Here is a 57,671-nt window from a genome sequence, read left to right as displayed (position 1 = left end):
CAACAAATTTTTAGTGAAGCTGAAAAAACACCAGAATTTAAAGAAATCTTATTAAAAAATTAATATGAGTACGTCTAGAAAAATAAAAGTAGTTATTACCATTCTTGCGTTACTTTTAGGTTATTGGTTGCAAAAAAAAATGAAAACACCAATGAATTACCTGAGTCTTCAAAAGAGACAATAGATAAAAAAACAACTAATTTTGAGTACCTTCCTTCTTCTACAACCGGTGTTATTGTAAAACACAATGGTTATCAGCTATCGTACAGCGAACAACACGAGCAAGCCGAATGGGTCGCTTATACTTTAGATAAAAGTGATATTGTGTACACAAATTACGAGCGTCCTTTTTTTATTGCAGATCCAAAAGTTAGCACAAAATCTGCCGATTGGAGAAATTACAAAAGATCTGGTTACGACAAAGGGCATTTATGCCCTGCTGGTGATAGGCGCGCTTCGAAAAAAGCTCATGATGAAACTTTTTACACTTCTAATATTACCCCACAAAACCATGAGTTTAACGCTGGCATTTGGAATAAACTAGAGCAAAAAACACGTTATTGGGCTAAAAAATATCATCACTTATATGTTGTTACAGGAGGTGTTTTAGAACCGAACCTAAAAACCATTGGTAACGAAAAAGTAAGTGTTCCTAATTATTTTTACAAGGTTTTACTAGATTATACCCAACCCGAAGTTAAAGCCATTGCTTTTTTAATGCCGCATAAAGACAGCAACCAACCTTTGTATAATTTTGTGGTTTCTATTGATGAATTAGAAGAAAAAACAGGCATCGACTTTTTTCCTGCACTACCTGATGAGTTGGAAGATACATTAGAGGCTTCTACTAATTATAAAAATTGGAGTTTTAGATAAACTCTCGAAGCTCTGTTATATGGGGATTTTCAGCAAAAATACGTGTGATTTTTGGATGAAAATTATTTGAGATGACCGATAAAAATGCCTTTTTACCTTTCTATCTCAAAAGAAAAGAGATCCATTAAAAGTCTTTTTTTACGACTTCTAATTGACCTCTTTTAACTTCGTTTGTTGCCTAACTAATAAAATCTATTTGTTTATTAGAGTTCTTATTGGGAACGGTATTTCAATATTGTTTTCTTCAAAAGCCTTTTTAATTGCCATAATGGCTTCACTTTTTACTTGAATTGCTGTTAAATTTCGAGTAGCATCTACCCAAAATCGTAGCATGAAATCAATAGAACTTGCTCCGAACTCTTGATAATATAGTTCTATTTCTTCACCTGATTCTGGCGGAAATACTTCATTGATAGCTTGTATAGCTACCTTTTTTACCTTTTCTAAATCAGAGTCATACGCAACGCCACAATTTATGGTTGTTCGAATACGCTTGGTAAGACCATAATTTTTAAAAGGTTTTTCAACAATAAGCTTGTTAGGAATTACAACAATATTGTTATCGGATTCTTTTAACTTCGTATTTCTTAACGAAATCTCAATAATTTCACCGCTATAGCCATTGGTTACCACCCAGTTTCCAACTTCTATAACATCGTTAACCGCCAAGTAAAACCCAGAGAGCGTATTTGACAACGTTCCTTGAATTGCTAAACTTACTGCTACTCCTGCAATACCAGCTCCTGCTAAAACAGTATTTAATGCATCGTCTAAATTTAGTACCGACAAGGCTAAAATGAGCCCCATAAACACGACTAATAACGATACCATACGGGAAATAAGATTTCTTACTGAAGATTGTTTGATACGTTTCTTCAATAATTTGTTTAGTAAATTATTAGTAGTGTTTGCCAACCAATAAAACACTATGAAAACAATTATTGCCACGAAAATATTAGGCAAATTTATTACCAAAGTATCTAGCCATCCTGATAATTTATCAGAGACTTTTCCCCAAGAGCTTTTTAGAGTTTCTTCTTGCATAAAATGAGTGTTAATATTTTACGACTAAAAACAAAGTGTCTTTAGAAATACTACGTTTCATAGTTTTTACTAAATATAAATTATTTTGTATTAGTCTACTTTTAAAAATTTTAAAACTTCATTATTGTTAGTATCGTAAAACATTAATTTTCCTTCTTCTACTTTATAGCTTGAAATGTTATTTAATGCTTTATGAAAGCTAGAAGGAACTTCCATCTTTATGCACATTTTTTCAGTTTTAGCAATTTGTGCTATAGTAATTGATTGAGCATCTATCGATTTGATGGCTCCCGAAAAATCATTACATCCATCGTTCCCCATTACTCTCATGTCAGTTAAATTCACCTCTAATCTTGGAGCTTTTACCATTCGGTTTAACGGACCTCCATTAATGGCAACAGCTACCCAAATGTCATGAATAGTCATGTTTGCAGCAGTCGTGTTATTTTTTACAAAAGCCAGCACTTCCTCTCCTGATTCGTTATAGAACGTTAGGTTAGACTCATCTGCCTTATAAGAGTTTATCTCGCTTAATGCCTCTCCAAATTGTGGCTCTACATTTTTATTCATACAGGCTTTTTTTGTCATCGCAGGCGCTCCTAAAGACAAGGTTGTATTGTTACTGTTTTTAATAGCCATGGTATAATTATTACATCCTCCATTACCACTAATAAGTTTTTTATCGAGCTGAATATTCATAGTTGGCACAACTACCATTCTGTTTAAAGGTCCTCCTTTTAGTCGCGACAATGTCCAACCACCACTAAGATATACTCTGTTATCAGGTTGCGTTTCTAATACTTCTTTTAACGTATACTTTAAGCTTGAAGCATCGGCAGGAACTTCTGATGCGTTCAATTTTTCAACCGATACTTTTATCTTTTGTAGTTGTCCTTCTTTAAAGTTAAATCCTTCGATAGGAGCATAAAAATTTTCCCAGTTTGCTTCCTCTAAATTATCTGCTTTTGCAACGTTTAAACACATGGCTTTTCCTGCACCTGCACTGCAAGGTGTTTTTAAACCACTCACCCAGAAAGTTTCTTCGTTAACTTTTTGGGTACTTCCACAAGACTGTAATAAAATGATTATAAACATCGCCGAAATTAAATTTGAGATTCTCATAGTTAATACTATTTTAGTTTATGTTAATTGTTCTTTTATTTAGTATACTTTCCAAGATTATTATATAATTTATTTATAATAAGATTCACTTTACGTATTTCTCAATGAAATTTCGAGTGAACTTATAATTAAAATTACTTATGTAACCTTGCAAATATCTCTCCTAATTGTTAAAATTGAATATTGTATGTTAATTTATTTTGGTTCAAATATTTGCAAACTCATCCATATTATTCACTCTGGTATTTCAATAAACATTTATAAAAATACTATAAATCAAACCTTTATAAAATAAAAAAATGTATTAATGAATATTAGAAAACAGCACAATTTACAAAAGCAAGAGGTTTCAAAAGTGCTCATTTGCAGTTTTATTTAGCTTAAAAAAAAGTAATGCTAAATTGATATTTATACAGGTTTGTGTGTTTTGCATAGCGTTAATAAAAAATATTAACTACTATAATTTCAACTATTTTTTAATGGCAGTTTTTAACTCGGTTATAAACAATTCTTAAGTCACTAATATCACTATCTAGATGAAAATTCTTTTCTCCTGTTTCCAAAATTAGCGTTGCGTATGCTTTTAAAATTTCTTTGTTCTTTTCAGAATCGCTAGTCTGTATCAGCTTTTTAATAGATTCCATTAACCTAATGATTACCGATGGTGTTTGAGCACCAAACTGCCTGATTTCATCGAAAGAAGCCCTCAAAAAACCCTTAAAATTAGTAGAAGGTATGATAAGTCTAATTTTATTGGGATCATTGGTAAGGTATTGCTTAGGCGTTTTCGATTTTGCTAACATGTTTAGAGAAGAAGTTAATTGATCGATACATATAATGGCCGTATGAGGATCATTTATTCCTGGCGAAAGTGCTCGTGAGGCAATTTCAACAATTTGTTGAATAGCAAACTCGGTATCTTGAAAAATGGATTTACTCCTAAAAACTTGGTAGTATGCATGAAGTTTATCTATTTCACTAGATTCAGTCGCTATTTTTTCTTCCTTTAAGATTTCAAAAATCGCTTGATTTTTAATGATGAAAGCTCCAGGTTTTTCTAAAACTTTTATAATACAATTATTTTCTTCTGAATACTTCATCAAAGCTTCTAAATCAAAAAATTGGATATACCCACTTTTTGATGCATTCACAACATGCGAATTGTATTGTTGTTTTTTAATATTTTCTAAATAGGTTTTTTCAATATCAAGATTCAAGTCTGGATATAACTCATCTGACTTCTGTTTCAAATTCTTCCCTAGTTGATGAATTACCTTACTGGGTTGAATACTAACACTTACACTATGAATGTAAAAAATAAGAATGAATACATTAAAAATTGCAAACACAATGGCTGCAATTATTGAAAGGTTTGGTATAAAGGAATACGAATCGCTATCTCTAACTGAATTGATTACTATTAAACAGTATAAAAACAATCCTATGTACTGACCTAATACTACTTGATTTATACGTTCGTACATAAAGTTTTTGAGTAGTCTTGGTCCTAGTTGAGAGGTTGCTAATTGTAATATTACCAAGGTTATAGAAAACACGGTACCAGCTATTCCTGCCATACTCCCCGCAATTATAGACAATACATTTCGCCCTGATTCTGGGTTTTTTGAAAAAATAAGATTTAAAAAACCTTCAGGTTCTATGGGAGCCCGTTTATCTAAGTATATGAACAACAAGGCTAAAAGAATATTAATTACCAGTATAGCAGATGGCAAAAACCAAAAGCTTGATGCTAATTTCTCATACAAATACTTTATTCTAAGGAGCATCTTGTGTGTTTTTTGTTACGGTTCTCACACATCTAAAACCAACGTGTTGCATACCAGAATCTGGACTCAAACGCATTCTACGGGCGTTTCTATATCCAGAGCACCAATCGTCATTGCATAAAAAAGAGCCTCCTCGTACAACTTTATTCGTGGCTTTTGCGTTGTACACTTCGCTGGTTTGTTCTGGTCCTTTAGGATTCATAGCAACTTCATGTTCCTTTTTTAATCTATCATAGTAGTCTGCCCCATACCAGTCTAAGGTCCACTCCCATACATTTCCAGAAATATCATACAATCCGTATGCGTTGGGAGCAAATGACTTTACAGGCGCTACGTTTTCAAAACCGTCTTCTACAGTGTTGTAATACGGAAAATCGCCTTGTAAAAAATTTCCTTTATTCATTGTCGAAGCTACCATTTCATTTCCCCAAGGGTACATGGTATTATTTTTTCCTGCTCGCATCGCATACTCGTACTCAGCCTCGGTTGGTAATCGTTTGTTTGCCCATTTGGCATACGCCATGGCATCGTACCAAGAAACTTGAGTAACAGGAAGGTTTAGAATAGCATCTAACTTAGGTTTGCTACCATCGGGATTTTTCCAATTCACCCCTTTGGTAAAAGTCCACCAGTTACCAAGGTTATCCTTCGGAGTTCCTTTGGGTGCATATGAAAACACCAAAGAACCCGCCTCAAGCAAGCTATTATCGGGCTTTGGAGTTCCTTCAGGCAACTGTTTTTTTAATTCATTCCAGTCTATATCGTACTCAGCAACCGTTTTGTAACCTGTCGCTTTTACGAATTCTAAATATTGTCTTACGGTTACCTCATGTTCATCCATATAAAAATCAGAAACGCCTACTTTGTGTTTGGGAAATTCATCTGGTTGTGCTAATGCCGTTGCAGGCATTTCTTTAGCATTTTCTGGTGTATCCCCCCCCATATCGAAAACGCCTCCTTTGATTAATACCATGCCTGAGGTGTCGTTTAACAATTTATCATTGGGTTGAACAGCTTCTAAATTAGTAAGCATTTTTTTATCTAAAAACTCAAAGCCTATGAGTGAATCTGAAGGTATATAACAATAAGTGTTGGAGGTTATTTTTTGAGTTGGCTTGTTTTGAGATTCTTTTTTACAGGAAATAAAAAAAAGGAACATACAAAGTAGATAATGTATTTGTGCATGATTAGTAGTTATAGTTAGCATGAGCTCGGTTATGAGTTGTTTGTTTGAATATGTAATGTGTATTTATAAAGAGATAACTTTTTAGTTAAAAAACTAAAATACTTGAAACTATGATTGTTTATTATCTAGGTAAAGTTACCGAAATTTTCTATTCGTTTTAGTACTTTTTATGAGAAATTTTATCTTTAAAAGGTACAGAAAAACCGTATGTTTGGATGTTACTCACTTTGTTTACGCTTAAAATTCGTTATATTAGTTTCGATTAATCAAAACTTTATGAAATGAAAACTTGTAAAAAAATTTTACTTGCACTACTCATTCTTACATCCTTTAATGTATCTTCTCAGATTGATTTCGGAATAAAATCTGGCGCCAACTTTGCCACTTTATCCGATGCTACTAACAATGGTACTAAAATAGGATTTGTTGCTGGAGTATTTGGAAGTGGAAAAATTGGAAAAAAATGGGCGCTTCAGGGAGAACTTTTGTACTCTCAGCAAGGCTCTGAATTTGATGCTTTTAATTTTAATACGGAATATTTGAATGTTCCTATACTTGTTAAAAAATATGTTGGTTTGGGTTTTAACCTTCAGTTTGGTCCTCAATTTGGTTTTCTAGTTAACGATAATGCCGACGAGTTTGATAGTATTGAAGCTGGATTTGAATCTAAAAACTTTGACCTTTCAGGAGTCGTAGGTTTGGGATATGATTTTATTTTTGGATTGCGTTTTGATGCTCGTTATCAATTTGGCTTTACCAATACTACTGGTAATTCTGAATTTTCTAATCAAAATAGAGTGTTCACTATAGCGGTTGGTTATTCTTTCTTATAAATTATAGGCTATCATTGCCATTTATATTTTGCTATGCTATCTAAATTACTTCTGTGTATTCGATAGCATAGCTAAAAATTGATGTTACATACACCTACTTAATGTGCATTTTTTGTGTTGAGGTTTATTTCACTTGTTGGTACTCCAAACTCAATTCCTTTTTCTTCTGCAAAAACCATAATTTCTGTTAAAATTTCTTGCCTAGACCTGAGTTCTAAATCGTAAGAACTTACATCAAAAAAACAATAAAACATAATGGTAGGCTGTCCATTGTTCATGTCTTCCATACCTACTTCATATCTGTTGTCGACTACCGCTGGATGCTCTTCAATAATCGTTTTTATCTTATCAATAAACTCACTTATCTTATCTATAGATATTTTATTTTTTAAATTTATTTTTGTTTTAAAGCGTCGGTACTTTCTTAACCCTATGTTGTTTACCTTATTATCTGCCAAAATACTATTGGGTACGGAAACTACAGAATCTTCGAAGGTGCGAATTCTTGTTGAGCGGACTCCAATTTCTTCCACCACTCCTTCAACGCCATCAAATTCAATCCAGTCATCTACTCTAAAAGGATTGTCTAAAATTATCATAACCGAACCGATGAGGTTTTTTACTGTGTCTTGCGCTGCGAGTGCTAATGCTAGTCCGCCAATAGACAAGCCTGTTAAAATGGTAAATACGTCAATATTTAAATATTGTAATACATATACCAAACCGAGTATCCAAACGACAAACTTTAGTAATTTTCGTATTACAGGTATTACTTGATTATCTCTACTTCCATGAGTTCTTTCTTCTAAGTACGCTACAATTACATCAATAATTTTATTGATTAGGGCTACCATTAAAAAAATAGAACCAATACCTACAGAGCGAAGTAATAAAGCATTCCACGTTACTGGAAGCTGAATTTGTGGTAGCAGCGAATTAAAAAAAGTTGCCCCCATCAACGCTCCGAAAATTAACGACGACCTCTTTAGTTGCTCTTTTACATTGGGCATAAGGTCATATTTTTTCCTCAGATATTTAGAAAGAATCGAAAAATAAATGCTTCTGGCTAAATAATATACAAGGAAGGAAACTAAGAGAAGTACTAAAAGCCCAAACCACTGTATTACTCTTATGCTAAAAAATTTCTTGTACCAAAAATCTTGATGGAAATATTCTTTAAAATTAATATCTAAAATATAAATGCTGTCGTAGAGTTCTGGTAATTTTTCTATAGTTTCTTTGGAATAATACCATTTTCCTTTAATTTTTTCAACATATATACTTTTTTCCATTCCGTATAGATAATATACGTGTGCGCTAGATATCGTATCTAAATAATTGTTTTGTTTAGGAGCGTTTAAACGACTAGAATTCACACCTAAGCCGTCTAACACTTTTTTTAGTTTAATCGCTAATTCTTCAGGGTTTTTAAATGATTTTGGTATTGCTTTTGCCGCTATGCTGGGTTTATAATTATCTAGTTCTAGGTAATAAGCATGCCCTTTAATAACATGGTAAGGAGATTCGTTAATTTCAGTAGCTTCAACTTGCGCATTGATGTATATTGACATTAAAAAAAGACCTATGGCTAGTACTCTTTTTATCACTGTTGTGGTAGTGTTTTTTAATTGAATTCCCATCCTATTGTAGTATTTAATATATAATCATCTTTTTCAAAACCTAGAGCAGGTTGATTGTCGTAGTTGTATTTAAGTCCTAATTTTATGAACAAATCTAAGGGTAAATCGTACTTTACATCAAGTTCTAAATCGGTTCTAAACCGACCTTTCTCCGTTAAACTTGGATATGCTAAAACACGGGTAAAGATATCTAAATCGCCCACATCAAACATATTAAATTCTAAACCTCCGTAGGCTTCAAGTGAATTTTTATTTTCTTCAATGTTGGTTATATATTTTTCATTATTCCAAGCAAGCCCAGCGCCTACACCAAAATACATTTGGTTGCTTCTAACCACGTAGTTTCCAGCTCCTGCCCTAATGTTCGTTCTTAAATCTAAATCTATTTGATTGTTTGACAAAAACGTGGCGTTTGCATTGATAAACCAATCGTTTTGTAAAAACATTCGTACACCAACGTTGCCATCTGTTCTTTCGGTACGATCTGCATTGTCTTGTGTACTAATTACGGTGTTTAATCCTGCTGTTGTTTCCCACTTATTATCAGAATAATTTATTTTTGCACTGGTAATAAACTGTGTTAAGTTATTACTTTTTGTATAATTAAAACCTAGAGAAAAATCTGCCGAAAGTCTGCTTAAAAAGGAAGCCTCTACCGATTTGAATTCTACCACCTCCTCAATAGGGAATTTAAACGTTTCATTATTTTCTGTAAGAAATAAAAAACCTTTGTCATTTGGGTGCGATTTAATTTTGGTATAAAAACGCTTTCCACTTGATAGGGTTATCAAATAATCTTGCTTGCAATCTATTTCCAGCACATCCAACCAATCGATTTTAAAATCAGAGTCGCTGTAGGATGTTTCCATGGTTAACACTCCTCTGTTCATACTCTTGATTTCTCCAATAAGTTCGTCATTATTTTTCAATAAGAGTCTATCCTCTTGCCCCACACTATGCAGAGAACTGATTAGTGTTAGTAACAATAAAAAAATACGTAATTTCATTTATATAAAACTTAAATTAAGTCACCTTAAAAAACTGTTTTCCAATCGGTTTTCATGTTTATGATGGTCCAATTTCTTTCTTTGGCTACTTTTTTGCCTTCCATTAATTTTCCTGCTGGGGTGTTTTTAGTGTATAAAAATTCGCGTTCTCCGTCGGTATGATCTAAATACAGCATGAACGTGGGTAATGGGTTATTGGTATCACTATACTTCATCATCTCTAAATCACCATCTGAATTTCCTACGATCATAATTGGTTTTTGCCCAATAAATTTATCTATCGCCACCACTTTCCCTTGGTGATCGTCAAAAAATTCCAAGTTTTTTGTTTGTGCTATGCTAATGGTATCGCCTTTTTCTACTACTTCTCGCTCAAACGTAGAACCGATAATGTTTTTCTTCGGAATACCATATATTTCTGGTGCCCAAGCACGCATAAATTCTTGACTTCCTCCTGATACAATATATATCGTAAAATCTTTTGCTCTTAGGTAGTTTAACAATTCTAACATGGGTTTGTATACCAATTGCGTATAGTTTCTATTTAAAATAGGGTGTTTTGCTGTTTTTAACCAGTTGTTTACAATAGCATCGAAATTTGTTACATTATCTACAGCGTGTGCTGTTCCTACAATCTCAACAAGATCTTTTTTGTGGAGCTTTGAAATGGCTTCCGTATCTTCTTCTAGTACTGCTTTAAAAGGCATTTTATGCTCCCAATCAGGATTGTTTTTTGCCAGTTCTTGAATTCTATCAAAAGCAAAGAATAGTTGTGAGGGTATGGGTTGTTCTACCCAAAGTGTACCGTCGTTGTCGAACACCACAATACGGTTTTCTTTTTTTACGAATTTTGTACTGGTGCTATCGGTAACACTCGTAACAAAATCTATAATGTTTTTTTTAGCTTCAGAAGTATTGAAAGAGGGTAACGGGTCGCTTAGCATCACTTCGTTGTTTTTATCTTTTTTTGTATCAGTATTGCAGGATAGTATGAAACATACCGCTAATAATACTAAGTTCATTTGTACAATTTTACTCATTTGATACGTTTTTAGGAGTTGTTCTCGGGAATTCTTTTAAAAATGGGTAGGTATTGTTCGCATAAATTACATATTCTGAAGCCAATTCTTGAGCATAGTACGTTTCTAACAAGAGCTGATAAGCATCTAAACCGTGATTCCTAAATACGTTGGGATGATTGCGCCGTACATGAATATAATAGTCTTCATCGGCCAACAACGTAATTTGGTTACCACAGCGCTGATAGTTCGTACTGGTATAATCGCTTTTAATTTTATATTCTGGCAAGAACTCTTGTACCAATACCCCAAATTCTTTTCCCATAATTCTGTTGTACTTTCTTTTAGACCTATCCATCCTTCGCATAATTCCTTTGAATTTTCCACGTACTACCCATCTACTTAACAATGGCAAGTCTTCGGTTCCTTTTTTATAATATTTAAACGGATTGGATGCTGCAAAATCTCCCATAGTTTGCATGCTCAAAGGTACTTGTGGAACCCAATCTTCTGAATTAACTACATTGTAAGACCACCCCTTTTGTGTGTAACTTTCGTAATCTTGTGCAAAATAAAGGTTACCTGGTTTAGGAGCAGCACTTGCATACATTTTAAAAGTAATGTCTGAAGGTATACGACCTGCTAATTGCTCATATTGATAATATGCTCTTAACAAATAACTTAAGGCACCCCCTTGGCTATGCCCTGTGATTATAAAATCTTTTATTCCTTTTTGATAACATGAGTCTATTTTAGGAGTAATATCTCTTTGTAAATACGCTGTTCCTATTAACCAGCCAATATGTACAGAGGCTCTCTGATTTTTTGCCAATCGGTAATTAAAGGTAAAATTCTTTTCTAGGCTCAATTTACCTGTAGCGTTTACCATAACACTATGTAAGTTTTCTGCCCAACTGCTACTTTCTTCTGTAGTAGCTCGTAAACTTATTACAGCTACTTTTAAAGGGTTGTTGGGTTTTGCTGTCCATAATTGCCAAGCATTACCCATACCCATTGTAGGAGATTCATAGCTTACATCAAATTTTAAGGCTTTAGGAAAAACGGTATCAGGCACTGGATTGTTTTGTTGCATTCCAATACGTAACATCTCAGCATATTCGTTCGGATTAAATCCCGGTTTTAGTACTTGACCAAATAACATGTAAGCACTTGAAAAACAACACAACCAAAGTAACGCTATTCTTTTCATAAAATTAATATTTGCTTTTTTAAAGGGCAATCTAAATTCGTTCTAAATATTATGTTTAGCAAGACATCTGCCGTGTAGATTTGGTAAAAACAGGAACTCTTAGGCAATGCTAATGGTTACTTGTATATTATGAAGTGCCTAAAAGAGTTACTAACAAACCTAATGTTTTTTATAGTTTTATAATTCTTTAAGAATTTTTGAGAAATCCTCATACTCCCAAGAACCTTCGTACTTTTTCCCGTTCACAAAAAATGAGGGGGTTCCGTTAACGCCACTCTCTACACCACTCATAAAATCGCTTTTCACCTTTTCTACTTTTTCGTTTTGTTCTAAACGAGCTGAAAATTCATCTGAGTCTATACCCAATTGCTTTGCATAATCTATGAGGTGGTCAATGTCTAATTGGTCTTGATTTCTGAAAATCAGCTCATGCATTTCCCAAAATTTATCGTATTCTCCAGCCAGCTCTGCCGCCCGTGCTGCATCATTGGCAAATTTGTGTATTTGGGTCAAAGGAAAATTTCGGAATACCAAACGTAAATCATCTCCATAATCCTCTTTGATTCGCTTTACTATGGGCATAGCCATTTTACAGTGCGGACACTCGTAATCGCCATATTCTACTATAGTTATTTTAGCATTTTCGGGACCCGCTATTTGATCTTGGTCATTTACGGGTAGCTCTAGTTCGTAGGTAAAAAGATTTTTCATTTTTCAATATTTTTTAACGTTTCTAATATTTCTTTTGCACCAGGATTTACATCCATAGGCGAAACATGGCTCCATTGTATGATGCCGTTTTTGTCGATAACAAAAAGGGCTCTTTCACAAAATCCTTTCTCGTGATTGTATACGCCCAGTAGTTTGGAAATTTCTCCTTTAGGCTCAAAATCGCAGAGCAATGGAATGGTCATATTATTATGCTCTTTAAAGGCGGCATGGCAATGCGTACCATCTACAGAAATTCCATATATAACCGCATTATAGTTTTCGAACATCGGTATTAACTCATTGTACAGCATCATTTGATTACCACAAACGGCACTCCAATCGGCAGGGTAGAAAGCGAGAATAACATTCTGACCTCTATGATCGGATAGTGTCATAAAATTATCCTTATGGTCGTCTCCATTACCATTTCCAATACGGAGTGTAAAGTCTGGTATTTCTGTACCTGCTTCTAAAAGTTTATTTTTTTTCATTACAAGTGTTTTTCTCTTGGTATCGTGGCATCTTGCCCCATAGTTCCTGTTTCGAGGTCGAACGTAACGAGGTCTAATCCGCTTTTTTTACTTTGTTCAATAATATTATAGCCATCTACTAATTTTTTAATCAAGGCTTCTTCTTCGATTTGCTCTTTAACAAACCATTGTAAAAAATTATAGCTAGCCCAGTCTCCTTCACTTTGTGCAAGAGAAACCAGCTTATTTATGGCAGCTGTGTTGTCCATTTCGTGTTTCATCACCGCTTCGATACAAGCTTTTATATCCTTCGGGTCTTCGGCAGGCGCAGCAATGGTTTCTATTTTTGCCCTACCACCCCTATCGTTGATATAACGTAGTATTTTATACATGTGGTTGCGTTCTTCAACGGAATGCTTGTAAAGGAATTTTGAAAATCCCTGATAGCCATTGACTTCTGCCCATGAGGCATATGACAAGTAGTTTTGAGCCTGAACGGCTTCTGTTGTGAGCTGTTCATTTAATGCCGTTTCCATCTTTTTTGAAATGTTCTTGTATGTTATCATCTTATATGGTTTTAATTATTTCTTTCTAAATAAAATTTGATGGCCTCATGACGGAATACTTAACTATTTGATTTTTTTTCGTAAGCACGAATAATGGCATACACTGTAAATCCTGTAGCTGCTTCCATAAACAAATACACCATTAAAATGGTAGTTGGACTCCCATCGACTAATAAGCTTATGATACGACTTATTGATAAACCGAACATAGCGAACATCAACGAATACAAAGCGCCTAAGACAAAACGCCGTGTAAACGCTGCGTAGAGCCAAAATGTACAACAGCCTAAAATAAGCCCCATAACTGACCTATAAATCGCTATACTATTTATATCGTTAACAGCTTCTGTGTGATATAAGTTCGGAATAAAATAAATAGGATTTCCTCCAAAGGAAATGGCAATTATTATGAGTATAATCGCACTAAAAACAAGCATTTTAGGAGCAAGTGATTCAACGTTTAAATTCATAATTTTTAATTTAGTTTTTCAGTTTTTGAAACTTTTCATCTGGATTCATAATAACGTTGGGCTTAACCGTTGAGGGGTCCATGGTGTTAATTTCCATGCCTATATGAGAATAATATGTGGTAACGCCAATAAGCATGAACACAATTCCCAAAAGGCCAATTAATTTGATTAACCATTTAAAAGACGCTTTTTTGTTGCTTAAGACCGCATTCATATAAGCAACGAAACCTATAGCAGCAACACCCACGGCCATCCATGTTAAGCCTATCATATACGTCGTGATATACGGTATTTTTTTTTCTAAAGGGCCCACTATAGGTTCTTCAGGCGGCGCAATAAATATTTTATATTTTATACCCGCTATGCCTATCATAATAAGTCCTAATCCCAGGCCTACTAGTATATATTTAAAGGAATTGAAATCTTGAAAAATATGACTTATAAGTTTTTCATTACCTATTAAATTTAATTGCTCCCTTTCTTTCCAAAAATAAAAGGCCATGGCAAGTAACAAAGCGCCAAAGACAAAACAAGGTTCACCAAAGGCCGAATTGTCAAAAGGATAAGTTGGCGATAAAGGCCAAGTTAAAGTCGTATGGACTCCTGTAATGAATAAGATAATCCCTATAACCGCAAAGTTGAGAGCTATACCAACTGGTCTGATTTCTTTTCTGGAATTTAATTTTGAAAACAAACTCCACAAAGATAATAATCCTGCCCCGGCTACTACAGCCATAAGGGAATTGTATAAATGGATTTTTTCCCAGTCGATAATTAAGTGTTCTTCCATACTATGCTAGCAAAAATTCCAGTTTTATTTATTTCTCATTATATCGTTATTTTTACGTCTTCTATGCATAATTTTTTGATTCCTAACTGTATTAAATCAAAATATAACCGCAAAGTTCTTTTTATTTAACACCTTCAACAAGATGGCCATAATGAGTAATGTTGCCGCAGATAGTGCCGTCCAAACTAATGTTGTACTGTTGCTCCAATGGTCTATCGCAATAGCAACCAACGTCCATACCCCCACCAATGCAAATACTACCATATTTCGAGTGAACAACATATACACATACAATAACATGACAACGATAATTACAGCTACTGTCCAATTCACATAGGTGGCATCACTGCCCAACCCCAAATACGATAGGTACGTACTTAAACCAACAACCGAAGCTGCCATCATCCAGCCTGAGAATAAAGAAATAGGTAGCCAAGTATAGCGTCTTACAGCTTTTGGTGCCTCTACAATTTGCATTTGTAAGCGCACTACTATCACCATTAAACACGCAAAACTAGCGAACAGTAAATAAGGTGACAGCTCTATATTGCCTTGCTGCCATTGATACGACCAAAATTGATTAATAAGTAACGCCAGTATTAAAAATGGACCAACCTTCAATAAGGTATCTTCATCTTTTGTTTTACCAAAAGCTACACGTATTTGATGAATACTAAAGATGAGCAACCCTAAATAAATAAAAAACCAAATAGCAAAAGCATAGCCTGCTGGTGAAAACAGATTGGTAGCCTGTATATCCACACTACTAATGGCTTTTCCTTGGTTTTTATCAATAAACATTTCTAAAAATGGATACAATACCACTAATAGATTTAAAATACTGTACGCTTTTTTCATAAAACTCGATTTTTAGATATTAACTCATCGCTACCTTGCTAAGAGCGACAAACCAATTGTACATAAAGTTAAAAGTCAGATAAAAGTAAGGGAACAGTAATGATTCCCTTACTTTGAATTTACACTATTTATTACTGTCTTGTACCAGACTTCATAATCTGATCTATAGCTTTATTGATATTTAGAGATGCGGCCTCTTGTCTAGGTAGAAAATCCTGAAACGTTTTTAAAAGTTAATAATTGAAAAGACTTTTCTTTTAATTATTAATCGTCATGTTTTAGGCCTATCGACTCTATTTAATGACCCGACCTATTCATATTTTCCAACAACTTATTCATCATACCACTAAAGTCTAGTGACTTTGGTTTTTGTACAGGTGGGTATTGTTTCATAGATGTTACAAACTCGTTCAGATTCATATTTATAAAATCGTTTACAAATTGTTTAGATTGTATTGCCCATGTTTGTGCTTGGTCGCTGGTATAGCTTTCAAAAGGATCCATTCTTAGATTGAACATCATAGGAAACTTAAACTTTTCGTAGCTGCCGTAGTAGGTATCCGTCCCTTGAAAATTAACTTTCCAATTGCCCATACGAATGGCTTTTAAATCGGACTCATAGAAATATAAAAAGTTTGTTCTGCTACTCTTATCTGTTTTGCCTAACCAATAATTCAAATGGTTATAACCATCTATATATTGTTTTTTCTCTTTTTTCATGGTTTCTCTGATGTCATTTGCACCCGCTGCAGCAGCCAAAGTAGTAAACAACTCCATATGAGTTTGAATACCATTTAACACTTTACCTGGCTTAATTTTACCAGGCCACATTACCATAGCAGGAACACGTAAACCGCCTTCGTAAGTGGTCATTTTTTCACCTCTAAAAGGGGTTGCACCTCCATGGAACATAGCGCTGTGCTCGGGTCCGTTATCAACAGTGTAAACCACAATAGTATTTTCTAACAGATTGTTTTCTTTCATATAATCTAATAAATCACCCACCATAGCATCGTGCTCAATCAAGCCACTACCATATTTATCGTCGCCAGTTGTAAATTCTCTTGCTAAGTATCTAGATTCGTCGGTAAGATGCGTATGCATGTGCATGCGTACGGGGTTGAGGTAAACAAAAAATGGTTTCTTTTTGCTCTGAGCTTTGTTCATAAACGTTTTTGCTCTATTAAAAAAGTCTCTGTCAATAGTTGCCATTTTTTCTAAGGTAAGCACTTCTTCATTCAGTATTTTTTGCTTGCCAACTACGCCAAATCGAGGGTCTTTGGTATCGTCAAAAGTATTGGTTGCTACTATATCTAACACTCCTCTAGGACCGTAATTCTTTTTGTAGCTTGGATCATCAGGATAGTCGTTATTAAATTCTTCTTCAGACACATTTTGGTGGTACAAATTACCGTAAAATTCATCAAAACCATGTACCGTTGGTAAGTGCTCGTTTTGGTCTCCAAGATGGTTTTTACCATATTGAGCGGTTAGGTAACCTTGATCTTTCATTACTTCACCGATTGATGGTGATCCTGCCTGAAGCCCTAATGCATCTCCTGGTCTTCCTACTGTAGTCATACCACTACGAATAGGGTATTGCCCTGTAATAAAAGCAGCTCTTCCCGCTGTACATGAGGGTTGTGCATAATGGTCAGTAAATATAATTCCCTCTTTCCCTATGCGGTCTAAATTGGGGGTATGATATCCTACGGTACCTAATCCGTAGGCACTTACATTTTGCCAGCCCACATCATCAGACATAATTACTAGAATATTCGGTTTGTCATTCTTCTGGGCAAAACCCAGGCTACTAAGTAATAGTAATGCAAAAAGGTAACTGATTTTTGATTTCATTTGGATTGGTTTTTAATATTAATAATTGGTTTAAATATTAATGATTGATTTTAAATTTTACTTTTTGACACTCACAATCTGCGTATTGTTCGCTAAACACGTTGTACTTGTTTTAAAATGCTTCATTGATTCCTAGATAAAATCCGTGAGCCCCATAGTTACCTATAGCGTAGTCTACACAAACATTTGTTCTCGATTTTTCACTAATCATAAATCGGAGTCCTGCTCCGACTCCAGTATTAATGTAATCGAACATATCTATTCCTAGATCTCGGTTGGTGGCAGAGTTTATATTAAAAAATAGTACTCCTCCCCAGCGCTCTTTATCTTTTTGTAATGGAAAACGCCACTCTGCTTCTGTATACACTAGCGATTGTCCTCTAAAACGTCCTTGTGGATACGCTCTTCCTGAGCGCCCATATTGATCCCATCCTAATGAAGGCAGGTCCAGATAAGGTAAATTTCCTCCTAGCTCAAAATTACCATATACCCACAGTGCTAATAGGTTTCGGCGTCTTTCTTTATTTAGTGTGATATAATCTCTATATTCTGTCCATAAAGAACTTGATGCTTGGTCACTACCTAACCATTCAGGATTGAATTTTAGCGATACAAACCCGTAACGTCCTTCTTCTGGGTTTACGGTATTATCTCTAGTATCGTACATAAGGTTTGCTGAAAGCCCCGACAAGGTATATTTCTCTGGGTTAAATCCGTATTTGGTACTATATTCGTAGTGACTGGTTACTACAGGAGTTTCTGCTTCTAAGTCTAATAACTTATCATCTATTTTACTATGGATATCGAGGTGATACCCTATACCTCCATAAAACCCCTTTTGTCCTAATCTTCTAAAGTAGCTTTCATGAATACGTAAAAAATTAAAGCTCATCATTTGTCCTACTTCTATACCTTTGGTATAATTTTCATCTACATATTGAAAGCCATCATCAGCTAACTGAGAAGAGTTGGGTCCCGTACCAAGACCAAAAGTAGGCTGAGAGGTTTTAAAATACCGGACATCTTGCATGATGAAGCTCTTGTTCTCTGGAAAATAAACATTTCCTTTTAGCGTAAACAAAAACTGACTTTTAGTTGTCCAAATTAGCGATCCTAGTAAAGATGAATAACTTGTTTTCTCTGAATCTCCTATTTTCCAATTGAGTGCAGGTGCTACTCCATACATGAATCCATTTGCTGGATTGGATGCCAAAACAGGAAGCCAGATTATTTTATCCTTCTTTTTGACCTTAGTCTCATTTTCCTCCTCTTGACCAAATAGTACAAAAGGGAAAAATACCAAACAAAGAATTATTAGTTTTTTCATATTGTATCTGTTTTTTAGTAATAGCCTTACTAAGAGAGTCTTCCTTTCGTACAGACTCTCTGAAAAAGCATTCATCAGTTTGTTAATTAGTCCTCTTGGTTGGGGGAGGTTAGTGATATGCTATTGTTTTACCACTTAAAGGGGCGTATTCCGATTCCAAACTCTACCCAATCTGCTGCAAAACCTCTTGCCTTTAAGCCTACTTGTGTATATAACCAAGGTGTTACATCGTAACGTAGTGCAGGTCTAAAAAATAGGGGTGGCTTCGTTTTGTTTTCATTTAGGTAGGTTCCTATATGACCTATGATGGTCATTCTCCAGAACATAAAATCGTATCCTGCATGTATACCAACATGGTGTCTTTTTGAAGGATCATCAGGGTATTGCAATGCTAAACTTCCGTCGAAAAAATAATCGAATCCTGCCGAAATACTGTGCATGTTATTGAATTTGTGTTGGTATTCTGCCACGACACTATAAGCGGGATATCTAATAGATGTTCCTTGATCTTCGTAATTTTGAACCGTAGAAATGGCACCATATAAATTAATAGAATTGGCTCCTTTTTCAATTTTAGTATTCGGAGTTTTTCTCGGACGTTTGAATCGAATGGGCAAAAGAGGACTTTGTGAGTACACATCATTGTTTACCTTTCTTTGATCTGGATTATAGTTGTAACTTAAACCAAGGTTTATTCCAATCATGTTTAGTCCGTAATTGGGAGTATACATACGACCGTTACTAAAGTGAGTCGCATCGAAACCGTAGGTAATGTCCATATCATGAGTCCATTTATAAACCCATCCAAATTTCAGATTGAAGTAAACAGCCATCTTTGCACCAATGGCGTTGTTAAGTGGATTTTCCTCAGAATCATACGGTTCTAGATTATAGGTAAGTCCTACTGCAGGCTCGATGGTAAATACATTTCTTTTTTCTGAAGAATCTATATAAAACCGCATAAAACCATAGAGAGCATTGGGCTTACCAAAAATTTGTGGACTTCCAACAAAACCTGAATACACTCCAAAACCATAGGCTGGATATCCATACTGAGCTGCCCAATGGTCTTTTTTTGAAGGTTGCCAACCTACACGTAATTCTAAGGCTCCATATCCTGATTCTAAAAAGGGTTCTAAATCTACATTCCCTGTATACGAATGAAATCCTGTATGCGCTCTAAATTCTATAAAACGATACCGTTGTTCTGTAGGATCTAAATTTAAAATCCTTTGAACCTCGTTCTCTTGCGAAAGTGTTAAGAAACTTTGAAATAAAAAAATAATGAAAATAATCCCCCCGCAGATGGTTTGTTTGCTTTGCACCTGATAAATAATTAAAGTTAAAGTTTGGTTAATTATAATGCCTATTGACACGCAACACATACTCTCTCAAAAACCTAATATTATAGTTTCATGTACTTAATATTGTGCTTTGAAAGCGTTATGGATCTAAATGTTCAAAACGGAAGTAAAGTTTAAAAATATTGTAATGATTTATTACAACTAAAAGTCTGTTTGATTTCCCCTAAAAATACTTACACAAATTCCCTTACTTCTTTCAAATTTTTTTTCTATTATTTTTATAGAACTTCAAATGTATACATAAATAAACCTTAATTTAACTCATTTAAAAAAAAAACGTCCTCATTTGCATATGAGCTAACTTTAATTCGTTAAGCTATAGAAAATCCATTACCTGAGTTGTGTTTACAACTTTAACAACGACGTTCTGTTACATAATTCGGGTTCAAAACAATGATACTTCTGCCGTTTCTTCTTTTCAATTCATGTTTAGTTTATTAACTTAGATGAAGATATTTTACATGTATCACACTACAAAATTGGTGCTAATAATCGTGCTGCTTTCTCTATAAAGCGGGTTATGATAGAACGGCTATTCCATTCTTCTAACACAATTTTCTTACTATTTTTAACATCTTCTAAAAACGCTTCTTTGAGCTTGGCTGCAAACTTTTTATTATATATAAAAGCATTTATCTCAAAGTTAAGGTCGAAACTGCGCTCATCTAAGTTTGCGGTTCCTACGGTACTAACAAAACCATCAAAAACCATGGTTTTTGCATGTATAAAACCTTTTTCATATTTGTAAATTTCAACCCCTACCTCTAATATCTCTTTGTAAAAAGAGTGTGATACCGCATTTACTAGTTTTGAGTCTGAAACATCTGGCACTAGTAATTTGATATCAACTCCACTTAGCCTAGCAATTTTAATGGCATCTAAAAAAGAGGTTCTAGGTACAAAATATGGAGTGGTTATTAATATTTCTTTTTTTGATAATAGTATTGCCTGAATAAGCGCATACATGATATCTGGGTGATCAGAATCTGGTCCGCTGGCAATTATTTGTACTAACTGATTTTCTTCGTTTGTTTTTTCATCTTTTTCTTCAATTAAAGGAAAAAACTTTTCTTCTAGAATCATATTTTGATTGGCACAAAAATTCCAATCTGCTAAAAAAACACGTTGTAAACTTAAAACTGCTGGCCCCTCAATTTTAACATGAGTATCTCTCCAATAGCGATTGAATTTATTTGGATTGCTATACCTGTCTGACACGTTGATTCCTCCAACAAATCCAACTTTACCATCAACAATAATAATTTTTCTATGATTTCTATAATTAATTCTATTTGCAAACAACAACCACTTTATTTTGTAAAACGGAAAAGCTTCGACTCCACTATTTTTAAGCGACTCAACAAACGATTTACGAATATTCTTACTCCCATAATCGTCATAAATAAAGCGTACATCAACGCCTTCTGTTGCTTTTTCTTTTAAAATTTCTCCTATTTTTTTTCCTATATCATCATTTTGAAAAATATAATATTCGATATGAATATGATTTTTAGCTGCTTTTAAAGCTTTGATAACTTCCTGAAATTTATTTTCTCCATTCAAAAGTAAACTTACCTCATTGTCTCCTGTTAAGAAGTTTTCTAAATGAACATATTTAGTCAGGTTGTAAAAATGGGCTAGATTTTTTTTAGATTCTGAAAGTGTTTTTTCTGCATAACTCTGTACCTGCTCTTTTAACTTTGCAAAGAAGTTTTTATCTACTGACAGTTTTTTATTATACAACTTGTGTGTTCTATAATTCATTCCTATCGAAAAATAAATAATAATCCCCACAACTGGGAATAAAAAGAGCAAAAACAGATAGGCTATTGACTTAGAAGCTGTTGAAGTATTAACTATTATTATAGCAACAGTCGCAATAACGGCTATGTATAGAATTGCAAGTAGAGTAGTAATCAAAACAATAAATCTTTTTTATAAAGATATTCAACAAACATAAACATCTTACGTATTAATAATTAAGAAACTATTTATTTAAGAGACGGTTTCTATAACATCTTCTTTAGGTCTTCTAGATTTTGGCATTACACTTGGTTGGTACTTATCATCTTCAGATCTGTAGCCCACCGCCATTGCTAAAATAGGTTTATACGCTTTCATATTTAAAATGTCTGCATACTTATCGGGTTCAATCCCTTCCATGGGTGTTGAGTCTAAACCTAGTGCTATGGCCGTACTCAAGGCAACGCCCAAGGCAATGTACACTTGTTTTGCCAACCATACTTTTACATCACTCTCTGGGGTAGTTTGTTTTATATTGTTATACCAATCACGAAGCCCATCAGGAAGTTGATTTACCGTTTTTTGAAACTCTTCTAAGTCATCAGCAACACTAAAAACAATTAATAGGTCAGCCTGATTAATTTTTCCTTCGTTATGTAACGACGCTGCTGCTAATTGAGTTTTTACTTCTGTATTGCTCACAAAGGTAAACTTCCAAGGTTGAATGTTGATTGATGATGGAGTTAGATGCAATACCGCTTTCAATTCCTCTATTTTTTCTTGTGGTATTTTTTTACTACGGTCGTATCTCTTTGTAGAGTAACGCTTTTTAGCTAATTCTAATGGTTTCATACTTCGTGTTTGTTAAACTATTCTACTTGGTTTTTTAACCTTACTGATACCAATTGACTCTCATTTGATTTTAGGAGTATTGTAATAAAAAATACATTCCATACTTATCGCCCCTTATTATACGGATTTCTTATTAAAAGTTGTTTGTGGTTTGGCTTACAAAGGTACTCTCGTTTCCTATATATTTTTCCTCATAAAAATTTATTCGGTGCTCAAATAAAGTAAATCTTTTCTCCTTTTCAACTACTTTAATAACACTATGCCCATGCAGCTAAGCAATTAGTTCTTTGTTTAATTGTTCTTAAACACGAACAATCGTTTAAGGTCGTTCCAAAAGTTGTGGTTAGGGAAAAATTTGAGTTCATCTAAACAGAAAAATTTTACATCTCTTACTCCTCTATATTGTGCTTTAAACGCTTTTACTTTTGTATTAAAAGATTCTGCTGAAGCTTTTGTTCTCCGATTATCAAAATAATTAATTATAAATCAATAATTTAGACTAATAGTATTGGCTACAATATTAAAATCTTTAAAGCCTAATTCTTCTACTTCTTTAAACCAATGTGCGAACTTTTAAAAGCTACTTCTTTTGAGATTGTTGTGTTATTAAAAACATTTCTGAGTTTTTTGACATATCCCATATGCTTTTTTAATATCTAGCTTTTAAATAATTTCTCAGCTCTTCCTAAAGAAAAGTCTTTAATTATAATTTCTTTATGAAAGCCAAGGGAGATTACTATATCTTTTGAAAAACTCCACTGGAATCCACTTTTTCTCCTTAAAGTATAAATATAAATCTTATCCTTGTAGTGTGTGATTCGTTAAATCAAAATGAGTAATCAACAACTAGGGTAATGTAGTTTTAAAACTTATAGTGATAATTCTAAACCTCTGTTTTTTTGCAAAAATTAACATCATATTTTAAATCACACACACAACTTTTGAAATTGACCCATCTTTCTATTTTAACTTAAATCTCATTTCTACTGGCAAATGGTCTGATGCTTGTTCAAATTGAGTAAGCACTTTTCCGTCTACATACGTTATATCTTTCTTGGTGTAAAAAATATAATCAATACGTTCGGTAGGTTTTTTTGTATCAAAAGTGCTCTCTGGGTTTTCAATAGAAAAAGCCGCATTGCCTACGCCCTCTAATTTGAACATTTTCTGAATAATCGCTTCTTTATCTCTTGCTTTAGAATTAAAATCACCCAATAAAATTGTAGGATATTCATTTTTACAACTGTTAAAAAGGTTTAACACGTATTGAAACTGACGCTCTCGTGTAGGTTTATCAAAAGCTTCTAAATGTAGGTTTATGATTACAACCTCTTTTCCTTCTAAAATAATTTTCACTACTTGCACCAATCTATCTAAATAAAAAGCATCTCTATAAAAAGGGTTATCGGCTACTCGTTCTAAAACGATACGCTCGTAATCTTTTAGGGCATATTTACTTAAAATTGATTGTCCTGAAACTATTTTACCAAAATGCATGCTTGGTGGCCAATACGGAAAAGGTAGGTAACGTTCATCCCAATTTACGCCTCTAGCAACATAGTTATAACCTAATTCTGCTAGTTTTTCTTCTTGGTTTATGTTGTACGATCTTGCAGCATTGTAATCAACTTCTTGAAGTGCAATAATATCTGGATTTACTTTTTTTACTTCTGTAAGTACTTTTTTTAAGTTTGAATTAAATAATTTTTTAGGTTTTGCTATTGCTCTATTGTTGGTCATTCCGCTTAAATAACCAATATTATAAGTTACGATGCTATAAATAGAATCGTTATCGGTAACAGACGCATACTTGTGTGTGATACTTTTAGCGTATTCGGCTTTATTTATCGTTGGAGAGGATGCCCAGAAAAAAAATACGGCAAACAATCCTACAGCTAACAGTAAAAAACTTAAAACAATTCTGAAAATTGACTTCATAAAAATTAAAAAAATGTTAAAAACAATTTCAAATTTAAACTTTTTTAATTGCCTCTAGTCTTAAGTGTATAAATTAATCATTATCCTTAAAACTTTACAATATGAAGAAGTTATTCACCATTTTGGTTTTAGCAGTTGGTTTTACTGTTACCACTCAAGCACAAAAAGAAGACAAGCAACAATTAACAATTGAGCAGAAAACTGAGTTGACTGTAAAAAAAATGACTTTACAACTTGATTTAACTCAAGCTCAGCAAAATCAAATACGACCTCTAATTGCAAAACAGGTTGCTGAAAGGCATGAAATGTGGACTCAAAGAAAGGCTATGAAAAAAAGTGGCAAGAAGCCTACTGCCGATGAGCGATACGCAATGAAAAGTAAAGTTTTAGACAACCGCATTGCTTATAAAGCAGAAATGAAACGTATTTTAAATGAGCAACAGTATCATCGCTACGAAAAAATGGCTGCTAGAAAATTAAAAAGGCATTCTAAAAAAGAGGAGCATAAAAAACATAGAAACACAAGACAACTATAACAACAATTAAAAACAGGTAGTTTTATATAGTAGATTCGTTTTTAATTGAAAAGCTCGATTCTGGAAACAGTATCGGGCTTTTATTTTTGAATGAAGTGTTAAAATTCTACTACTACTGCCTTTCTTCGATATTCTCGAAAAAATATTCCCACGCCCATAAATCAGCATTGTAAAATACTGGAGATTTTAGCTTATCTTCTTTATTTCCTCCTAAAGATTCTCCAAAAACATCCCACATATTACCGTTATCATCTTCTAAAATAACAGGAAACTTATCTTTAACCAATTTTAAATTAGCTTCTTCTGGAACATAAAATGCGGTAAAGAATTTCTTATTATTATCTCCAACAACAATTATATTGTTTTTCTTCTCAAAAATTTCATACATGGTAAGTTCTGCAAAATTAGTATGATTAAAAACATACGCTTTTGTTTCAATTCCATATTCCAAAACTCCAATGTAACTAGACCAATTTGAGCTGGTGTTTTTTTTATTTAATAGGTTTGATTTTTCTGTTAGAAAGTTTTGATAGTAAACTTTTGCTTGTGGAAAATATTTTTTTACCGTTTCCCATGAGGTTTCAAAAGAATATATTTTTGAAATATTCTTGTAAAAGCTTTCTCCTCGAATACCCGTTATTAGCATTTGAGACCAAAAATTTTCTCTTTCTAAATCTGATAAAACTAAATTGTCTTTAAACAAATAACCTGAGGCAATCATTGGTATTTTCTCATTATTAACAACCCCACTAAAACATATCCCGCTCTTGGTTTGAGGGCAATACGACGCAACATAATTAATAGAGCCTATGCGATCATTCACTACTTCAGAATAGTTTAAATAATGATAGGGGTAAGCCCTGATTTCATCTTCAATTTTAACTAGTAACAACCTATCTTCATCTGCTAAATCTTCAATTTCCGGTACTGCTTTAAAACTAGGGTTTTCTATATATTCAAATGGTGCTCCTTCTTTTATAAAACTTTCGTCAACACTCCATAAGCTGACTTCTTCCATTGTAGAAGTAGAAGGGGTATCTATATTTTCTTTACAAGAGAAAAAAATGAAACACAAAACAATACAACGCAAAATCATACTCATCGATTTAATTACTTAATTACTAGGTCGTAAAAAAAATAAAACATTACACTTTAGCAACCATTATCTAATCGGTAAAAGCATATACAGTCTTTTGTTACTCTTTAAACCAACTTGAATAATTTACATAGTTGTTGGCTATTCTATCAATCTCACCAGAAATAAGTTCTTGGGAAATGTCTTTTACTTTTTTAGCTGGAATTCCTGCATATATACTTCCACTTTCAATGTGCGTATTTTTAGTTACTACCGCACCTGCTGCAATAATAGAATTCGATTCAACAATACAATCATCCATAATAATACTACCCATACCTACCAATACATTGTCGTGAATTGTACAGCCATGTACTATGGCATTATGACCTATGGATACATTATTCCCTATGGTTGTGGGCGATTTTTGATAAGTTGCATGTATTACTGCTCCGTCTTGTACATTCACTTTATCGCCCATTTTTATAAAATGTACATCACCTCTAATTACTGCATTAAACCATACACTACAAGCTGTTCCCATTGTGACTTCTCCAACAATAGTAGCATTTTCTGCTATATAACAATCTTTTGGAATTTGTGGATGTTTTCCTCTAACTGGTTTTATAATTGGCATACGTTTTTATTTAAAATATGATAATAAGTTTGCTTTTTTAGCTGCTGAAACCATAATCTCCTGTCCATTTGATAATACAACACTTCCTCCCTTTCCTTTTTTATACTTTACAATTTCATTAATATTTACTAAAAATGATTTATGCACTCTAACAAATGAGCTCTCTTTTAAAGCGTCTTCAAAGTATTTTAATGTTTTACTTACCAACTTCTTAGAATTCTCAAAATAGATTTCGGTGTAATTATCGTCTGCTTTACAAAATAAAATTTCTTTCACTGCAACTATTTCAAATCCGTCTTGCTGCGGAATGGTAATTTTTCCGTCTACTTGCTGTGCTGTTTTTGAAGTTAACACTGCAGTTTCTAACTCATTTTCTTTTTCTTTAATATCGGTTACAATACGTACTGCTTTTATCAATTCATCTATTGAGATGGGCTTTAATAAATAGTAGGTTGCTTGATTGTTCAACGCCTCAATCGCATAATGGTCATAAGCTGTTACAAAAACCGTTTCAAAAGTTTGGTTCTCTACCTTTTCTAACAAGTCAAAAGCGTTTCCAAAAGGCATTTCTACATCTAAAAACACCAAATCTAATTCGTATTGCTGAATTAGTCGATGCGCTTCTTCAATAGTACCTGCTTCTCCTAATAACTGTACATTCGGACAATACTTGGTAACATAGTTTCGTAGAATGTCTCTACTAATTTGTTCGTCTTCTACAATAATTGCTTTTATTTTCATAACTTATTTTTATCTTTTTTTAGTGTCAATTCAACCCTCGTTCCACTTCCTTCTTCCGACAGATTTGAAACCGCTACAGAAATTTTATCTTGATACATAGCATTTAAAATAGCAATTCTTTTTTTGATGGTACTCATTCCTTTCGATTTCTGTTTGAGTTGATTCTTTGTCTTCATTTCTATTGATTTTTCTCTTCCAATTCCATCGTCTTCAATCAAAATAGTAATAGACTCGTTATTTTTAGGACACATTGAAATTTGAAGTCTACCCTTATCTTTTTTATATCGAAGCCCATGCCAAATGGCATTTTCTATGTATGGTTGTAGCAACATTGGTGGAATTGAATATTGCTCTAACGGTATGCTTTTATCAACATAAATACTATAATCGAACTTATCTTTAAATCGGTTGTGTTCTAACTTCACATACAGTTCTAACAACTCAATTTCTTTGGTTAACGGAATGAAGTCTTCGTCAGAGTTTTCTAAAACCGAGCGCATCAATGCTGAAAATTCTGACAAATACCGATTGGCACTTCGTTCGTCATTTACGGCAATAAAACTGTTTACAGAGTTTAATGCATTGAATATAAAGTGCGGATTCATTTGTGAACGCATCGACTTTAATGCCAACAAGTTGTTTGCTAACTTTTGCTCCTTATTCGTTCTAAACATAAAATACACTAATAAAACCATGAGCAAAAAACCTCCAATCAATGAATAAATAACCCATTTTTGTCGCTTGTTACTTTCTTCAACTAATTGCTGATCTTTATAAGCGAGACTTATTTTACTATCTGCTAGTTTTTTATCTTTTTCTAAACTAACTATCCTGTTTTGGTTGTCTAATATGCGTTTTCTAAATCGTTTTAATTGCTGTATTTCTTGTTCTTTTCGGGAGTATAGGGTATCTACTAATTTTACATAGCTATTGTACGCTTCAATAGCTTCTAAATGATTACCCGACCTCTCGTAAGCCTCCGATAACCTTCGAGTTGCATCTTTACCTATGATTATATCTTTATTTTTATCGGCATCTTCAATACTCTTTTTTAAGTAAGGAATGGCTTCTTCATATTCAGACTTTTGTAGATATGCATTACCTATTTTATAGTTGATTTTTTGCGAGGTAATAGAATCAACCAACGACTCGCTACTTTCAGCCTCAACAACTATATCATCCGCTTTTTTTAAACTATTTTTTCGTAGCTGTATTTCTTCATCGTATCGTTGAGATTTATTGTAAAAATCGGCTACTTTTTGCTCTTCTAGCAAAGAGCGCTTTAAGTTTTCTTTATTTGCCAATTCAAGAGAATTTTTAAATAGAGAGTCTGCCAATTGTCTCTTTCCTTGTTGTACATATACTTCTGCCAGCTTAGAGTTTAAATCTGTTATTTTAGGTGTGATAAGGTTCTTTCTGGCAATCTTCAATGCTTTTTCATAATTAGCCTTTGCCTTGTCGTAGTTCTTTTGTATTAGATAAACATCTCCTAATCCTTGGTATGCCGTTAAGCGTTCATAGCTGTTTAGAGCCCCACTCTTTACACTTTGTAAATAATTTTGCTCACTGCTACTGTAATTTTTAGCTAAGAATGCGGCTTTTGCCAATTGCAAACGGACTCTTGGTGAATTTACTTGTTGTAAAGAAATTTGATAGTTTTCAACTGCCAAATCGTACTGCTTCCAATAAAAATACACATTAGCTAGTTCTTTGAAAACGCTTGCCCTTTGAGCTTTACTTGGATTCGCCAACAATGCTTTTTCTATAAAAGACAAACTTTTATCGATATCTTTCTTTTTATAAAATTGAACAGAATCTAGGTATTGTAAGTACAAACCTGTTTGTTTTCTTTTACTATAAGAAGAGCTTAGTTTCGATTTTCTTTCAGGAGTAAAACCTTCAACTTCTATCCTTATATCTTCATCGTCTTTAATCGTATAATTAACGGTGTTAAAGTTAGGGTGTGAAACTTCCAAAAGATTTCCTGCTGTGGTTCTCACAGTATAATATCCATTTATTCCAGAAAACCGAAAAGTTTGTCCGTTTACTTCGACTCTCGCGTCTTTAATAGGTTCCTTTGTTTCACTGCTGACTACTGTCACTTTTACCGAAAACTCCTTCGGTAACGGACTCTTTTCTTGAGCATATATTGAAGAAACACTCAGTAAAAATATAGTTGACAATATTATGTAAAAAAGCTTTTTCATTTTTTATTTCTTCCTGTAAACATACATACAAAAAGCCATACAAAAAAACGCCTACCTCACTAAAACACTATAAAAAAGAGCAAAAATAAGAGGTTACTCATTCAATTGTCTTTTTCACTAAACAGTATGGCTTGTTTACTCATTATTGGTTTTTTACGAAAAAAGTTAGCAGTAGTTTTGGGTAACAACAAACGCCAATCAAACTTTTAATCAGATGAATAACTAAAAACAAAAATTATGAAAGCACAGGCATTAAACGTATTCTTCATTTGTCTCATACTACTAACCGCAAAAGTTTCTGCTAAAGAAAGTCAACCAATAGTACAACCCAAAAAGCAAACTGTTAAAGTTGCTTTGTTATTAGATACGAGTAACAGTATGGATGGATTGATTAACCAAGCAAAAGCTCAGTTATGGGAGATTGTAAATGAGTTATCTTATGCTAAATGCGATGGTATGACTCCTAATTTAGAAATTGCTTTGTATGAATACGGAAACTCAAGTTTACCATCTAAAGAAGGATACATTCGACAAGTTTTGCAATTTACGAATGATTTAGATGAGATTTCAGAACATCTTTTTTCTTTAAGCACAAATGGTGGTAATGAATACTGCGGACAGGTGATTCAAACTTCGTTAAATGAATTGGATTGGGGTGCTAATAAACGTGATTTAAAGATGATTTTTATTGCAGGTAATGAGCCTTTTACTCAAGGTAAAATTAATTACAGAGATGCTATTACCAATGCCAAAGAAAAGGATATTACCATAAATACCATTTTTTGTGGTGATTACAATAATGGAGTTTCTGGAAGATGGCAAGACGGAGCTGTGTATGGTGGTGGAGATTATATGACTATTAATCAAAATAAGCACATTGTACATATTGTAACTCCGTATGACAATGATATTCTTATACTCAATAAAAAATTAAACGACACCTATATTCATTATGGTTCTTATGGGTATTCTAAATACAGTAACCAAGCAAAACAAGATACGAATGCAGAGAGTTTAAATGAAGCAGTAATCGTAAAGCGTGCCGTAACTAAAAGTTCTAAATTATATAAAAATGCTGAGTGGGATTTGGTGGATGCTTCGGAAGAAAAAGAAATTGATTATAGCTCTTTAAAAAAGAAACAACTTCCTAAACATTTACAAAATAAATCTACGCAAGAGATTAAGGTATATGTGGATAAAAAGCGTAAAGAGCGTGCTGAAATTCAGGAAAAAATTCAAGAGTTAAGTAAAAAAAGGAAAAGTTATGTAGCCAAAAAACAGCGTGAAAGTTCTAAAAAGAATGAATTAGAAAGTGTGATGATTAAAGCTATCAAAAAACAAGCACAAAAGAAAAATTACTCATGGTAGTTTTGATTAGAGTTTGGTTAGCGAGGCGGAGTGAAAACTCCGCTTTTTTTATCTTACCATTAGTTCTTGACCAATACTAATATTGTTATCGGTTAATCCGTTTACTTCCTTTAATCGTTGTACAGACGTATTGTATTTTCTAGCAATCGAATACAACGTATCTCCTTTTTCAACTTTATGAGAACCTATTTCATAACTTGGTGTTTCAGCAGCTAAAGAGCCATCGGGTTGTATCTTGTCGTAGGCATCAAGATTGTATTTTTTAATAATTGAAATTAGCTTTTGAGGATATTTTCTGTCTGTCGCATATCCTGCTCTTTTCAATCCGTAAGCCCATCCTTTATAATCAGTATTTTTTAACTTAAACAAACTTGCATATCGTTCACGGGTTAGTAAAAATTGTGAATGGTCTTCGTACGAGGTTTCAGGATACTTGTATTTTCTAAAACACTCGCCTTTTTCATCATCATCATGAGTAACACTATGCCCTTGCCAACCACGGTGACATTTAATTCCAAAGTGATTATTTGATCTAAGTGCTAGTGGACTTCTACCACTACCTGATTCTAATACTCCTTGTGCCAATGTTATACTTGCAGGAATACCATGTTCATGCATTTTTTTTACGGCTATTGGCGCAAATTTTTGAATGTAAATCTCGGTATGAGTGGTGGTGGTTTTTAATGGCTTTTGTATTTGTTCTAGCTGAGGTAACTCTGGCATTTTTTCTTCTTTGGGCTCTAAATCAACTTCATTAGGTGTTGACTTTACCACATTTTTACCCGAACCACAGCTTGTCAAAACTAGAGCACTTACCGCTAGAAAAACTACTTTTATCTTCATTAAACCTTAATTAAGTCTTTGTTTTTATTCTTTAACTTTTGATTTACCCCTGCTATACCTTGCAAACCACCTGTGTGAATTGCTACTATCTTACTTCCTTTCAAAAAAGCATTTTTTGCTATTAAATCTAGTATTCCAAATACCATTTTTCCTGTGTAAATAGGATCTAGCAAAACACCCGTTTCTTCTTTAAATTCATTTATAAAACGGATTAAATCCGCAGTATATTTTCCGTAGCCTCCAAAATGATACTCGTTTTGTAAACTCCAATTATCGTTCCCTTTTACGAAAGGTTTGATTTCATCTACTAAAAAATCACCTTTTAATGCAGGAAACCCTATTACTTTTTGATGTTTTTTAGCTGAATTTATCAACCCAGAAATTGTACCGCCTGTACCAACTGCGCAACAAATATAATCGAATTTTTCATCTTCATTTGTTAAAATCTCCTCACAACCTTGAACAGCTAATTTGTTAGTTCCGCCTTCTGGAACCAGGTAGAAATCGCCAAATTCTTCTTTTAATTGAGTAATGAATGCTTCGGAAGCTTTATTTCGGTAGGCTTCTCTTGATATGAACTTGAACTGCATTTCATTATCGAATGCATTCTTTAAGGTCTCATTTTGAGAAATTGTATGAGATAGGTTCCTTCCTAATTCGTCACCTCTGATAATGCCTATTGTGTTCAATCCTGCCATTTTTCCTGCGGCAGCAGTGGCTGCAATATGATTAGAATAAGCGCCGCCAAAAGTTAACAACGTGCCTTTCTCTTGTCGTTTTGCCTCTTTAATATTGTACTTGAGTTTTCTGAATTTATTTCCTGAAACAAATGGATGAATGGTATCTTCACGCTTTACAAAAAGTTCAACTCCCTTTGCTTTTAAAATAGGCAGTTGAATTTGTTGATTTTCAGGTGCGGGAATTTCTAGTTGAAACAGCATTTTAAAAAGTTATCAGCACAAAAATAAGTCTTTAATCTATTTCTAGCTTATACCCTACTCCATGAATATTGGTTATTTTTATGGAAGTGTCGTCTTTTAACTTTTTGCGAAGTTTAGAAATATAGGTATCTAAACTTCTTCCTACGATCACTCCGTTATCTTCCCAAACTCTTTTGGTGAGTTCTTCTCGTTTTATAATTTCGTTAGGTCGGCTAATAAGAATTTCTAACAACTCACATTCTTTTTTAGACAAGCTAATTTCAAGAGCTTGTTTTACTAATTTGTGCTGCTCTGGGTAGAACTCAAAAATTCCTAAGCTTACTACATTGGTTAAATTGTTGGTGGTCGTTGTGTTGCTTTTTCTGTTCTTTTGATACATTACTACACCCATTATGATTGCTAGAAATAGTACTCCGTAAAAAATAAGCTGACGGTTATTTGAGGTGTCTTCTTTTAGAAATTGAATGTTGATAAAGTAACAATTCTTTGGTAAGGTTCTCCCTTTGCAAGGAATAATTGCTTTTTCCTCTGTTTTTTGCATTTCATAACTATACACGACTTCTTCATCAGTACAGTTTTTTACTTCTAAAATATAATCCGCAGGGAAACCCGCTTTCTCAAAATTCTTGTGTACTAACGTTACCAAACTATCAGGCTGAATTTCTAGGTTATTTTGAAAACTTAGTTGAAAGCTTGCTTCATTTATCTGCTGTATGGGTAGCACTAACGAGGTAGTATCTTGATTACTTAACAATAACTGATGCCCTATATTTCGTAAGGACACTTTTGCCCGTTCTGAAAAATTTTCGTGGGTAGTACACGATGTAAAAAGTACAATTACAGCAAATAGGTACAGACCTATTTTAACAGTTATGAAGTTGGAGTAGGTATTCATATTATTTACAAATATCCCACTTTTCAATGGCTTTAAACAAGAGTTGACATTTCTTTTACACTTTTTTGACATTTTTTATAGTTTAGACCTTTACTTGTTGCTTACTATTATTCCGATGATTATATTTTTTCTGTTTTTCGAATTTCAAATTTGGTCAACTTTGTTTTCATCGCCCACGCAAAAGGAATTGGGCGGGAATGGGGTATTTCATCATTTAACTTAGAACTTCGACTAAACCCTCTAAGTATTGATTAAATGAAGGTGATATAGTTAGTAAAAATTCTTCATAAAGACTATTATTTCCTTAATCGTTTTTTGTAATATTATGAATTACTTTATCTGCTAATTGTAGCGTACCTTGTAAGTCTCAATCTAAATCATCCAAATGGTAAAATTTCTAATTGTAATAATTCCTTAATTGATTACCCATCACTTCGTTTAATACTGAATACTGTTCATAGTACTTTGCAATCATGGTCTGTATAGCTGATCATAGAACTTTTTATAAAGCTGTTAACTAAAACTCTTTAATCACGAAGTAATTCTATATTTTTTAAAATCAATATTCTGCCTCAACCATGTCATTTAGTAACTTAATAAAAGAAGGCGATAAGTCTATTTTTTCACCTTCGGTGTATCGAACTTTAGTATTACCATAAGTAGCATCATTGTTTAATGACATTATAATGTCTCCTCCTCCACTAGTAAAGCCTATAGCAAGGTAGCCAGTAGGAAGTCTATCGGATAAATCCTCATTGAATTTTTCTACCGTATAACCTCCGTACTTTATAGAGAGGAAATCGCTAATTCCTCCATCTCCTAATCCATAATAATTCTTGTGAACTATATCATATTGTCTTACAATTCCTCCATTATAAGTTAACATGTGTTGGCGATAATCTTCTGGTAAGACTAAACCACCAAGCGAGTTTTCAAATTCATTTAACTCTTCTGGAGTACTTATTTGATTACGGTTTTTAAAAGTTATTCTTATTGGGTTCATTTTATTTATTAAAAAAGTGTTTCTTTTTATTTTCAGCTGTTAATCTTCTTCATCAATTCGTTGATCTTCTAAAAACTGTCTAAAGGAAGGTGCTAACTCTTCTATACTACCATCTGCATACCATTCCTTAATTGTTCCATAATTATCGGCATTTAAAGACATAAGAATATAACCTCCTCCTGTGTTTGCTCCAATAGCTAAGTAACCTTCTGGCAAAGCATGCCCTATTCTTTCATTTACCAATTCAATAGTTCCTGTACCTCCATACTTAATTGGAAAAAGATCACTTAACACCCCACCCCCTTCAGGAAAACTTATATTATAAATGTTATTTTCATATACTATACCTCCATTATTAGTCCTAGCTGAAAGCATAAATTCACGATAATCCGCAGGAAGTACTTTATTAACAATATTGTCTTGATAATATTCAAACTCTTCCAGAGTAATAGTTTGCGAATTAGTTCTTCTTTTAAATGTTATTTCCATGATAATATTTTTATTTACAATCTTTCTTGTATTAATCTAAAAAGAACTTTCCATTGTGCTACACTTCCTGAATGAGAAAGTGACGCTACATGAGCTTCTTCATACAATAATTGCATTGTAGAGTTGATATTTTCATCCAAATCATCTATATGATGCCAAGTCAACTTAAGTTTGCGTTGTATTATTTTACCATCTTTAGGGTTAATTCCTAGTGCTCTCCAACAATTGGCAAAATCTACTTTTCTATCAGGATCCATTGTAGGTACTCTTACTTGTTGTTTGTTACTGTTTCGAATCTTTGTTAAGATATCTGATAGAGGTTCTGAAAGCCCTTTTACTTCCGTTATACCACTCCCTAATATAAATTATTAAAAATCCTCATATCTATCAATACCTTCGACAATGTCTTCTAAATATTGATTAAAAGTCGGAGACATATCATATAATTCACCATCGGAAAACATTACTTTAATATTACCATATGTATTATCGCTTTTAAGTGACATAAGGATATCCCCCCTCCCCTCGTTGAACCGATAAGTATACAATTTTCTTCCAAAGCATTTCCCATAAACTCCATTAACGATTCAATGGTATTAACATTATAGTCAATAGAGTAAAAATTTTCTAATCCAAAATCACCATCTTCTGGATATTTTTTATGCTCTAAATTCAATTGATGCACCCCTCCTCCATTCCACTCTAACATGTGTTGTCGATAATCTTCCGGTAAAGTTTTACCGATTCGACTCTCAAAAGCTATAATATCTGCTTCTGTAAGTTTTTGATCTGCTTTAAATTTAAAATCTACAATCATATTCTTTCAATCTTCTAAATCATACGTATTAATCTATTCGCTCTACCATATCTTCCAAGTATTGAGTAAATGATTCTGACATATCGTTCAATTCATCATCAGGATACCATTCTTTTATTCTACCGTATGTTGTATCATTATTAAGTGATATTATTACATACCCCCCCGCCATATTAAGTCCAATAGGTAGGTATCCACTTGGTAAATATTCTGAAATGTCATTAATAGTATGTTCAATCGTATCATAACCATATTTTATAGGAAGAAGATAATTTAGTCCAGTGCTTGGGTTTTCAGGATAATTTTTATGTTCTATTTTTTTATTAATTACACTACCGCCATTATATAACAACATGTGCTGACGATAATCCTCTGGTAAAGTTTTTCCTAAACTAATTTGGAAAGTATTCAATTCATCTAAAGTAATAGCTTGAACATTTTGCTTTTTTTGAATTTTACACTCATCTTTTTTATTTGTTAAAGGTTATAATTGTTTATCTATTGTATCAAAAAGAATTTCTAATTGTTTATGACTACCTGAATGTTTATAGGTAACTCTATGAGACTTTATAGTAACTAACTGAATTTTACTTGTAAGGTTTTCATCCAAATTATCTATAGTATGCCCAGTTATCTCCAGTTTATTTTATAATCTCTCCATCATCAGGGTTAATTCGTAGTACTCTTTAACAATTGATAAAAACTACTTTTTTATCAGTATTTCATAGTTTAGACCTTTACTTGTTGCTTACTATTATTCCGAGGATTATATTTTTTCTGTTTTTAAAATCTAAATTTTGGTCAACTTTCTTTTCATCGCCTGCGATAAAGGATTCGTTCGGGAGCGAGGGCATTTCACCATTTAACTTATAACTTCGACTAAATCCTCTAAGTATTGATTAAATGAAGGTGATATATCATGTATAAGCCCATAATCCGTCTGTAATTTAATATTGCCAAAAGTCTCATCTAAATTTAAGGACATAATTATTTCATCACCTCCAACTGCTGAACCTATAGGAATATATCCTTCAGCAAGTATATCACCTGTTTCAAAATCCCAATATGCTTTTACAGTACTGCTTTCATCATCGGCTATTAAAGGGTATAAACTTTCTAATACAAAATCAGTTCCTGCAGAAGGGAAGTCTTTATGAACTAGGTTGTCTTGCAATGCTACTCCCCCATTCCATTGAATCATATGTCGACGATAATCTTCTGGAAGGATTCTACCAATATGAGCTTCTAACAGATTCAAATCATCTTCTGTTACTTGAAAATCTTCTATTTTTACAAATTCTATTATCATACTTATCTTTTAAAAAATTAGTGAAAATTCTTCATAAAGACTATTATTTACTTTAACTCTTTCTACCTCTCCAGGAATCAATTTTTTTATATAATCTACTATAAGCACTCCATTTTCTATAAAACATTGTGGTTCGTTAATTTTCTTGAAATAACCTTCATTCATTATTACCTCTTCTTTAACTTGGAATGCACTATTCATCATCTTTATCCCCGAAAATATCTTCTTCCTCTACCATATCTTCTAAAAACTGACTAAAAGAAGGAGACATGTTTATAATGTCTCCTTCGGAAAACATTACTTCAATATTTCCATAAGTTTCATTATTTTCAAGAGACATTAATATTGTCCCACCCCCTCTCGTTCTGCCTATTGGTATATAATTACTAGGCAAAGCAGAACTTAAAGCATTCATTTTGTTTAAAATCGTACTTTTACTATGACTAATAGGGGCTAAACCTAGCAAGCCATAATCAGAATGTTCTGGAAAATTGACATGTTCCAAATTATATTGATGTACTCCTCCCCCATTCCAATTAAGCATATGTTGCTTATAATCGTCTGGTAATACTTTTCCTATTTGCGTTTCAAAATCACTTATATCAGCTGGCGATAGTTTTTGATTTGTTTTTAAATAAAATTCAATAATCATGTTTACTTTTTATTAACTATTAACGAATTTTTTTGATTTAAAATTTGTACTGTTTTTCTATCGGTTGCTGATATGTCTTTTATTCTAACAATAAAATGAGTTTTAACCACTTCTGACTTATGATAATCTTTTTTATAATTTCTCTTCTCATTTATTTCTTTCTCTTTCATACAAATTAATTCTAATTAACCTTTCTTTGCATATCCCCAGACGAAAAGACATGTACGAGAGTGTTGTTTTTATAGTGGTTCTATCTATTCTATACCAAAGGCTTTAAACGCTCCATTGGTTAGCGTTATAGTAACATCATCATCATTAGTAATGCTTGCCGAAAATGTTCCTTCTATATATTCACCTGTTGACTTTGTTACCGTTATAGTTCCACTATTGGCAAAATCAAAATCAAATGCCAAAGAGTTTGAAGTGAATGCTATTTGGTAATCTGCCGAAAAACCACCTTCAACTTCAAAAGTACCATTACTTAAGGCCAAGGGCAACCACAAGGCTATTTGTGTATCTCCTGCATTTGAAAACCCTTCTCCATTGTTACCGTTTAAGGTAATAGATGTAGATTCTGCTGTTATAATATCTTTAAATTCGTAGTTGGTATCGTTAATAGTAAAACGAATATAAGTCTCTGGATTTTGTACATCTGATTCATCGTTAGAACTGCACGATTGCAAGGTTATACTTACTATTAAGACGATGGCTATTTTTAAAATTGTTCTTATTTTTTTCATTTTTTGTTTTAGTTATTATATTGTTATTAATTATTGAATATCCTATCTGAGTATTTTTGCTCCATTTTTTGCATCATCTACTCCTCTATGATGTGTTCCTTCTAAAGGAATGTTTACCTATTTTCATTATAAAATATCTTTCTTCACTGCTACACGAATACTTTCATTTTTCTTTGTTAAATTATCTAATTGCCTTAATATTATTGGTACTCTGTACTCTCCATACATGTTTTTAATTCTTGCTGCTGCTTGTTTTTTACACATTCCTATAGATGATACGTATAATGGTTTTTTGCTTTCTCCTCTGTAGACCTCAATAACCGTTTGGTTATTCTTGTGAAACGATGTTTTAGCCACTCCCACTACGGGAATTTCTTCATTATACTCTTTAAAAACATAGCCTCCTAAACCTAAACCTCCTTCATTATCTACATATACATGACCATCTACTACAATAATATCAATATCAGAAAGGTTAACCTGTTCTATTACTTTTTTTATACAAGGTAATTCACGTTTATAAAACTGCCCAGGCATATAGGGTAATACTCCTTCTATTATCTCTATAACAACTTCTTTGGGTTCTTTATCATCCCAATTAAACAAAACCCCTACTGCTTTAGCCGTGTGTTCAAGTTCATTATAGTGTACATCTATGGCTAATATCATTCTTCTAAATTTGGATTTGGGTGTTTTATGATTTGTAGCCTATTACCATAATCATCGTAGGTCATATAGTAAGTCAAATTACCATCTTCATCCCATTCTTTAAGATGCTTATAAATACCCCCCCTAGTATTGAATACCATTCGTTTTTCTTTTTACCATTTTGCCAATAGTCTATTTGTAGACCAGCTTCACGACCATCAATAATTTGTGATTCGTGTGCCAATACATTAGTACCAGGGAAATATTCATAGGTTATTCCTGTAAACCATTCGCCGTTATACGTTAATATATTACCCCCATCCTCTGCTGGATAAGGATCTATATCTAGTTCATTTATATCTACTCTTAACATCAAACTTAACTTATCAATTAATTACATAGGATTTATTCCCTCTTTAACAGCTGTTATACCTAGATGTACTAATTGGCTTAAGCTATAGAGCGGACGGTCTAAAGGCCTTCCCCTATCTGGTGCTCCGGGTCCATACTCATATACCATTGGATTTATTTGATCCTCATCTAAATAGACAAACAAAAATTGATCACCACCATAATTATCTATTATGTAAAAAGGTCTAGAAAACGAATCTCCTCTTAGCTGCATAGCCTCTCTTATTTCTTCTTGCATTTCTTGCTGGTTTTCATGAATATTATAATCCAAAATATGGCAATACGTACCTGCTAAAAATAACAACTCTCTCAAAGCTTGAGGAAATCTATCCCCTGTATTCCAAGCCTGTTCTAAAGTTTCAATTTCAGCAATTGTTAACCCTTGATTTTCATGCCTGTTCTCAATATCATTTGGGTATCTTGAAGGGTATTCTCTTAATTCAGTTAAAATTTCTATGTTCATTGTTTTGTTAATTTACATTATTTTTTACGTCTCCTAAAGTGAATACTTTAGGGTGTGAATAAAATTTAATGTTTATTGTTTTTCCATTTTTTCTTCCATATTCCACCAACATCATTAAATGACGTTGACAAGATGGGCAGGTAAAAAGAACTGACTCTAGTTCTATATCAAATTTATTACCAAGACTCCATTTTTCTCTCAAAAACCATTCAATAATATCAATATCAGAAAGATTAACTTGTTCTATTACTTTTTTTATACAAGGTAATTCACGTTTATAAAACTGCCCAGACATATAGGGTAATACTCCCTGTATTATCTCTATAACTACTTCTTTGGGTTCTTTATCTTTCCAATTAAACAAAACCCCTACTGCTTTAGCCGTGTGCTCAAGTTCATTATAGTGTACATCTATGGCTAATATTATTCTTCTAAATTTGGATCTGGATGTTTTATGATTCTTAACCTATTACCAAAATCATCATAGGTTACATAGTAAGTCAGATTACCATCTTCATCCCATTTTTTAACATGTTTATAAATCCCGCCTCCCAATATTGAATAATATTCGATTCGTTTTCTACCATTTTGCCAATATTCTCTTTGCAATCCCGCCTCACGACCATTTATATACTGTGATTCATGTTCTAAAACATCTGTTCCAGAAAAATATTCATAGGCTATTCCTGTAAACCATTCACCGTTATACGTTAATATATTACCCCCATCCTCTGCTGGATAAGGATCTATATCTAAATCATTTCCATTTACTCTTAACATAATTATCTATTTTTAAAATTTATTAATAAAACGTGAGTTCGGGATAAAAAAGTTTTTTAATTACACGAAAAAAAGCGAAAAATTTAGTAAATTAAAGTACTGATTTTTAATTGTGTAACTAAATTTTCCACTATGATTTCTGATTTTAAAATTACTGAATTTTTCTGTTTAATTGATGATTTTTGTACCGAAATTAATCAAGTTATTGATAAAAATGCTTTAGAAACCTGTTCAAAGATAGTTAGACGAAGAAAGCCTAAACTCACCCAAAGTGAAATAATCACAATTATGGTGCTTTTCCATTTTAGTGGTTTTAGGTGTTTTAAACACTTTTATATCGAATATGTTAGCAAACACTTGTCAAAAGAATTTCCAGATTTAGTTTCCTATAACCGATTTGTTGAATTGAAAAAGCGTTGTTCAGTGCCTATGATACTGTTTCTTCAAATGCACTGTTTAGGTCAATGTACAGGGATCTCCTTTTTAGATTCTACCACTATTAAAGTATGTCATTATAAAAGAGAAAAGCAGAACAAAGTTTTTAAAAACACCGCAAAAAAAGGGAAAGGAACCATGGGGTGGTTCTTTGGTTTTAAACTTCATATTATTATCAATGAAAAGGGCGATATCGTTGACTTTTTAATTACGCAAGGTAATATAGATGACAGACAACCACTTAAAGATAAAGCCTTTCATAATCGTGTGTTCGGAAAAATATTTGCCGACAGAGGGTATGTAGGTAAAGAACTGTTTGAACAGCTTTTTGTAGATGGAATACATTTGGTTACAAAAATTAGAAAGAATATGAAAAATACTCTTATGCATATCTATGATAAAATTATGCTTAGAAAAAGGGCTGTTATTGAAAGTGTGAATGATATTTTGAAAAACGTATGTCAAATAGAGCATACAAGACACAGAAGCTTCGATAACTTTATCTTAAATTTAGTCGCAGGGTTAATCGCTTATTCGTTTTATCCAACTAAACCTAATATCAATATCGATAACTTACAAAGAATAGGATAAACTATCCCGAACTCACGTTAATAAAAGTTACTTCAGGTAATATATTAAAACAACCTATGAGTATGCCTAATAATATGTTTATTAATTGTGATAACGTTTGGCCAAAGGTGCCTATTGAACCATCTCTTTCATCTATATGATATACCATTGGATCATCTTCTTCATCTAAATACACAAATCGAAAATTACCTGGATAAGCTAAGTCAATGATATAAAATGGCCGCGTTGCGAAATTTAACTCCGTATCAAGAACATCATAACTTCTGACACTTTGTTGCATATAGGTTTGAGTTGGCAAGATATCATCTGGGTCTACAGCATTATAGCCTAAACAATAACAAGAATTACCTGCTAAAAATAATAACTCTCATAATACCTTCGGAAATAAGTTCCCGTTATTGTAAATTGCCTCCAAGTGTAAAATCTCCTCTATTGAACTTGGTCTAATTTTAAATCTTGATATTGCACCATAAGCATCTCGACCTGCAGGATACTAAATTAGCTTTTGTAAATATTGTATTTCCATTAAGCATTTTGCATTATTCATTTTCATGCCTAATCCTTATCTTCTCCCATTCCTCATCATGTTGCTGCTGCTGGTCTGGTGTCATTAATTGATATTTAATATTTCTAAGTTCGTTCGTCGCTGCTATATATTCTGCAATAGATTCATTTCCTACATGATAATTTTCAGGAAATTCAAATGGATTATCTAAATACTTTTTAGCTTGAGCTTGACTAGGCGCTGCTAAATAAGCTTCTAGCTGAATTAATCGCTGTTGTAATTCTTCTTCTGTCATATTATATCCCAAAAACCAAAATTATTCTTGACTCTTTACACTACTACTCACCTTCATGCCTAATCCTTATCTTCTCCCATTCTTCATCATGTTGCTGCTGTTGCTCTGGTGTCATTAATTGATATTTGATATTTCCAAGCTCAATTTCAGCAGCCCTATAGTCTGCAATGGATTGATTTCCTAAATGGTAATTTTCAGGAAATTCAAACGGATTATCTAAATACTTTTTAGCTTGAGCTTGAGCTGGTGCCGCAAGATAAGCTTCTAATTCTATCAAGCGTGCTCTTAAATCTTCCTCTGTCATAATCTATAATTCTTTTAAATAAAGCAATCTCATCGTCGTTACAAGAAAGGTACGACTGAAATAATTTTTTGTAGGGGAAACCGTAACGAAAATATTGCTATTCCATTTTCTTTTACAACGGAATATTCCCGTGTTTTCTATTAGGTCGTTCTACCTTTTTACCTTCTAACATCGCAAAGGCTTTAATGAGTTTTCTACGGGTTTCTTCCGGTAAAATCACCTCATCTATAAATCCGCGTGCTGCTGCTCGATACGGATTCGCAAATTTATCGGCATACTCCGCTTCTTTTTCCGCTAGTTTCGCTTCATGATCGTCTGCTTCAGCAATTTCCTTTTTAAAGATAATCTCACTCGCTCCTTTCGCTCCCATAACCGCTATTTCTGCACTCGGCCATGCAAAATTCATATCGGCGCCAATATGTTTGGAGTTCATGACGTCATAGGCTCCACCGTAAGCTTTACGGGTAATCACACTGACTCTTGGCACGGTAGCTTCACTCAACGCATATAATAATTTTGCTCCGTTGGTAATAATGGCATTCCACTCTTGGTCGGTTCCTGGTAAGAACCCTGGCACGTCTACCAATACCAATAACGGAATGTTAAAGCAATCGCAAAAACGGGTGAATCTTGCTGCCTTTTTAGAACTGTTTACATCCAAACATCCGGCTAAACTCATCGGTTGATTGGCTACAATCCCAACACTTCTTCCGCCTAAGCGGGCAAATCCCACTACGATATTATCGGCATAGTCTTTATGAATTTCAAAAAACGAATCGGCATCGGTAATACCGTCAATCACCTTACGCATATCGTACGGTTTACTGGCGTTATCTGGAACGATACTAGCTAGTTCTTCTCGAATTTCATCCCCCAATTCAAACGGTAATTTTGCCGTGGTTTCCTGATTATTCTGCGGTAGATAACTCAATAAGGTTTTAATATCTTCCAAACACTGTACATCGTTCGCTGCCGTTAAATGTGTGACTCCCGATTTGGTTGCATGCGTGCTTGCACCTCCCAATTCTTCCGAAGTAACTTCTTCATTCGTTACTGTTTTTACTACGTTCGGCCCTGTTACAAACATATAACTCGTATTTTCTACCATAATGGTAAAATCGGTCATGGCGGGTGAATATACCGCGCCTCCTGCACAAGGTCCCATAATGGCAGAGATTTGCGGAATTACGCCCGATGCTTGCACGTTTCTGTAAAAAATATCGGCATAACCTCCTAACGAACGTACGCCTTCTTGAATACGCGCACCACCAGAATCGTTCAATCCGATTAATGGTGCTCCTACTTTGACGGCTACATCCATAATTTTACAGATTTTTTCGGCGTGTGTTTCCGATAGTGAGCCACCAAACACGGTAAAATCTTGGGCAAACACGTACACCAAGCGTCCGTTTACGGTTCCGTATCCGGTTACCACTCCGTCGCCATAAAACTTCTGATTTTCCATTCCGAAATCAGTCGTTCTATGCGTTACTAAAATACCTACTTCTTCAAAAGAGCCTTCATCTAAGAAATAATCGATGCGCTCACGAGCGGTCAATTTTCCTTTTTGATGATGACGGTCGATGCGTTGTTGTCCGCCTCCTAACTTTGCTTCGGTAATTTTATGTTGTAATTCTTCTATTTTAGATTTCATCTGTATTCTTCTTTTGGGCGTTTCCCTGCGGGTCGGGCTTTACGCTGTATCTTTTTTTGTGAGTCATTGCGAGTTAACTAACTATTTGCTGTGGCTATCTCTCAAATTGATGAGATTACTTCGTTTCACTCGTAATGACGGATTTACTAACACAAAAAAGGATGCCGCTGCAATCCCTAACGCAAATTATGTATTAACACGTTTTTAAAATACGTTGCTCTTTTATATACTGTTGTAAGGCAACTTGTGCAGCAATCTTCGCTTCTCGTTCATATCCAGCTTTTAACAACTCAGGTGTGTAATACTTCTTTACAAAATGGGTGTCGAAATTTCCTGAGGTAAAGGCTTCGTGTTCACATACGAACTTTCCAAATGGTAACGTAGTTGCTATTCCTTTTACTTTGTAATTGCTAATGGCTTGCTTCATTCGCTCAATCGCTTCTTCACGGGTATTTCCGTAGGTAATAAGTTTCGCAATCATCGGATCGTAATAAATAGGAATTTCCATGCCTTCTTCAAAACCATCGTCTACACGAATATTCTCTCCTACTGGATGTTCGTAGGTTTCTAACACCCCAATACTTGGTGCAAAATTGTCTAACGGATCTTCGGCATACACACGTAATTCTAGCGCGTGTCCGTTAATTTGTAAATCGTCTTGCGTGAATGCCAGTGCCTCACCTCTCGCTATTTTTATTTGCTGCGCTACCAAGTCTATTCCCGTAATTAGTTCAGTTACTGGGTGCTCTACTTGTAAACGTGTATTCATTTCCAGAAAATAGAAATTCTTGTTTTCGTCTAGTAAGAACTCCACCGTTCCTGCTCCTAAATAATCACAGGCTTTCGCAACTCTTACCGCTGCTGCTCCCATGGCTTCTCTAATTTCAGGAGTTAACACACTCGAGGGTGCTTCTTCGACTACTTTCTGATGGCGACGTTGTACCGAACATTCGCGTTCAAATAAATGGACTACGTTTCCGTGTGCATCGGCTAATACCTGTATTTCGATATGACGTGGAGAGCCTACATATTTTTCTATAAATACAGATCCGTCTCCAAAAGCTGATTCTGCTTCTGAGATGGCACGCTGCATTTGTTCTTTAATATTGGCTTCTTTTTCAACAATACGCATTCCTTTTCCGCCACCACCTGCCGAAGCTTTGATTAAAACAGGGTACCCTATCTCTTTGGCTACTTTCGCGGCATACTCTACATCGGTTACCGCTTCATCAATACCCGGCACCATGGGAATATCATAGGCTTTTACCGCTTCTTTTGCTGCTAATTTGCTTCCCATTACTTCAATCGCATGGGTTTTTGGTCCTATAAAAATCATTCCAGCCTTAGAAACCGCTTCTCCAAAGGCTGCATTTTCACTTAAAAATCCGTATCCTGGGTGAATTCCATCCACATGCAATTCCTTCGCTACTTCGATAATTTTATCGCCTAGCAAGTACGATTGATTGGAGGGGGCAGGACCAATACACACCGCTTCATCTGCAAAAGTTACGTGTGGTGAGTTTCTGTCTGCCTCGGAAAAAACCGCTACCGTTTTAATACCCATCTTCTTTGCGGTACGCATTACACGCAACGCAATTTCTCCTCTATTCGCTACTAATATTTTTTTCATATAACTATTATCATTCCTGTATAACCAGAAATCTTTTTTTATTATTTTAATGAGATTCCCTCCCTCATTTTGACTTCACTCAATGAACATGCGGAAACGACAGAAAGTGTATCCTTACTCCATTTCAATTAAAATCGTATTCTTTTCTACTTTATCACCTACTTGTATCGCTACCGATTTTACCACTCCGTCTTTGGGTGCTTGTAAAGTATTCTCCATTTTCATGGCTTCTAATACCAAAATTCCATCACCTTCTTTTACTTCTTGTCCTACTTCAACAGCTACAGAAACAATTAAACCAGGCATTGGCGCCTTGATATCGTTTTCTTTTTTCTCTGTAGCTACTTCCAAGCCCAATTTGTCAATCAACATATCTAATTCATCAGCAATACGTACCTCATACGAGTTTCCGTTGATTTGAATGGTATAGGATTTTTTGTTGAAATTTGTTTGAAGTACAGTGGCTTGGTAGGATTGGTTACCATCAAGTACATGATAGTCATTTTCTGATTTTTGAACGATATCTAACGCTGCTATTTCCGCTTTAGTAAAGTCAAAATCATGCGTTTTATTAACGCTCGTTTTAAAAGATTTGCTCATAAACAATTGATATTTTCACCACTAAAATATTAAAATTACATGGAACATATAAGGGAAATCTATAAATAAATTACGGATGTTTTTTTCTGATACTTTACAACTAGCTTCTACTTTAGAAAGTAGTATCAAAAAACTTACTATTTATCATTTATAATTCAAAATTCATACCTATTTTTGTGCCGTTCTCATAAAGGGGTGCCTTATTTGAATTACGAATTGTGGAATTACGAATTTTGATTAGTAAAAATAATTTGTAATTCATCATTTATAATTCATAATTAAATTCAGGCTGAGATCATACCCAATGAACCTGGAACAGGTAATGCTGTTTAGGGATATAACCGTCATTGCGAAGTAATTTTAAAAGTTACGACAGCAATTTGTTTACAGATGAAGAAGATTACTTCGTCGTAAACCTATCGTAATGACACATTTTAATTATTCAATGTTTAACTAAAGAATAATTACCTCTTTTTATTCGATTTTATTTTTTTATAAAAATGAGACCGATGTCTTTCAAACAATCATCACAATTAATTCGAGCGAAAATAATCGCTTTTGTACTTGTCGCATTCACCAGCTTAACAATGAGTGCACAAACGGTTACTTTATCAGGAAAGGTAATTGACAGTAATCAAAATCCGTTAGTTGGTGCTACTGTAGCCATTGCCACTCAAAACAAAGGAGTGGCTACCGATTTTGATGGAAACTTCAGTTTAAATCTTTCTAAAGGGAAGCATGTTATTGAAGTATCTTATGTAGGTTTCAAAACCAGCTCGCAAGAAGTGAATCTTACGAACAACGAACAAATCACAATTCAGTTAGTGGCTAATGAAACCGTGTTAGATGAAGTGTTGGTTGCTGCTGTTCGTGTGAAAGCAGATGCGCCTGTAACACATTCTAATCTTAGCAAACAAGAAATAGAAAAGCGTAATTTAGGACAGGATATTCCTGTGTTACTAAATTATTTACCTTCGGTAACCTCCTCTTCTGATGCGGGTGCGGGTATTGGCTATACCTATATTCGTGTTCGTGGTTCTGATGCTACTCGTGTAAACGTTACGATTAATGGAATTCCGTATAACGATGCCGAAAGTCAGGGTACTTTTTGGGTAAATATGGGAGATTTTGCTTCGTCTACGCAAAGTTTACAATTACAGCGGGGTGTGGGTACTTCTACCAACGGTTCGGGCGCTTTTGGAGCTAGTTTAAACATCTTAACCGATGCCGTTTCTGAAGAAGCTGGTGGAGAAATTTCAAACGCTTTTGGTTCGTACGGCACAAGAAAACACACGGTAAAGTTTACCACTGGAAAGTTAAATAACGGCTTTGAGTTTGCAGGGCGATTGTCTAATATTTATTCTGATGGGTATGTCGACCGCGCTTTTACCGATTTAAAATCGTATTTCTTACAAGGTAGCTATACCGATGACAACACCTTGATAAAAGCCTTGGTTTTTGGCGGAAAAGAAAAAACTTACCAAGCTTGGTTCGGATTGACTCCTGAGGAATTAAAAGAAGATCGTCGCCAGAATCCGTATACTTACGACAATGAAACGGATAATTATTGGCAAGATCATTACCAATTGCATTGGAATGAAAAACTTTCTGAAAACTGGTCTACCAACATAGGTTTAAATTATACGCGTGGTAAAGGATACTTCGAGCAGTTTAAAGATGAAAGTGCTGCTGCCGATTACGACAATTTAATTATTGACGGTAGTGATGTGATTGTAAGAAGATGGTTAGACAATCATTTTTATGTTGCCAATGCGAATGTTACTTATAAAAATGATAATCTAGAAATTATTTCAGGGGGTTCTTACAGTACGTATAATAATGACCATTACGGAGAAATTATTTGGGGAAGCGATTTGGCTCCCAATACCAATATAAACGACCGTTACTACCTCAGTGTTTCTGAAAAATTAGATTGGAGTATATTCTCAAAAGCTACGTTTCGTCTTTCTGAACAATTTAAAGCTTTTGTTGATGTGCAAGGAAGGTTTGTAAATTATCAGACCGAAGGGTTGACCTCTGATAGAATTCCTATTGATGTGGATAAGGATTACAACTTCTTCAATCCGAAGTTGGGACTTACGTACAAAATAAACGACGAGCATAGTATCTATGCTTCGTATGCAAAAGCCAATAGAGAGCCGAATAGAAATGATTTTGAAGGTGGTAATTCTCAACATGAAAGCTTAGACGATTATGAATTCGGTTGGCGTTTGTCGAACGAAACGGTTCGATTAAATACGAATGTGTATTATATGGATTATCAAAACCAACTGATTCTTACGGGGGCTATTGATCCAAACACAGGTGAGCCTTTACGTGCTTCTAGTGGTAGTAGTTATCGTTTAGGATTAGAAATTGATGCTGATATTACGTTGTCTGAACAAGTAACTATGCGCCCAAATATTGCATTTAGCAAAAATATTAATAGAGATTATCGTGCTGAAATAGACGGAGAATTGCAAAACTTGGGAGATACGCCCATTACGTTTTCACCCGATATTGTTTTTGGAAATGCGCTGGTGTATCAACCTGTACACAACGTACAAATTGCCTTTTTATCTAAATATGTAGGGAAACAGTGGATGAGCAACTTAAATAGCAAAGTTTCTGATTTAGATGTATTAGAAGACTTTTTTACCAGCGACTTAAATTTGGTATATGAAATCAAAACCAACAAAATTTTTAAATCGATTGTATTTACTGGTTTGATTAATAATATTTTTAACAAAGAATATGTTGATAGAGGGTATTATTATACCTATGACGATACGTGGTCTACTCCAGGAACGACCACCACTGTTGACGGCGCAGGTTACTATCCGCAAGCAACTAGAAACTTTTTAATAGGTGCAACGCTAAAATTTTAGCGATGATAAAAAATAACTAAATCACTCTGTACTTTTTAGTACAGAGTGATTTAGTTTGAATAGCATTTCTTTAACGGAACTCTTGAAACGTTTCCAAAAACTATTTCTTTCTTATCCTAGTGTTTGCTTTTACTATAGATTATAAAGCCCAGCAAGCCTGAAAATAAAAACCAGGCTATAAATCTTATAACAAGGCTTTATACATTTTTAAATTTTAATTTCTAGTTACTTATATACTCGCATGGATTGCAAATCCGAGCTATCGGTATTCGGAATGCGAACTACAATTAACCCTTTAAAAACCTGCAATCTGTTCTTCAACCTGCTCCCACTCTTCCATCAATTCGTCTACTTTCGCTTTTTTCGCTTTGTAGTTTTCAAAAAAGTTAGGACGAGAAGATACTTCATCGTAATTCTGAGCCAGTTCTAAATCTATTTGTTCGATTTCAGCTTCTAAATTTTCGATTTGCATTTCAATTTTATTCAGCCTGTTTTTTAGCTTTTTAAGCTCTTTTTCTTGTTCTTTCGATAGTTGATAGGCTTCTTTTTTAGAAGTATCTTTTTCTTTGGCAACTACCGTTCTTTTTTCAGCATCACGTAAACTCTCCATTTTGTGTTGCTCTAAGAAATAATCAATATCGCCTAAATATTCTTTTATTTTATGGTCTTTGAATCCGTACACAGTGGTTGTGAGTTCTTGTAAAAATTCACGATCGTGAGATACGACTATTAAAGTTCCGTCAAAATTTTGTAATGCTCTTTTTAGTACGTTTTTAGAAGCAATATCAAGGTGGTTGGTAGGTTCATCCATAATCAACACATTGAATGGCGACAATAGCAGCTTACACAATGCCAAACGGTTTCGCTCTCCTCCCGATAGTACTTTTGCTTTTTTGTCTACCGCTTCTCCACCAAACAAAAAAGCCCCTAACATATCTCTTACCTTCACCCTGTTGGTATCATTCGCTGCCTCTTCCATGATTTCCAACACCGTTTTCTCTGGCGGCAATTCTTCGGATTGATTTTGTGCGAAATATCCTATTTCAACATTGTGCCCGAGTTTAAGGCTTCCTTCAAACGGAATTTCTCCCACGATCATTTTTGCCAAGGTAGATTTACCTTGGCCGTTTTGCCCCACAAACGCAATTCTACTATTCCGTTCGATGAGTAAATTCACGTTTTTTAAAACTTCTTTTTTACCATAACTCTTGGCTAAGTTTTCAGCTTCCACAATAATTTTACCGGGTTCTTTTGAAATTTCAAAACGAATATTCATAACCGCATTGTCATCTTGATCGACTTCAATACGTTCTACTTTTTCTAGTTTTTTAATAAGCGATTGCGCCATGGAAGCCTTACTGGCTTTTGCACGGAATTTTTCAATGAGCTTTTCGGTATGCTCTATTTCTTTTTGCTGATTTTTCTGTGTTTGCAGTTGCTTTTCTTTGATTTCTGCTCGTAATTTTAAAAATTCAGAATAGGGCTTTTTATAATCGTAAATTTGACCCAAAGAAATTTCTATGGTTCGGTTGGTTACGTTGTCTAAAAACATTTTATCATGCGATACCAATACAATCGCGCCTGCATAATTTTTTAAGAAGTTTTCTAACCAAATAATCGATTCGATATCTAAGTGGTTGGTAGGCTCATCGAGTAATAAGATATCGTTATTCTGCAATAATAGCTTTGCCAGCTCAATACGCATGCGCCAACCTCCAGAGAAGGTATCGGTTAGCTTGTCAAAATCTTCCCGTTGAAATCCTAATCCTTGTAAAATCTTTTCGGTTTCTCCTTGATAGTTATAACCTCCTAGTAATTCGTACCGTTCTGTTTTTTCGTTTAAATCGATAATTAACTGATTGTATGCCTCACTTTCATAATCGGTTCTTTCAGCAAGTTGCTGATTGATTTCGTCTAGCTCTACTTCAATTTCTTTAATTTCTGTAAATGCTTGGTAGGCTTCTTCTAAAATGGTTCTTCCTTGTTCAAAATCAATATCTTGACGTAAAAATCCAACACGTACATCTTTATCAAATGCTAAGGTTCCTCCACTACTCTCTATATCTTTTGCCAATACTTTTAATAAAGTAGATTTTCCTGCTCCATTTTTTCCAATCAATCCAATTCTATCTCCTTTTATCAATTTAAAAGTGATTCCTGAGAACAAATCTGTTCCCATAAATGAAACTGATACATCGTGTACGTTTAACATAAAAAATACGAATTACTAGTATTTTGTAACTGTGGTTACAGATTACTGCTTTATTTTTGTTGAAATTTGTGCAAACTTACAAAAAGCAACTAGTTAATTGGATTAATCTCTATAAGATATGTTTGGAAAAGGGAATAAATTATATAGTATTTTTAGGAATAAGTGTCCGCGTTGCCATGAAGGGGACTTTTTTAAATACCAACCTACTTTTAATCCTAAAAAAATGACCTCTTTACACGAAAATTGCCCTAAGTGTAATTTGAAATACATGATAGAGCCTTCTTTTTTCTTTGGTGCCATGTATGTAAATTATGCGATTGCAGTTGCCTTATTTGTAGCTATTTTTATCATCGCAAAGGTATTTATTGGCTTAAGTATCTTACATAGTTTTATTGCTATTGTAGTCGTATCGTTATTATTAACTCCTGTTAGTTTACGATTATCGAGAATTATCTGGATTAACCTTTTTGTGAGTTATGATAAAGATGCTGTAAAACTAAAATCTGAGCGATAAATTCAATTAGTTAATGAGCGAATGGGTTAATGATCAAATGGGTTAATGGTTTAATGTGTTGATAAATGGTAATTAATAACTGACAACTCAAAATTAATAACTACTCACTAGATTCTTGGCTCTTGGTTCTTAAAAGTATGCAAATATCAGATAAGAAAAAAGTTATGGAACATTAGGCTTGTTCTATGGTTTTAAGTTACATCTAGTTTGTAATGATAGAGGACAAATTATTGATTTTCTCATTACTAAGGCTAACGTAGATGATAGATATCCACTTAAGAATAAAAAATTCCACGATAAAGTATTTGGAAAAATATATGGAGATAAAAGATATTTAGTTAAAGATTTATTTGATAAATTATTTGTAGATGGAATCCATTTAGTAACCAAATTAAGAAAGAATATGAAAAAGAAAGCAATGGAATTCATGGATAAAGTTTATCTAAGAAAAAGAGCAATCGTTGAATCTGTAAATGATGTACTAAATAACACCTGTCAGATTGACCACTCTAGACATCACTCATTTGATAACTTCTTGAGAAACTTAATCGCCAGATTAATTGCCTATTCTTTTCTTGATGCAAAACCTTCGATTAAAATATAAAGATTTTTACCTAATATTAACGTAAGTTAAATCGAACTCACGTTAAATTATAACAATAAAAATAGGCGGTTTGATTTTCAAACCGCCTATTTTATATAACTAAAAGCATTAACAAATTAGTTGCCCTTTGCAACATTAACGTTAATAAGCTCTTTTATTATTTCCTTCGTAAAAATTGATAAATGCTTGATTTACTACTCGGTGCCCTCCATCTGTTGGATAATCTCCTGTAAAATACCAATCTCCTAAATGATCAGGACAGGCTTTGTGTAAACCACTTATTGGTTGGAAAATCACCTCAACTTCTGCCTTTATCTCAGGGGTTCTTAGCATTTGTGCTATTTTTACCGAAACCTGCTCGTAAGTAAAAGGCGCATATATTTCTTTTACATAGTTTACCACGTCTTTATCCTCACTACTTTCTTGTTGCTTGCATTTCTGATATACTTCATCTACAATGTGATATTGTCCTGTTTCTTTTAACAATTCTAACGCAGCTTTGAACGCAATAAAATCGTTGATTTTTGCCATATCAATACCATAACAATCTGGGTATCGAATTTGAGGTGCTGAAGAAACCACTACTATTTTTTTAGGATCCAATCGGTCTAAAATCTTAATAATACTTTTTTTCAAGGTAGTACCTCTTACAATACTATCGTCAATAATTACCAAATTGTCTGTTGGCTTCACCACTCCGTAAGTCACATCATACACGTGCGCTACCAAATCATCACGACTGCTATCGTCTGTAATGAACGTACGCAATTTTGCATCCTTAATCGCTATCTTTTCGAAACGAGGTCTTTTAGAAAGAATTTCAATCACTCTTTCTTTTGAAAGCTTTCCTCCTCCTACTAAAATAGCTTCTGTTTTTTGCTGATTTAACACATCTTCTGCTGCTTCCATCATTCCAAAAAACGAGGTTTCTGCTGTGTTTGGTATGTAAGAAAACACTGTGTTTTCAATATCGTTATTGATAGACTTCAACACTTCTGAAAAAACATATTTTCCTAAATTTTTACGTTCTTCATAAATAGATGCATCGCTTCCTCTTGAAAAGTAGATGCGCTCGAAAGAACATGCTTTTTTAGGGCGTTGCTCTAAAATTGGCGAAAGTGTGGTTTGTCCGTTTTTCTTAATAATTAAAGCGTGTCCTCTATCAATTTCTTTAATGGTGTCGATGGGCACATTGAATACGGTTTGAATTACAGGACGCTCTGAAGCCACCACTACTACTTCATCGTCTTCATAAAAGAAGGCTGGGCGAATTGCTGATGGGTCTCTTAACACAAAGGCATCTCCATGACCTAACAATCCTGCCATGGCATACCCTCCATCCCAGTTTTTAGCAGAGCGTTTTAAAATACGCTGAATATCTAAGTTTTCTTCAATATAGGGCGATGCTTCTTTTTTATTAAACCCTTCTTCTTTAGCTTTTAAGTACAAATCGGAAACTTCTGATTCTAAGAAATGACCTATTTTTTCCATCACGGTTACCGTATCGGTAAACTCTTTTGGGTGTTGCCCTAACTCAATTAAATCGTTTAACAATTGCTTAGAATTAGTCATGTTAAAGTTTCCGGCAACAATTAAGCTTTGATGTTTCCAGTTGCTTTGACGCAAGAAAGGGTGTACACTCTCTATAGAGTTTTTACCAAAGGTACCATAACGAACGTGCCCTAAAAATAAGTTGCCAATATAGGGTACGTTTTCTTCTTGCCATTTTACATCGTCTACCTTATCAGGGTTTTCTTCAAAAACTCCATTAATGCGTTCGTTAATTTTTCCGAAGATATCTTGAATAGGTTGTGATTGATTAGAGCGAATTCTGCTTATGTATCTTATTCCTGGAGCTACATTGAATTTTATACTTGCTAATCCAGCACCATCTTGCCCTCTATTGTGCTGTTTTTCCATTAGCAGGTACATTTTGTTTACACCATAAAACGCAGTACCGTATTTATCTTTATAGTATTGTAATGATTTCTTTAAACGAACCATTGCAATTCCACATTCGTGTTTAATAGCGTCACTCATTTAATTTCAAGTATTTAGTTGTGTTGTCGTTTTGTGTTGTATCAAAAAATCCGCAGCAAAAAGCGCGGATTTATATTTTATGATAATGCTATATCAAACTGTGTTAATTCTTTAAACGCTTGTAAGCGTGCCTGTACTTCTTCGCTCGTTAATTCTTCCATGCGTTGTGTTCCGAATTTTTCAACACAGAACGATGCTAAGTTCGAGCCGTAAATAATAGCACTTTTCATATTTTCGAATGTTATATCTTCTGTTTTCGCTAAATAGCCACAAAAACCTCCTGCGAAAGTATCGCCAGCTCCTGTAGGGTCAAACACTTCTGCTAATGGCAATGCCGGTGCAAAGAACATATTTCCTTCGTTAAACAATAACGCTCCGTGTTCTCCTTTTTTTATAACTACGTATTTTGGCCCCATTTCATGGATTTTCTTTGCTGCATTAACCAACGAATACTCTCCACTTAACTGACGTGCTTCCTCATCGTTAATCGTAATAACATCTACACGTTTTAAAACTTCATGTAAATCGTTTAATGCGATATCCATCCAAAAATTCATTGTATCTAATACTACTAGCTTTGGTCGTTCATTCATTTGGTCTAAAACCGATGCTTGAGTTAATGGGTGTAAATTTCCTAACATTACAACAGGTGCATCTTTAAATGCTTCTGGAACTACAGGTTGAAAATTTTCTAATACGTTTAGTTCGGTTACCAAGGTGTCACGAGAGTTCATATCGTTGTGATACCTTCCGCTCCAAAAGAATGTTTTTCCCTCTTCAACGATTTCAATTCCATCGGTATTGATTCCTTTTTCATTCATCATCTCTAAGTATGATTTCGGAAAATCTCCTCCTACTACAGAAACCACTCCTGTTTGCACTCCAAATTGTGAAGCGGCTAAACCAACAAACGTTCCTGAACCTCCTAAAATTTTGTCAGTTTTTCCAAAGGGTGTTTCGATAGCATCAAATGCCACGGTTCCTACTGCTAATAATTTACTCATAACTCTACTTAATAATCCTATAACTAAGGAAATGGTTTTGTTTTAGTAAGCCTCTATAAATCACTAAGACTTAAAATTTTACTAATTCTACTGTTTAAGGCTAAAACTATCATGTTAACTGCCTTTTTTATCGTAATTTTGCGTTTTTAATTAAAAACGGTCCTTTTGACTTTGCAAAAATAGTTTTAAAAAATGACTATCAAAGAAATACAAGAAGAAATTATTGACGAGTTTTCGATGTTTGATGACTGGATGGAACGTTATGAGTACATTATCGAACTAGGCAAATCGCTGCCGTTAATAAATGACGCATACAAGTTAGATGAAAACTTAATCAAAGGATGCCAATCGAAAGTATGGTTGCATTCTGAATTAAAAGACGATACTATTGCGTTTACTGCCGATAGCGATGCTATTTTAACTAAAGGAATTGTCGCCTTATTATTAAGAGTGTTTTCTAACCAAACACCAAAGGCTATTTTAGAGGCAGATACTGATTTTATTGATGAAATTGGTTTAAAAGAGCATTTAAGCCCGACTCGTGCTAACGGATTGGTATCTATGGTAAAGCAAATAAAAATGTATGCCATTGCACAGCAAAGTAAGTTGACAAATTAAAGAAGCTTAGAATTATGACTGAAGATAAATTAGAAGAATTAGGAGATAAAATCGTTCGCGTTTTAAAAACAATTTTCGACCCAGAAATACCTGTTGATATTTACGAGCTAGGGTTGATTTACGACGTATTTATTTCAGAAGAAAACGACGCTAAAATATTAATGACCTTGACTTCTCCTAATTGTCCTGTAGCAGAAACCTTGCCTGTTGAAGTTGAAGAAAAGGTAAAAACCTTGAAAGAAATTAACAATTGTGAGGTTGAAATTACTTTCGACCCCACTTGGACACAAGATATGATGAGTGAAGAAGCTAAATTAGAATTGGGAATGTTGTAGGCTGTTGGCTGTTGGCTGTTGGCTGTTGGCTGTTGCTAAAAATACTTTTCAACTTTCAAACTTTTAACTCAAGAACTTTTTAACTTAAAACATGGCAGACGAAATCATAAACAGAGTCGCAAATAGTCAACTTATTACTATTGATTTGGAGGATTTTTATCCTGAAGGCAAGCGTGTGTTATTTGATATTAAAGATTGGTTATTTGAAGAATTAATT

62 protein-coding genes and 2 pseudogenes (2 of these 64 only partly in view) are annotated in these 57,671 nt (G+C 33.9%); 12 read left to right on the top strand and 52 right to left on the bottom strand.

Features of this window, described 5'->3' with window-relative positions:
* Both P8625_RS13850 and P8625_RS13845 read left to right on the top strand, forming a co-directional pair.
* A protein-coding gene (locus P8625_RS13850) for an acyl-CoA thioesterase (RefSeq protein WP_279651030.1) crosses the window boundary here: on the top strand, positions 1-63 show its 3' end. Its footprint begins 381 nt before the window's first position; only the last 63 of its 444 coding nucleotides appear in the window; the start codon falls outside the window, past its left edge; it ends in the stop codon at positions 61-63.
* A 60-nt stretch (positions 64-123) separates the two neighbouring features.
* Positions 124-876: a DNA/RNA non-specific endonuclease gene (locus P8625_RS13845; RefSeq protein ID WP_407704747.1), complete on the top strand. Its 753-nt coding sequence runs from the start codon at positions 124-126 to the stop codon at positions 874-876.
* A 192-nt stretch (positions 877-1,068) separates the two neighbouring features.
* Here the strand turns inward: P8625_RS13845 and P8625_RS13840 are convergent, their stop codons facing one another.
* From P8625_RS13840 to P8625_RS13825, 4 genes are all read right to left on the bottom strand, one after another.
* Positions 1,069-1,920, bottom strand: coding sequence for a mechanosensitive ion channel family protein (locus P8625_RS13840; RefSeq protein WP_279651029.1), 852 nt, complete (start codon positions 1,918-1,920; stop codon positions 1,069-1,071).
* A gap of 90 nt (positions 1,921-2,010) precedes the next feature.
* Positions 2,011-3,042, bottom strand: coding sequence for an META domain-containing protein (locus P8625_RS13835; protein ID WP_279651028.1), 1,032 nt, complete (start codon positions 3,040-3,042; stop codon positions 2,011-2,013).
* Positions 3,043-3,518: 476 nt separating this feature from the next.
* On the bottom strand, positions 3,519-4,829 hold the full coding sequence (locus tag P8625_RS13830; protein ID WP_279651027.1) for a DUF2254 domain-containing protein: 1,311 nt from the start codon (positions 4,827-4,829) through the stop codon (positions 3,519-3,521).
* Complete coding sequence (locus tag P8625_RS13825) at positions 4,819-5,862, bottom strand: formylglycine-generating enzyme family protein (RefSeq protein ID WP_279651026.1); 1,044 nt, start codon at positions 5,860-5,862, stop codon at positions 4,819-4,821. The genes P8625_RS13830 and P8625_RS13825 overlap by 11 nt, the downstream gene beginning before the upstream one ends.
* Before the next feature lie 434 nt (positions 5,863-6,296).
* On the opposite strand from P8625_RS13825, the gene P8625_RS13820 reads away from it, so the two are divergent.
* The gene (locus tag P8625_RS13820; protein WP_279651025.1) at positions 6,297-6,848 is read left to right on the top strand and encodes a porin family protein; all 552 of its coding nucleotides are present in this window, start codon (positions 6,297-6,299) and stop codon (positions 6,846-6,848) included.
* Between the two features lie 98 nt (positions 6,849-6,946).
* Here the strand turns inward: P8625_RS13820 and P8625_RS13815 are convergent, their stop codons facing one another.
* The 17 genes from P8625_RS13815 to P8625_RS13735 form a co-directional block, all read right to left on the bottom strand.
* The gene (locus tag P8625_RS13815) at positions 6,947-8,488 is read right to left on the bottom strand and encodes a mechanosensitive ion channel family protein (RefSeq protein WP_279651024.1); all 1,542 of its coding nucleotides are present in this window, start codon (positions 8,486-8,488) and stop codon (positions 6,947-6,949) included.
* A complete protein-coding gene (locus P8625_RS13810) occupies positions 8,473-9,495 on the bottom strand; it encodes a DUF481 domain-containing protein (RefSeq protein WP_279651023.1) in 1,023 nt (340 codons plus the stop codon). The genes P8625_RS13815 and P8625_RS13810 overlap by 16 nt, the downstream gene beginning before the upstream one ends.
* A 26-nt stretch (positions 9,496-9,521) precedes the next feature.
* Positions 9,522-10,535, bottom strand: a complete 1,014-nt coding sequence (locus P8625_RS13805; protein ID WP_279651022.1) for an HAD family hydrolase — start codon at positions 10,533-10,535, stop codon at positions 9,522-9,524.
* Complete coding sequence (locus P8625_RS13800; protein ID WP_279651021.1) at positions 10,528-11,724, bottom strand: lipase family protein; 1,197 nt, start codon at positions 11,722-11,724, stop codon at positions 10,528-10,530. Before P8625_RS13800 ends, P8625_RS13805 begins: the two co-directional genes overlap by 8 nt.
* Positions 11,725-11,901: 177 nt before the next feature.
* Positions 11,902-12,435, bottom strand: a complete 534-nt coding sequence (locus P8625_RS13795) for a DsbA family protein (RefSeq protein ID WP_279651020.1) — start codon at positions 12,433-12,435, stop codon at positions 11,902-11,904.
* Positions 12,432-12,926, bottom strand: coding sequence for a redoxin domain-containing protein (locus tag P8625_RS13790; RefSeq protein ID WP_279651019.1), 495 nt, complete (start codon positions 12,924-12,926; stop codon positions 12,432-12,434). Before P8625_RS13790 ends, P8625_RS13795 begins: the two co-directional genes overlap by 4 nt.
* Complete coding sequence (locus P8625_RS13785) at positions 12,926-13,471, bottom strand: ferritin (protein ID WP_279651018.1); 546 nt, start codon at positions 13,469-13,471, stop codon at positions 12,926-12,928. Before P8625_RS13785 ends, P8625_RS13790 begins: the two co-directional genes overlap by 1 nt.
* Positions 13,472-13,530: 59 nt before the next feature.
* Entirely contained in the window at positions 13,531-13,941 is a 411-nt protein-coding gene (locus P8625_RS13780) for a DUF4345 domain-containing protein (RefSeq protein WP_279651017.1), read from the bottom strand.
* A gap of 10 nt (positions 13,942-13,951) precedes the next feature.
* On the bottom strand, positions 13,952-14,677 hold the full coding sequence (locus P8625_RS13775; protein WP_279651016.1) for a DUF981 family protein: 726 nt from the start codon (positions 14,675-14,677) through the stop codon (positions 13,952-13,954).
* A 150-nt stretch (positions 14,678-14,827) separates the two neighbouring features.
* Entirely contained in the window at positions 14,828-15,589 is a 762-nt protein-coding gene (locus P8625_RS13770; RefSeq protein ID WP_279651015.1) for a hypothetical protein, read from the bottom strand.
* A 297-nt stretch (positions 15,590-15,886) separates the two neighbouring features.
* Complete coding sequence (locus tag P8625_RS13765; protein ID WP_279651014.1) at positions 15,887-17,446, bottom strand: arylsulfatase; 1,560 nt, start codon at positions 17,444-17,446, stop codon at positions 15,887-15,889.
* A gap of 112 nt (positions 17,447-17,558) precedes the next feature.
* Positions 17,559-18,773 (bottom strand): BamA/TamA family outer membrane protein, encoded by a 1,215-nt coding sequence (locus P8625_RS13760; protein WP_279651013.1) that lies wholly within the window; start codon positions 18,771-18,773, stop codon positions 17,559-17,561.
* 128 nt (positions 18,774-18,901) lie between these two features.
* Positions 18,902-20,098: an acyloxyacyl hydrolase gene (locus P8625_RS13755; RefSeq protein ID WP_279651012.1), complete on the bottom strand. Its 1,197-nt coding sequence runs from the start codon at positions 20,096-20,098 to the stop codon at positions 18,902-18,904.
* A gap of 510 nt (positions 20,099-20,608) precedes the next feature.
* Positions 20,609-22,057: a cardiolipin synthase gene (cls, locus tag P8625_RS13750; RefSeq protein WP_279651011.1), complete on the bottom strand. Its 1,449-nt coding sequence runs from the start codon at positions 22,055-22,057 to the stop codon at positions 20,609-20,611.
* A gap of 75 nt (positions 22,058-22,132) precedes the next feature.
* Positions 22,133-22,732, bottom strand: a complete 600-nt coding sequence (locus P8625_RS13745; RefSeq protein ID WP_279651010.1) for a nitroreductase family protein — start codon at positions 22,730-22,732, stop codon at positions 22,133-22,135.
* A 291-nt stretch (positions 22,733-23,023) separates the two neighbouring features.
* A complete protein-coding gene (locus P8625_RS13740) occupies positions 23,024-23,212 on the bottom strand; it encodes a transposase (protein ID WP_279652969.1) in 189 nt (62 codons plus the stop codon).
* Positions 23,213-23,692: 480 nt separating this feature from the next.
* Complete coding sequence (locus P8625_RS13735; RefSeq protein WP_279651009.1) at positions 23,693-24,670, bottom strand: endonuclease/exonuclease/phosphatase family protein; 978 nt, start codon at positions 24,668-24,670, stop codon at positions 23,693-23,695.
* Positions 24,671-24,771: 101 nt separating this feature from the next.
* Here P8625_RS13735 and P8625_RS13730 point away from each other — a divergent pair, with 101 nt between their 5' ends.
* Positions 24,772-25,206, top strand: coding sequence for a hypothetical protein (locus tag P8625_RS13730; RefSeq protein ID WP_279651008.1), 435 nt, complete (start codon positions 24,772-24,774; stop codon positions 25,204-25,206).
* Positions 25,207-25,318: 112 nt separating this feature from the next.
* Here the strand turns inward: P8625_RS13730 and P8625_RS13725 are convergent, their stop codons facing one another.
* The 4 genes from P8625_RS13725 to P8625_RS13710 all read right to left on the bottom strand — a co-directional run bounded on the left by P8625_RS13725 (position 25,319) and on the right by P8625_RS13710 (position 29,866).
* Positions 25,319-26,302, bottom strand: coding sequence for a DUF3179 domain-containing (seleno)protein (locus P8625_RS13725; RefSeq protein ID WP_279651007.1), 984 nt, complete (start codon positions 26,300-26,302; stop codon positions 25,319-25,321).
* Positions 26,303-26,402: 100 nt separating this feature from the next.
* Positions 26,403-26,918, bottom strand: coding sequence for a gamma carbonic anhydrase family protein (locus P8625_RS13720; protein ID WP_279651006.1), 516 nt, complete (start codon positions 26,916-26,918; stop codon positions 26,403-26,405).
* A gap of 6 nt (positions 26,919-26,924) precedes the next feature.
* Positions 26,925-27,659, bottom strand: coding sequence for a LytR/AlgR family response regulator transcription factor (locus tag P8625_RS13715; protein ID WP_279651005.1), 735 nt, complete (start codon positions 27,657-27,659; stop codon positions 26,925-26,927).
* Entirely contained in the window at positions 27,656-29,866 is a 2,211-nt protein-coding gene (locus tag P8625_RS13710; RefSeq protein WP_279651004.1) for a tetratricopeptide repeat-containing sensor histidine kinase, read from the bottom strand. The genes P8625_RS13715 and P8625_RS13710 overlap by 4 nt, the downstream gene beginning before the upstream one ends.
* A 237-nt stretch (positions 29,867-30,103) precedes the next feature.
* On the opposite strand from P8625_RS13710, the gene P8625_RS13705 reads away from it, so the two are divergent.
* Positions 30,104-31,234: a vWA domain-containing protein gene (locus P8625_RS13705; protein ID WP_279651003.1), complete on the top strand. Its 1,131-nt coding sequence runs from the start codon at positions 30,104-30,106 to the stop codon at positions 31,232-31,234.
* Positions 31,235-31,282: 48 nt separating this feature from the next.
* On the opposite strand, the gene P8625_RS13700 is transcribed toward P8625_RS13705, so the two are convergent.
* From P8625_RS13700 to P8625_RS13615, 18 genes and pseudogenes are all read right to left on the bottom strand, one after another.
* Complete coding sequence (locus tag P8625_RS13700; protein ID WP_279651002.1) at positions 31,283-32,077, bottom strand: glucosaminidase domain-containing protein; 795 nt, start codon at positions 32,075-32,077, stop codon at positions 31,283-31,285.
* A complete protein-coding gene (locus P8625_RS13695; RefSeq protein WP_279651001.1) occupies positions 32,077-33,018 on the bottom strand; it encodes a 1-aminocyclopropane-1-carboxylate deaminase/D-cysteine desulfhydrase in 942 nt (313 codons plus the stop codon). The genes P8625_RS13700 and P8625_RS13695 overlap by 1 nt, the downstream gene beginning before the upstream one ends.
* 31 nt (positions 33,019-33,049) lie before the next feature.
* Positions 33,050-33,985: a winged helix-turn-helix domain-containing protein gene (locus P8625_RS13690; protein WP_279651000.1), complete on the bottom strand. Its 936-nt coding sequence runs from the start codon at positions 33,983-33,985 to the stop codon at positions 33,050-33,052.
* Between the two features lie 487 nt (positions 33,986-34,472).
* Positions 34,473-34,916 carry an SMI1/KNR4 family protein gene (locus P8625_RS13685; RefSeq protein ID WP_279650999.1) on the bottom strand — a complete coding sequence of 148 codons (444 nt, stop codon included), beginning with the start codon at positions 34,914-34,916 and terminating at the stop codon, positions 34,473-34,475.
* Positions 34,917-34,955: 39 nt separating this feature from the next.
* The gene (locus P8625_RS13680) at positions 34,956-35,405 is read right to left on the bottom strand and encodes an SMI1/KNR4 family protein (RefSeq protein WP_279650998.1); all 450 of its coding nucleotides are present in this window, start codon (positions 35,403-35,405) and stop codon (positions 34,956-34,958) included.
* 14 nt (positions 35,406-35,419) lie between these two features.
* On the bottom strand, positions 35,420-35,662 hold the full coding sequence (locus tag P8625_RS13675) for an HNH endonuclease (RefSeq protein WP_279650997.1): 243 nt from the start codon (positions 35,660-35,662) through the stop codon (positions 35,420-35,422).
* A gap of 206 nt (positions 35,663-35,868) precedes the next feature.
* Entirely contained in the window at positions 35,869-36,222 is a 354-nt protein-coding gene (locus tag P8625_RS13670) for an SMI1/KNR4 family protein (protein WP_279650996.1), read from the bottom strand.
* 28 nt (positions 36,223-36,250) lie between these two features.
* A complete protein-coding gene (locus P8625_RS13665; protein ID WP_279652968.1) occupies positions 36,251-36,676 on the bottom strand; it encodes an SMI1/KNR4 family protein in 426 nt (141 codons plus the stop codon).
* A gap of 408 nt (positions 36,677-37,084) precedes the next feature.
* Positions 37,085-37,531 carry an SMI1/KNR4 family protein gene (locus P8625_RS13660; protein WP_279650995.1) on the bottom strand — a complete coding sequence of 149 codons (447 nt, stop codon included), beginning with the start codon at positions 37,529-37,531 and terminating at the stop codon, positions 37,085-37,087.
* Between the two features lie 9 nt (positions 37,532-37,540).
* The gene (locus P8625_RS13655; protein ID WP_279650994.1) at positions 37,541-37,735 is read right to left on the bottom strand and encodes a hypothetical protein; all 195 of its coding nucleotides are present in this window, start codon (positions 37,733-37,735) and stop codon (positions 37,541-37,543) included.
* Positions 37,725-38,183: an SMI1/KNR4 family protein gene (locus P8625_RS13650; protein WP_279650993.1), complete on the bottom strand. Its 459-nt coding sequence runs from the start codon at positions 38,181-38,183 to the stop codon at positions 37,725-37,727. The genes P8625_RS13655 and P8625_RS13650 overlap by 11 nt, the downstream gene beginning before the upstream one ends.
* Positions 38,184-38,185: 2 nt before the next feature.
* A complete protein-coding gene (locus P8625_RS13645) occupies positions 38,186-38,353 on the bottom strand; it encodes a hypothetical protein (RefSeq protein ID WP_279650992.1) in 168 nt (55 codons plus the stop codon).
* An 84-nt stretch (positions 38,354-38,437) separates the two neighbouring features.
* A complete protein-coding gene (locus P8625_RS13640) occupies positions 38,438-38,923 on the bottom strand; it encodes a hypothetical protein (RefSeq protein ID WP_279650991.1) in 486 nt (161 codons plus the stop codon).
* A gap of 126 nt (positions 38,924-39,049) precedes the next feature.
* A pseudogene (locus tag P8625_RS13635) lies at positions 39,050-39,601 on the bottom strand (endonuclease V); the annotation flags it as partial.
* A 64-nt stretch (positions 39,602-39,665) separates the two neighbouring features.
* Positions 39,666-39,944, bottom strand: coding sequence for a hypothetical protein (locus P8625_RS13630; RefSeq protein WP_279650990.1), 279 nt, complete (start codon positions 39,942-39,944; stop codon positions 39,666-39,668).
* A gap of 21 nt (positions 39,945-39,965) precedes the next feature.
* On the bottom strand, positions 39,966-40,445 hold the full coding sequence (locus P8625_RS13625; RefSeq protein WP_279650989.1) for an SMI1/KNR4 family protein: 480 nt from the start codon (positions 40,443-40,445) through the stop codon (positions 39,966-39,968).
* A 7-nt stretch (positions 40,446-40,452) separates the two neighbouring features.
* Entirely contained in the window at positions 40,453-40,860 is a 408-nt protein-coding gene (locus tag P8625_RS13620) for a hypothetical protein (protein ID WP_279652967.1), read from the bottom strand.
* An 8-nt stretch (positions 40,861-40,868) separates the two neighbouring features.
* Complete coding sequence (locus P8625_RS13615; protein ID WP_279650988.1) at positions 40,869-41,225, bottom strand: hypothetical protein; 357 nt, start codon at positions 41,223-41,225, stop codon at positions 40,869-40,871.
* A 132-nt stretch (positions 41,226-41,357) separates the two neighbouring features.
* Here P8625_RS13615 and P8625_RS13610 point away from each other — a divergent pair, with 132 nt between their 5' ends.
* Positions 41,358-42,251 carry an IS982 family transposase gene (locus P8625_RS13610; RefSeq protein WP_279650008.1) on the top strand — a complete coding sequence of 298 codons (894 nt, stop codon included), beginning with the start codon at positions 41,358-41,360 and terminating at the stop codon, positions 42,249-42,251.
* Between the two features lies 1 nt (position 42,252).
* Here P8625_RS13610 and P8625_RS13605 read toward each other — a convergent pair whose 3' ends face one another.
* The 6 genes from P8625_RS13605 to P8625_RS13580 form a co-directional block, all read right to left on the bottom strand.
* Positions 42,253-42,531 (bottom strand): hypothetical protein, encoded by a 279-nt coding sequence (locus P8625_RS13605; protein WP_279650987.1) that lies wholly within the window; start codon positions 42,529-42,531, stop codon positions 42,253-42,255.
* 259 nt (positions 42,532-42,790) lie between these two features.
* Entirely contained in the window at positions 42,791-43,051 is a 261-nt protein-coding gene (locus P8625_RS13600; RefSeq protein WP_279650986.1) for a hypothetical protein, read from the bottom strand.
* Between the two features lie 43 nt (positions 43,052-43,094).
* Positions 43,095-43,355, bottom strand: a complete 261-nt coding sequence (locus P8625_RS13595; protein WP_279650985.1) for a hypothetical protein — start codon at positions 43,353-43,355, stop codon at positions 43,095-43,097.
* 112 nt (positions 43,356-43,467) lie between these two features.
* Positions 43,468-45,009 (bottom strand): acyl-CoA carboxylase subunit beta, encoded by a 1,542-nt coding sequence (locus P8625_RS13590; RefSeq protein ID WP_279650984.1) that lies wholly within the window; start codon positions 45,007-45,009, stop codon positions 43,468-43,470.
* Between the two features lie 193 nt (positions 45,010-45,202).
* A complete protein-coding gene (gene accC / locus P8625_RS13585) occupies positions 45,203-46,639 on the bottom strand; it encodes an acetyl-CoA carboxylase biotin carboxylase subunit (RefSeq protein ID WP_279650983.1) in 1,437 nt (478 codons plus the stop codon).
* A 114-nt stretch (positions 46,640-46,753) separates the two neighbouring features.
* A complete protein-coding gene (locus P8625_RS13580) occupies positions 46,754-47,239 on the bottom strand; it encodes a biotin/lipoyl-containing protein (RefSeq protein ID WP_279650982.1) in 486 nt (161 codons plus the stop codon).
* Positions 47,240-47,748: 509 nt separating this feature from the next.
* Between P8625_RS13580 and P8625_RS13575 the strand changes: the two genes are divergently transcribed.
* Positions 47,749-50,127 (top strand): TonB-dependent receptor, encoded by a 2,379-nt coding sequence (locus P8625_RS13575; protein ID WP_407704746.1) that lies wholly within the window; start codon positions 47,749-47,751, stop codon positions 50,125-50,127.
* 295 nt (positions 50,128-50,422) lie between these two features.
* Here P8625_RS13575 and P8625_RS13570 read toward each other — a convergent pair whose 3' ends face one another.
* Positions 50,423-52,339 (bottom strand): ATP-binding cassette domain-containing protein, encoded by a 1,917-nt coding sequence (locus P8625_RS13570; RefSeq protein WP_279650981.1) that lies wholly within the window; start codon positions 52,337-52,339, stop codon positions 50,423-50,425.
* Positions 52,340-52,562: 223 nt separating this feature from the next.
* Here P8625_RS13570 and P8625_RS13565 point away from each other — a divergent pair, with 223 nt between their 5' ends.
* A complete protein-coding gene (locus tag P8625_RS13565) occupies positions 52,563-52,853 on the top strand; it encodes a DUF983 domain-containing protein (RefSeq protein WP_322790487.1) in 291 nt (96 codons plus the stop codon).
* Positions 52,854-53,007: 154 nt separating this feature from the next.
* Positions 53,008-53,457 (top strand): annotated as a pseudogene (locus P8625_RS13560) (IS982 family transposase); the annotation flags it as partial.
* A 141-nt stretch (positions 53,458-53,598) separates the two neighbouring features.
* Here the strand turns inward: P8625_RS13560 and P8625_RS13555 are convergent.
* The gene (locus P8625_RS13555) at positions 53,599-55,497 is read right to left on the bottom strand and encodes an amidophosphoribosyltransferase (RefSeq protein WP_279650979.1); all 1,899 of its coding nucleotides are present in this window, start codon (positions 55,495-55,497) and stop codon (positions 53,599-53,601) included.
* A gap of 77 nt (positions 55,498-55,574) precedes the next feature.
* The gene (locus P8625_RS13550) at positions 55,575-56,501 is read right to left on the bottom strand and encodes a PfkB family carbohydrate kinase (protein WP_279650978.1); all 927 of its coding nucleotides are present in this window, start codon (positions 56,499-56,501) and stop codon (positions 55,575-55,577) included.
* Between the two features lie 192 nt (positions 56,502-56,693).
* Between P8625_RS13550 and P8625_RS13545 the strand changes: the two genes are divergently transcribed.
* From P8625_RS13545 to P8625_RS13535, 3 genes are all read left to right on the top strand, one after another.
* Positions 56,694-57,119: a SufE family protein gene (locus P8625_RS13545; protein WP_279650977.1), complete on the top strand. Its 426-nt coding sequence runs from the start codon at positions 56,694-56,696 to the stop codon at positions 57,117-57,119.
* Between the two features lie 14 nt (positions 57,120-57,133).
* The gene (locus P8625_RS13540; protein WP_115899355.1) at positions 57,134-57,454 is read left to right on the top strand and encodes a DUF59 domain-containing protein; all 321 of its coding nucleotides are present in this window, start codon (positions 57,134-57,136) and stop codon (positions 57,452-57,454) included.
* Between the two features lie 91 nt (positions 57,455-57,545).
* Positions 57,546-57,671 carry the 5' portion of a DUF2480 family protein gene (locus P8625_RS13535; RefSeq protein ID WP_279650976.1) on the top strand. Its footprint extends 384 nt past the window's final position, so 126 of the gene's 510 nt are visible here — the first part of the coding sequence; the start codon lies at positions 57,546-57,548; its stop codon lies off the right edge, out of view.

The sequence above is a fragment of the Tenacibaculum tangerinum genome (assembly GCF_029853675.1).
GTDB classification, from domain to species: Bacteria; Bacteroidota; Bacteroidia; order Flavobacteriales; family Flavobacteriaceae; genus Polaribacter; species Polaribacter tangerinum_A.
This window is presented reverse-complemented; position numbering and strand designations above follow the sequence as displayed.

What these genes read in the sequence shown, in the direction of transcription:
- P8625_RS13825 (WP_279651026.1), bottom strand. Translation starts at nt 5,862, where the DNA reads ATGCTTACTAATTTAGAAGCTGTTCAACCCAATGATAAATTGTTAAAC.
- P8625_RS13815 (WP_279651024.1), bottom strand. Translation starts at nt 8,488, where the DNA reads ATGGGAATTCAATTAAAAAACACTACCACAACAGTGATAAAAAGAGTA.
- P8625_RS13820 (WP_279651025.1), top strand. Translation starts at nt 6,297, where the DNA reads ATGAAAACTTGTAAAAAAATTTTACTTGCACTACTCATTCTTACATCC.
- P8625_RS13550 (WP_279650978.1), bottom strand. Translation starts at nt 56,501, where the DNA reads ATGAGTAAATTATTAGCAGTAGGAACCGTGGCATTTGATGCTATCGAA.
- P8625_RS13600 (WP_279650986.1), bottom strand. Translation starts at nt 43,051, where the DNA reads ATGACAGAAGAAGAATTACAACAGCGATTAATTCAGCTAGAAGCTTAT.
- P8625_RS13595 (WP_279650985.1), bottom strand. Translation starts at nt 43,355, where the DNA reads ATGACAGAGGAAGATTTAAGAGCACGCTTGATAGAATTAGAAGCTTAT.
- P8625_RS13645 (WP_279650992.1), bottom strand. Translation starts at nt 38,353, where the DNA reads ATGAAAGAGAAAGAAATAAATGAGAAGAGAAATTATAAAAAAGATTAT.
- P8625_RS13790 (WP_279651019.1), bottom strand. Translation starts at nt 12,926, where the DNA reads ATGAAAAAAAATAAACTTTTAGAAGCAGGTACAGAAATACCAGACTTT.
- P8625_RS13705 (WP_279651003.1), top strand. Translation starts at nt 30,104, where the DNA reads ATGAAAGCACAGGCATTAAACGTATTCTTCATTTGTCTCATACTACTA.
- P8625_RS13545 (WP_279650977.1), top strand. Translation starts at nt 56,694, where the DNA reads ATGACTATCAAAGAAATACAAGAAGAAATTATTGACGAGTTTTCGATG.
- P8625_RS13720 (WP_279651006.1), bottom strand. Translation starts at nt 26,918, where the DNA reads ATGCCAATTATAAAACCAGTTAGAGGAAAACATCCACAAATTCCAAAA.
- P8625_RS13575 (WP_407704746.1), top strand. Translation starts at nt 47,749, where the DNA reads ATGTCTTTCAAACAATCATCACAATTAATTCGAGCGAAAATAATCGCT.
- P8625_RS13615 (WP_279650988.1), bottom strand. Translation starts at nt 41,225, where the DNA reads ATGTTAAGAGTAAATGGAAATGATTTAGATATAGATCCTTATCCAGCA.
- P8625_RS13590 (WP_279650984.1), bottom strand. Translation starts at nt 45,009, where the DNA reads ATGAAATCTAAAATAGAAGAATTACAACATAAAATTACCGAAGCAAAG.
- P8625_RS13605 (WP_279650987.1), bottom strand. Translation starts at nt 42,531, where the DNA reads ATGCAACAAAGTGTCAGAAGTTATGATGTTCTTGATACGGAGTTAAAT.
- P8625_RS13540 (WP_115899355.1), top strand. Translation starts at nt 57,134, where the DNA reads ATGACTGAAGATAAATTAGAAGAATTAGGAGATAAAATCGTTCGCGTT.
- P8625_RS13710 (WP_279651004.1), bottom strand. Translation starts at nt 29,866, where the DNA reads ATGAAAAAGCTTTTTTACATAATATTGTCAACTATATTTTTACTGAGT.
- accC (WP_279650983.1), bottom strand. Translation starts at nt 46,639, where the DNA reads ATGAAAAAAATATTAGTAGCGAATAGAGGAGAAATTGCGTTGCGTGTA.
- P8625_RS13830 (WP_279651027.1), bottom strand. Translation starts at nt 4,829, where the DNA reads ATGCTCCTTAGAATAAAGTATTTGTATGAGAAATTAGCATCAAGCTTT.
- P8625_RS13555 (WP_279650979.1), bottom strand. Translation starts at nt 55,497, where the DNA reads ATGAGTGACGCTATTAAACACGAATGTGGAATTGCAATGGTTCGTTTA.
- P8625_RS13670 (WP_279650996.1), bottom strand. Translation starts at nt 36,222, where the DNA reads ATGATTGTAGATTTTAAATTTAAAGCAGATCAAAAACTTACAGAAGCA.
- P8625_RS13730 (WP_279651008.1), top strand. Translation starts at nt 24,772, where the DNA reads ATGAAGAAGTTATTCACCATTTTGGTTTTAGCAGTTGGTTTTACTGTT.
- P8625_RS13735 (WP_279651009.1), bottom strand. Translation starts at nt 24,670, where the DNA reads ATGAAGTCAATTTTCAGAATTGTTTTAAGTTTTTTACTGTTAGCTGTA.
- P8625_RS13840 (WP_279651029.1), bottom strand. Translation starts at nt 1,920, where the DNA reads ATGCAAGAAGAAACTCTAAAAAGCTCTTGGGGAAAAGTCTCTGATAAA.
- P8625_RS13765 (WP_279651014.1), bottom strand. Translation starts at nt 17,446, where the DNA reads ATGAAATCAAAAATCAGTTACCTTTTTGCATTACTATTACTTAGTAGC.
- P8625_RS13630 (WP_279650990.1), bottom strand. Translation starts at nt 39,944, where the DNA reads ATGTTAAGAGTAGATATAAATGAACTAGATATAGATCCTTATCCAGCA.
- P8625_RS13700 (WP_279651002.1), bottom strand. Translation starts at nt 32,077, where the DNA reads ATGAAGATAAAAGTAGTTTTTCTAGCGGTAAGTGCTCTAGTTTTGACA.
- P8625_RS13745 (WP_279651010.1), bottom strand. Translation starts at nt 22,732, where the DNA reads ATGAAACCATTAGAATTAGCTAAAAAGCGTTACTCTACAAAGAGATAC.
- P8625_RS13660 (WP_279650995.1), bottom strand. Translation starts at nt 37,531, where the DNA reads ATGATAATAGAATTTGTAAAAATAGAAGATTTTCAAGTAACAGAAGAT.
- P8625_RS13580 (WP_279650982.1), bottom strand. Translation starts at nt 47,239, where the DNA reads ATGAGCAAATCTTTTAAAACGAGCGTTAATAAAACGCATGATTTTGAC.
- P8625_RS13715 (WP_279651005.1), bottom strand. Translation starts at nt 27,659, where the DNA reads ATGAAAATAAAAGCAATTATTGTAGAAGACGAACAAATTAGTAGAGAC.
- P8625_RS13775 (WP_279651016.1), bottom strand. Translation starts at nt 14,677, where the DNA reads ATGGCTGTAGTAGCCGGGGCAGGATTATTATCTTTGTGGAGTTTGTTT.
- P8625_RS13570 (WP_279650981.1), bottom strand. Translation starts at nt 52,339, where the DNA reads ATGTTAAACGTACACGATGTATCAGTTTCATTTATGGGAACAGATTTG.
- P8625_RS13795 (WP_279651020.1), bottom strand. Translation starts at nt 12,435, where the DNA reads ATGAAAAATCTTTTTACCTACGAACTAGAGCTACCCGTAAATGACCAA.
- P8625_RS13675 (WP_279650997.1), bottom strand. Translation starts at nt 35,662, where the DNA reads ATGGATCCTGATAGAAAAGTAGATTTTGCCAATTGTTGGAGAGCACTA.
- P8625_RS13725 (WP_279651007.1), bottom strand. Translation starts at nt 26,302, where the DNA reads ATGATTTTGCGTTGTATTGTTTTGTGTTTCATTTTTTTCTCTTGTAAA.
- P8625_RS13655 (WP_279650994.1), bottom strand. Translation starts at nt 37,735, where the DNA reads ATGATGAATAGTGCATTCCAAGTTAAAGAAGAGGTAATAATGAATGAA.
- P8625_RS13785 (WP_279651018.1), bottom strand. Translation starts at nt 13,471, where the DNA reads ATGATAACATACAAGAACATTTCAAAAAAGATGGAAACGGCATTAAAT.
- P8625_RS13835 (WP_279651028.1), bottom strand. Translation starts at nt 3,042, where the DNA reads ATGAGAATCTCAAATTTAATTTCGGCGATGTTTATAATCATTTTATTA.
- P8625_RS13780 (WP_279651017.1), bottom strand. Translation starts at nt 13,941, where the DNA reads ATGAATTTAAACGTTGAATCACTTGCTCCTAAAATGCTTGTTTTTAGT.
- P8625_RS13625 (WP_279650989.1), bottom strand. Translation starts at nt 40,445, where the DNA reads ATGAACATAGAAATTTTAACTGAATTAAGAGAATACCCTTCAAGATAC.
- P8625_RS13805 (WP_279651022.1), bottom strand. Translation starts at nt 10,535, where the DNA reads ATGAGTAAAATTGTACAAATGAACTTAGTATTATTAGCGGTATGTTTC.
- P8625_RS13650 (WP_279650993.1), bottom strand. Translation starts at nt 38,183, where the DNA reads ATGATTATTGAATTTTATTTAAAAACAAATCAAAAACTATCGCCAGCT.
- P8625_RS13640 (WP_279650991.1), bottom strand. Translation starts at nt 38,923, where the DNA reads ATGAAAAAAATAAGAACAATTTTAAAAATAGCCATCGTCTTAATAGTA.
- P8625_RS13565 (WP_322790487.1), top strand. Translation starts at nt 52,563, where the DNA reads ATGACCTCTTTACACGAAAATTGCCCTAAGTGTAATTTGAAATACATG.
- P8625_RS13800 (WP_279651021.1), bottom strand. Translation starts at nt 11,724, where the DNA reads ATGAAAAGAATAGCGTTACTTTGGTTGTGTTGTTTTTCAAGTGCTTAC.
- P8625_RS13770 (WP_279651015.1), bottom strand. Translation starts at nt 15,589, where the DNA reads ATGAAAAAAGCGTACAGTATTTTAAATCTATTAGTGGTATTGTATCCA.
- P8625_RS13810 (WP_279651023.1), bottom strand. Translation starts at nt 9,495, where the DNA reads ATGAAATTACGTATTTTTTTATTGTTACTAACACTAATCAGTTCTCTG.
- P8625_RS13760 (WP_279651013.1), bottom strand. Translation starts at nt 18,773, where the DNA reads ATGAAAAAACTAATAATTCTTTGTTTGGTATTTTTCCCTTTTGTACTA.
- P8625_RS13680 (WP_279650998.1), bottom strand. Translation starts at nt 35,405, where the DNA reads ATGGAAATAACATTTAAAAGAAGAACTAATTCGCAAACTATTACTCTG.
- P8625_RS13695 (WP_279651001.1), bottom strand. Translation starts at nt 33,018, where the DNA reads ATGCTGTTTCAACTAGAAATTCCCGCACCTGAAAATCAACAAATTCAA.
- P8625_RS13685 (WP_279650999.1), bottom strand. Translation starts at nt 34,916, where the DNA reads ATGAACCCAATAAGAATAACTTTTAAAAACCGTAATCAAATAAGTACT.
- P8625_RS13610 (WP_279650008.1), top strand. Translation starts at nt 41,358, where the DNA reads ATGATTTCTGATTTTAAAATTACTGAATTTTTCTGTTTAATTGATGAT.
- P8625_RS13690 (WP_279651000.1), bottom strand. Translation starts at nt 33,985, where the DNA reads ATGTCAAAAAAGTGTAAAAGAAATGTCAACTCTTGTTTAAAGCCATTG.